At 65.3% G+C, this 57,671-nt stretch carries 47 protein-coding genes and 1 pseudogene (1 of these 48 running past the window's edge); 25 read left to right on the top strand and 23 right to left on the bottom strand.

Annotated features, from left to right (window positions below):
* Together J2X98_RS19195 and J2X98_RS19190 are read right to left on the bottom strand one after the other, a co-directional pair.
* Positions 1 to 758 carry the 5' portion of a hydroxymethylglutaryl-CoA lyase gene (locus J2X98_RS19195; RefSeq protein ID WP_307311391.1) on the bottom strand. The gene continues 208 nt to the left of window position 1, outside the view, so the window shows 758 of its 966 coding nt (coding positions 1–758); it begins with the start codon at positions 756 to 758; the stop codon falls past the left edge of the window.
* Positions 759 to 810: 52 nt separating this feature from the next.
* Entirely contained in the window at positions 811 to 2,049 is a 1,239-nt protein-coding gene (locus J2X98_RS19190; protein WP_307311389.1) for a CaiB/BaiF CoA transferase family protein, read from the bottom strand.
* Between the two features lie 258 nt (positions 2,050 to 2,307).
* Between J2X98_RS19190 and J2X98_RS19185 the strand changes: the two genes are divergently transcribed.
* The 8 genes from J2X98_RS19185 (at position 2,308) to J2X98_RS19150 (ending at position 11,894) form a co-directional block, all read left to right on the top strand.
* Entirely contained in the window at positions 2,308 to 3,789 is a 1,482-nt protein-coding gene (locus J2X98_RS19185) for an aldehyde dehydrogenase (RefSeq protein WP_307311387.1), read from the top strand.
* Between the two features lie 18 nt (positions 3,790 to 3,807).
* Positions 3,808 to 4,992, top strand: a complete 1,185-nt coding sequence (locus J2X98_RS19180) for an LLM class flavin-dependent oxidoreductase (protein WP_307311384.1) — start codon at positions 3,808 to 3,810, stop codon at positions 4,990 to 4,992.
* 130 nt (positions 4,993 to 5,122) lie between these two features.
* Complete coding sequence (locus J2X98_RS19175) at positions 5,123 to 6,112, top strand: AraC family transcriptional regulator (protein WP_307311382.1); 990 nt, start codon at positions 5,123 to 5,125, stop codon at positions 6,110 to 6,112.
* A 30-nt stretch (positions 6,113 to 6,142) separates the two neighbouring features.
* A complete protein-coding gene (leuC, locus tag J2X98_RS19170; protein WP_307311379.1) occupies positions 6,143 to 7,543 on the top strand; it encodes a 3-isopropylmalate dehydratase large subunit in 1,401 nt (466 codons plus the stop codon).
* Positions 7,544 to 7,552: 9 nt separating this feature from the next.
* A complete protein-coding gene (gene leuD, locus J2X98_RS19165; protein WP_307311377.1) occupies positions 7,553 to 8,143 on the top strand; it encodes a 3-isopropylmalate dehydratase small subunit in 591 nt (196 codons plus the stop codon).
* A gap of 37 nt (positions 8,144 to 8,180) precedes the next feature.
* Positions 8,181 to 9,323: an LLM class flavin-dependent oxidoreductase gene (locus J2X98_RS19160; RefSeq protein WP_307311375.1), complete on the top strand. Its 1,143-nt coding sequence runs from the start codon at positions 8,181 to 8,183 to the stop codon at positions 9,321 to 9,323.
* A gap of 259 nt (positions 9,324 to 9,582) precedes the next feature.
* Positions 9,583 to 10,806, top strand: coding sequence for an MFS transporter (locus J2X98_RS19155; protein WP_307311372.1), 1,224 nt, complete (start codon positions 9,583 to 9,585; stop codon positions 10,804 to 10,806).
* Between the two features lie 560 nt (positions 10,807 to 11,366).
* Positions 11,367 to 11,894 carry a YbhB/YbcL family Raf kinase inhibitor-like protein gene (locus J2X98_RS19150; protein WP_307311369.1) on the top strand — a complete coding sequence of 176 codons (528 nt, stop codon included), beginning with the start codon at positions 11,367 to 11,369 and terminating at the stop codon, positions 11,892 to 11,894.
* A gap of 300 nt (positions 11,895 to 12,194) precedes the next feature.
* Here J2X98_RS19150 and J2X98_RS19145 read toward each other — a convergent pair.
* A pseudogene (locus J2X98_RS19145) lies at positions 12,195 to 12,397 on the bottom strand (LLM class flavin-dependent oxidoreductase); the annotation flags it as partial.
* 171 nt (positions 12,398 to 12,568) lie between these two features.
* Here J2X98_RS19145 and J2X98_RS19140 point away from each other — a divergent pair.
* The 5 genes from J2X98_RS19140 (at position 12,569) to J2X98_RS19120 (ending at position 19,000) form a co-directional block, all read left to right on the top strand.
* Positions 12,569 to 13,513, top strand: coding sequence for an alpha/beta fold hydrolase (locus J2X98_RS19140; RefSeq protein WP_307311366.1), 945 nt, complete (start codon positions 12,569 to 12,571; stop codon positions 13,511 to 13,513).
* Positions 13,514 to 13,678: 165 nt separating this feature from the next.
* On the top strand, positions 13,679 to 13,957 hold the full coding sequence (locus J2X98_RS19135) for a YciI family protein (RefSeq protein ID WP_307311363.1): 279 nt from the start codon (positions 13,679 to 13,681) through the stop codon (positions 13,955 to 13,957).
* A 383-nt stretch (positions 13,958 to 14,340) separates the two neighbouring features.
* Positions 14,341 to 15,147, top strand: a complete 807-nt coding sequence (locus tag J2X98_RS19130; protein WP_307311359.1) for a TIM barrel protein — start codon at positions 14,341 to 14,343, stop codon at positions 15,145 to 15,147.
* Positions 15,147 to 16,280 (top strand): Gfo/Idh/MocA family protein, encoded by a 1,134-nt coding sequence (locus tag J2X98_RS19125; protein WP_307311356.1) that lies wholly within the window; start codon positions 15,147 to 15,149, stop codon positions 16,278 to 16,280. Before J2X98_RS19130 ends, J2X98_RS19125 begins: the two co-directional genes overlap by 1 nt.
* Positions 16,277 to 19,000, top strand: a complete 2,724-nt coding sequence (locus J2X98_RS19120) for a glycoside hydrolase family 38 N-terminal domain-containing protein (protein WP_307311351.1) — start codon at positions 16,277 to 16,279, stop codon at positions 18,998 to 19,000. Before J2X98_RS19125 ends, J2X98_RS19120 begins: the two co-directional genes overlap by 4 nt.
* A gap of 107 nt (positions 19,001 to 19,107) precedes the next feature.
* Here J2X98_RS19120 and J2X98_RS19115 read toward each other — a convergent pair whose 3' ends face one another.
* The 5 genes from J2X98_RS19115 to J2X98_RS19095 are packed head-to-tail and all read right to left on the bottom strand — an operon-like array spanning position 19,108 to position 24,616.
* Positions 19,108 to 20,316, bottom strand: a complete 1,209-nt coding sequence (locus J2X98_RS19115) for a CehA/McbA family metallohydrolase (RefSeq protein ID WP_141945196.1) — start codon at positions 20,314 to 20,316, stop codon at positions 19,108 to 19,110.
* 2 nt (positions 20,317 to 20,318) lie between these two features.
* On the bottom strand, positions 20,319 to 21,398 hold the full coding sequence (locus J2X98_RS19110; RefSeq protein ID WP_307311347.1) for an ABC transporter ATP-binding protein: 1,080 nt from the start codon (positions 21,396 to 21,398) through the stop codon (positions 20,319 to 20,321).
* On the bottom strand, positions 21,398 to 22,267 hold the full coding sequence (locus J2X98_RS19105) for a carbohydrate ABC transporter permease (protein WP_141945192.1): 870 nt from the start codon (positions 22,265 to 22,267) through the stop codon (positions 21,398 to 21,400). The genes J2X98_RS19110 and J2X98_RS19105 overlap by 1 nt, the downstream gene beginning before the upstream one ends.
* Positions 22,264 to 23,184, bottom strand: coding sequence for a carbohydrate ABC transporter permease (locus J2X98_RS19100; RefSeq protein WP_307311343.1), 921 nt, complete (start codon positions 23,182 to 23,184; stop codon positions 22,264 to 22,266). The genes J2X98_RS19105 and J2X98_RS19100 overlap by 4 nt, the downstream gene beginning before the upstream one ends.
* A 19-nt stretch (positions 23,185 to 23,203) precedes the next feature.
* The gene (locus tag J2X98_RS19095; protein ID WP_141945188.1) at positions 23,204 to 24,616 is read right to left on the bottom strand and encodes an extracellular solute-binding protein; all 1,413 of its coding nucleotides are present in this window, start codon (positions 24,614 to 24,616) and stop codon (positions 23,204 to 23,206) included.
* A gap of 168 nt (positions 24,617 to 24,784) precedes the next feature.
* Between J2X98_RS19095 and J2X98_RS19090 the strand changes: the two genes are divergently transcribed.
* Positions 24,785 to 25,984, top strand: coding sequence for an ROK family transcriptional regulator (locus J2X98_RS19090; protein ID WP_307311339.1), 1,200 nt, complete (start codon positions 24,785 to 24,787; stop codon positions 25,982 to 25,984).
* Between the two features lie 276 nt (positions 25,985 to 26,260).
* Here the strand turns inward: J2X98_RS19090 and J2X98_RS19085 are convergent, their stop codons facing one another.
* The 3 genes from J2X98_RS19085 to J2X98_RS19075 form a co-directional block, all read right to left on the bottom strand.
* Positions 26,261 to 26,896 (bottom strand): GntR family transcriptional regulator, encoded by a 636-nt coding sequence (locus tag J2X98_RS19085; protein WP_307311335.1) that lies wholly within the window; start codon positions 26,894 to 26,896, stop codon positions 26,261 to 26,263.
* Between the two features lie 41 nt (positions 26,897 to 26,937).
* Positions 26,938 to 28,404 carry an FAD-dependent tricarballylate dehydrogenase TcuA gene (gene tcuA / locus J2X98_RS19080; protein ID WP_307311332.1) on the bottom strand — a complete coding sequence of 489 codons (1,467 nt, stop codon included), beginning with the start codon at positions 28,402 to 28,404 and terminating at the stop codon, positions 26,938 to 26,940.
* Positions 28,405 to 28,521: 117 nt separating this feature from the next.
* Positions 28,522 to 29,190 carry a GntR family transcriptional regulator gene (locus J2X98_RS19075; RefSeq protein ID WP_307311330.1) on the bottom strand — a complete coding sequence of 223 codons (669 nt, stop codon included), beginning with the start codon at positions 29,188 to 29,190 and terminating at the stop codon, positions 28,522 to 28,524.
* 318 nt (positions 29,191 to 29,508) lie between these two features.
* Here J2X98_RS19075 and J2X98_RS19070 point away from each other — a divergent pair, with 318 nt between their 5' ends.
* The 5 genes from J2X98_RS19070 to J2X98_RS19050 all read left to right on the top strand — a co-directional run bounded on the left by J2X98_RS19070 (position 29,509) and on the right by J2X98_RS19050 (position 35,467).
* Positions 29,509 to 30,600, top strand: a complete 1,092-nt coding sequence (locus J2X98_RS19070; protein ID WP_307311327.1) for a PrpF domain-containing protein — start codon at positions 29,509 to 29,511, stop codon at positions 30,598 to 30,600.
* A gap of 39 nt (positions 30,601 to 30,639) precedes the next feature.
* On the top strand, positions 30,640 to 31,737 hold the full coding sequence (locus tag J2X98_RS19065; protein WP_141945177.1) for an ABC transporter ATP-binding protein: 1,098 nt from the start codon (positions 30,640 to 30,642) through the stop codon (positions 31,735 to 31,737).
* Positions 31,734 to 33,515, top strand: a complete 1,782-nt coding sequence (locus J2X98_RS19060) for an ABC transporter permease (protein ID WP_307311323.1) — start codon at positions 31,734 to 31,736, stop codon at positions 33,513 to 33,515. The genes J2X98_RS19065 and J2X98_RS19060 overlap by 4 nt, the downstream gene beginning before the upstream one ends.
* Before the next feature lie 33 nt (positions 33,516 to 33,548).
* Positions 33,549 to 34,667, top strand: a complete 1,119-nt coding sequence (locus J2X98_RS19055; protein ID WP_141945173.1) for an ABC transporter substrate-binding protein — start codon at positions 33,549 to 33,551, stop codon at positions 34,665 to 34,667.
* Positions 34,668 to 34,756: 89 nt separating this feature from the next.
* A complete protein-coding gene (locus J2X98_RS19050; protein ID WP_307311318.1) occupies positions 34,757 to 35,467 on the top strand; it encodes a serine hydrolase domain-containing protein in 711 nt (236 codons plus the stop codon).
* Between the two features lie 40 nt (positions 35,468 to 35,507).
* On the opposite strand, the gene J2X98_RS19045 is transcribed toward J2X98_RS19050, so the two are convergent.
* The gene (locus J2X98_RS19045) at positions 35,508 to 36,413 is read right to left on the bottom strand and encodes a LysR family transcriptional regulator (protein WP_018772062.1); all 906 of its coding nucleotides are present in this window, start codon (positions 36,411 to 36,413) and stop codon (positions 35,508 to 35,510) included.
* 128 nt (positions 36,414 to 36,541) lie between these two features.
* Between J2X98_RS19045 and J2X98_RS19040 the strand changes: the two genes are divergently transcribed.
* Both J2X98_RS19040 and dctA read left to right on the top strand, forming a co-directional pair.
* The gene (locus J2X98_RS19040) at positions 36,542 to 37,681 is read left to right on the top strand and encodes a PrpF domain-containing protein (RefSeq protein WP_307311312.1); all 1,140 of its coding nucleotides are present in this window, start codon (positions 36,542 to 36,544) and stop codon (positions 37,679 to 37,681) included.
* 55 nt (positions 37,682 to 37,736) lie between these two features.
* Positions 37,737 to 39,047 (top strand): C4-dicarboxylate transporter DctA, encoded by a 1,311-nt coding sequence (dctA, locus tag J2X98_RS19035; RefSeq protein WP_307311309.1) that lies wholly within the window; start codon positions 37,737 to 37,739, stop codon positions 39,045 to 39,047.
* A 236-nt stretch (positions 39,048 to 39,283) separates the two neighbouring features.
* On the opposite strand, the gene J2X98_RS19030 is transcribed toward dctA, so the two are convergent.
* The 7 genes from J2X98_RS19030 to J2X98_RS19000 form a co-directional block, all read right to left on the bottom strand.
* Positions 39,284 to 40,633 carry an MFS transporter gene (locus J2X98_RS19030; protein ID WP_307311306.1) on the bottom strand — a complete coding sequence of 450 codons (1,350 nt, stop codon included), beginning with the start codon at positions 40,631 to 40,633 and terminating at the stop codon, positions 39,284 to 39,286.
* Positions 40,634 to 40,988: 355 nt separating this feature from the next.
* Positions 40,989 to 41,123: a hypothetical protein gene (locus tag J2X98_RS19025; protein ID WP_307311420.1), complete on the bottom strand. Its 135-nt coding sequence runs from the start codon at positions 41,121 to 41,123 to the stop codon at positions 40,989 to 40,991.
* Complete coding sequence (locus J2X98_RS19020; RefSeq protein WP_307311303.1) at positions 41,120 to 42,493, bottom strand: NtaA/DmoA family FMN-dependent monooxygenase; 1,374 nt, start codon at positions 42,491 to 42,493, stop codon at positions 41,120 to 41,122. Before J2X98_RS19020 ends, J2X98_RS19025 begins: the two co-directional genes overlap by 4 nt.
* A gap of 10 nt (positions 42,494 to 42,503) precedes the next feature.
* Complete coding sequence (locus tag J2X98_RS19015; RefSeq protein ID WP_307311301.1) at positions 42,504 to 43,568, bottom strand: LLM class flavin-dependent oxidoreductase; 1,065 nt, start codon at positions 43,566 to 43,568, stop codon at positions 42,504 to 42,506.
* On the bottom strand, positions 43,565 to 44,632 hold the full coding sequence (locus tag J2X98_RS19010; protein ID WP_141945160.1) for an ABC transporter substrate-binding protein: 1,068 nt from the start codon (positions 44,630 to 44,632) through the stop codon (positions 43,565 to 43,567). The genes J2X98_RS19015 and J2X98_RS19010 overlap by 4 nt, the downstream gene beginning before the upstream one ends.
* A gap of 9 nt (positions 44,633 to 44,641) precedes the next feature.
* The gene (locus J2X98_RS19005) at positions 44,642 to 45,451 is read right to left on the bottom strand and encodes an amino acid ABC transporter ATP-binding protein (protein WP_307311296.1); all 810 of its coding nucleotides are present in this window, start codon (positions 45,449 to 45,451) and stop codon (positions 44,642 to 44,644) included.
* Complete coding sequence (locus tag J2X98_RS19000; protein WP_307311293.1) at positions 45,451 to 46,458, bottom strand: amino acid ABC transporter permease; 1,008 nt, start codon at positions 46,456 to 46,458, stop codon at positions 45,451 to 45,453. The genes J2X98_RS19005 and J2X98_RS19000 overlap by 1 nt, the downstream gene beginning before the upstream one ends.
* Positions 46,459 to 46,725: 267 nt before the next feature.
* On the opposite strand from J2X98_RS19000, the gene J2X98_RS18995 reads away from it, so the two are divergent.
* The 4 genes from J2X98_RS18995 to J2X98_RS18980 all read left to right on the top strand — a co-directional run bounded on the left by J2X98_RS18995 (position 46,726) and on the right by J2X98_RS18980 (position 52,105).
* Entirely contained in the window at positions 46,726 to 48,648 is a 1,923-nt protein-coding gene (locus tag J2X98_RS18995) for an FAD/NAD(P)-binding protein (protein WP_307311290.1), read from the top strand.
* 20 nt (positions 48,649 to 48,668) lie between these two features.
* Complete coding sequence (locus J2X98_RS18990) at positions 48,669 to 49,229, top strand: GNAT family N-acetyltransferase (RefSeq protein ID WP_373460927.1); 561 nt, start codon at positions 48,669 to 48,671, stop codon at positions 49,227 to 49,229.
* Between the two features lie 48 nt (positions 49,230 to 49,277).
* Positions 49,278 to 50,957 carry a helicase HerA-like domain-containing protein gene (locus J2X98_RS18985; RefSeq protein WP_307311287.1) on the top strand — a complete coding sequence of 560 codons (1,680 nt, stop codon included), beginning with the start codon at positions 49,278 to 49,280 and terminating at the stop codon, positions 50,955 to 50,957.
* Positions 50,958 to 51,112: 155 nt separating this feature from the next.
* Entirely contained in the window at positions 51,113 to 52,105 is a 993-nt protein-coding gene (locus J2X98_RS18980) for a hypothetical protein (RefSeq protein ID WP_174237561.1), read from the top strand.
* 38 nt (positions 52,106 to 52,143) lie between these two features.
* Here the strand turns inward: J2X98_RS18980 and J2X98_RS18975 are convergent, their stop codons facing one another.
* From J2X98_RS18975 to J2X98_RS18960, 4 genes are all read right to left on the bottom strand, one after another.
* Positions 52,144 to 52,542, bottom strand: a complete 399-nt coding sequence (locus J2X98_RS18975; RefSeq protein ID WP_307311282.1) for a hypothetical protein — start codon at positions 52,540 to 52,542, stop codon at positions 52,144 to 52,146.
* A gap of 266 nt (positions 52,543 to 52,808) precedes the next feature.
* Positions 52,809 to 54,833 (bottom strand): NHL domain-containing thioredoxin family protein, encoded by a 2,025-nt coding sequence (locus J2X98_RS18970; RefSeq protein WP_307311279.1) that lies wholly within the window; start codon positions 54,831 to 54,833, stop codon positions 52,809 to 52,811.
* Positions 54,833 to 57,001, bottom strand: coding sequence for a cytochrome c oxidase assembly protein (locus tag J2X98_RS18965; RefSeq protein WP_307311277.1), 2,169 nt, complete (start codon positions 56,999 to 57,001; stop codon positions 54,833 to 54,835). The genes J2X98_RS18970 and J2X98_RS18965 overlap by 1 nt, the downstream gene beginning before the upstream one ends.
* A 112-nt stretch (positions 57,002 to 57,113) precedes the next feature.
* Positions 57,114 to 57,398, bottom strand: coding sequence for an HU family DNA-binding protein (locus tag J2X98_RS18960; protein WP_011693739.1), 285 nt, complete (start codon positions 57,396 to 57,398; stop codon positions 57,114 to 57,116).
* Between the last annotated feature and the right edge of the window lie 273 nt (positions 57,399 to 57,671).

Genomic DNA, 57,671 nt, shown 5'->3' with positions numbered 1-57,671 from the left:
AAGGGGCAGCCGCCCAGGCCGCCAACGGCGGCGTCGAAGTCGGTGACGCCGACCAGCAGCGCGGCCAGGACGTTCGCCATCGCGGTGTCGCGGGTGTTGTGCAGGTGGAGTCCGACGGCGGCTTCCGGGCAGAGCGGGCGGACCGTTTGGACCAGTGCCAGGACGCGGTCCGGGGTGGCTGTGCCGATGGTGTCCGCCAGGGTCAGGCGGTCAGCGCCGGCGCCGACCAGTTCGGCGGTAATGCCGGCAACGGCTTCTGGCGGGGTGGGCCCGTCGAACGGGCAGTCAAAGGCCGTGGCGATGATCACTTCGCAGATACCGCCGGCGGCGTGGACCAGCTCGATAATCGCCTTGCCCGCTTCCACCGATTCCTGCACGCTTTTTCCGGCGTTGGCCCGGGCATGGCCCTCGGAGGCGGAGATAACGTACTGGAGGTGGTTGACTCCGGCGGCGAGTGCTCTTTTGGCCCCACCGTAGCCGGCCACCAGTGCGCAGAATTCGATGTCCGGCCAGCGGCGCAGTTCCCGGGCCAGCTCGGGGGCGTCCGCGAGGGCCGGGACGGCCGAGGGTGAGACGAAGCTGGTGACCTCGATCCGTTTTACCCCGGTCCTGGCCAGGGCGTCGATGAACTCGATCTTCTGCTGCAGGGTCACGGGCTGCTCGAGTTGCAGGCCGTCACGTGGGCCTACCTCCCGGATGTCCACGGCCCGCGGGAACTCATGTCCGGCGCTGGCGCCCAGTGATTCGAGGGTGATCATAGGTGTGGTTTCTTCTCTTCCTGTAATTCGCGGGGGGCTTGCTGGCTGCGGCTTAGATGATCCGCTGGCCGGCGAGGTTACTCAGGGCTTCGGGGCCCAGATCCAGCAGCTCGCCGTACACGTCGTCGTTGTCGTAACCGGGAGTTGCCCGGCCGGCCCAGCGGACACTCCCCGGTGAGCCTGCGAACTTGGGCACGACACCGGGGCCAAGAACGCTGCGGCCCAGCCGCTCGTCGTCGTGCTCCACGAACATGCGCCGGTGCCGCAACTGCGGGTCCTTGACCACCTCGGCGATGGTGTTGACGGGTCCGTTGACCACACCGGCTTCGTCGAGGAACTTCAAGAGATCGGCGGCGTCATAGGTGCGGGCCCAATCGCCGACCAGCTCGTCCAGGCTGTCCTGGTTGATCCCGCGGGAAACGTGGTCCAGGTACCGGGGATCGGTCGCCAGTTCGGGGCAGTTCATGGCCTGGCAGAGGCGCGCGAACAGCGTGTCCTGGTTGGCAGCAATGATCACCGGCAGCCCGTCCCGGCTCATGTAGACGTTGGATGGTGCGATCCCATCCAGCCGGGTCCCGGAGGGCTGGCGCACGACGCCGGCGCAGTCGTAGTCGGGGATCGTGGACTCCAGGAGGGCAAGGCATGATTCCGTCAATGCCACATCAACGATGTCGCCATGGCCGCTCTGCTGGCGGCGCACCAACGCTGCGAGGACACCCTGCACGGCGAACATGCCGGCAAACGAGTCACCAAGGGACAGTGCGATGCGTGGCGGCAGCTGGCCCGGGTAGCCGTTGAGCGCACGGAACCCGCTGATGCCCTCCGCGACGGAGGCGTATCCGGGTTTATGGGCATCCGGCCCGTCCTGGCCATACCCGGACACCCTCGCAATGACAAGGCGCGGATTGACTTCCTGCAGCACCGTGGGGCCTATCCCCCACTTCTCCAAGGTGCCGGGCTTGAAGTTCTCCACGATCACATCCGACTTCGCGGCCAGTTCCTTCAGCAGTTCAACGCCCTGAGGCGTTCGCAGGTTCAGCGTGATGCACTTCTTGTTCCGTGCATGCACGGTCCAGAACAACCGGTGCCCGTCCACCTCGCCCTGTCCCCAGGTGCGAAGGGGATCAGGCCGGTCCGGTGTTTCGATCTTGATGACCTCGGCGCCCATGTCGGCCAGGAGCCGGCCTGCAAAAGGACCGGCAACCAAGGTCCCCAGTTCGAGGACCCGGACGCCGGCCAAGGGCCCTCGGGGGGCTTCCGGGCCCTCATGCTCGTGGTGAATGTTTGGCATGTCTGCTCCATCTCCCCGCCTGTGACGGGCTTCACATCTGATCTCGAGGCTCAACGCTAGGTGCCGGAAACAGGGTGCGGCCAGCCTCTGACGGCAGCCCGATAGCCAAAAAAAGCAGGAAGTGAAACGGTCCTCGGAGTCTGCAGTGAACGGATATCCGCGCGGCACTCAGCGGCTAGTGTGAGCTGGGCCATAGTTTGTAGTGTCTTTCATCAGCGCCGCCAAAGACGGTGGCAAACGCACTGAGAAAGGCACTTCATGTCAACCACTGCGCGGGAACAGTTTCCCCTATATATCGACGGCGAATTCCGCGAAGGCGCTGGCGGACAGACCTTCGAGACCGTCAACCCTTACACCGGACAGGTATGGGCCAACGTGGCCGAGGGTACGGTGGAGGACATCGACGCCGCCGTCGCCAGCGCACGCGCTGCACTCTCCGGCCCCTGGGGCCAGATGACAGGAAACCAGCGCAGTGCGCTCCTGCGCCGCCTCGGCGACCTCGTCGCCGAACACGCCGAAGAGCTCGCAACGCTTGAGGTCAACGACTCCGGCAAGCTCTATAAGGAAATGGTCGGCCAGACCCGTTTCCTGCCGCACTGGTACTACTACTTCGCCGGGCTGGCAGACAAGGTGGAGGGCCGTCAGATCCCCACCTCCAACCCCAACTACCTTGTCTACACGCGCCGCGAACCCGTAGGCGTGGTCGGCGCCATTACGCCCTGGAACTCCCCCCTGCTGCTGCTGACCTTCAAACTCGCACCGGCACTGGCCGCAGGCTGCACCTTCGTGGTCAAACCCAGCGAGCACTCCCCCGCGTCCACGGCCTACTTCGCCCGCCTGCTGGACGAGGCAGGATTCCCCGCCGGCGTCTTCAATGTGGTCACCGGGGAAAGCCGGGAACTCGGCAAGGCACTCGCGGCCCACCCGGGAGTGGACAAAGTAGCCTTCACCGGATCCACAGCCACCGGGGCGCGCGTGGCACAGGCCGCCGGTGCCAACATCAACAAAGTCACCCTTGAATTGGGCGGCAAGAGCCCGCAGGTGGTGTTCCCCGACGCCGACCTCAACGCAGCTGCCAACGGACTGCTGGCCGGCGTCTTCGCTGCCACCGGCCAGACCTGCATGGCCGGGTCCCGCCTGATCGTGCACGAATCAGTCCACGATGAACTCGTGGAACTTGTAGTCCAGCGCGCCAACAACATCAAGCTCGGCGACCCCACCGATCCGGAAACCCAAATGGGCCCGGTGGCCAACGGCCCCCAGTACGACAAGGTGATGGGCTACCTCAAGATCGCCCGCGACGAGGGCGGCACCATCGCCTGCGGCGGCGAAACCCCCGAGGACCTGGGCGGCTACTTCATCCGCCCCACGGTCATCACCGGCGTGAACAAGGACTCCACCGTCGTCAAGGAAGAAGTCTTTGGCCCGGTGCTGTCCGTCTACACCTTCAAGGACGAGGCAGAGGCCGTCGCCCTGGCCAACGACACCGAATACGGTCTCGCCGGGGCTGTCTGGACCAAGGACATCCACCGCGGCCACCGCGTCGCCGGCGCCATCAAAGCAGGCACCGTCTGGATCAACGCCTACCGCGTGGTGGCGCCCGAGGTTCCGTTCGGCGGCTTCGGCTCCTCCGGCGTCGGACGCGAAAACGGCATTGACGCCGTGAACGAATACACCGAATCAAAAGCCGTGTGGGTTGAACTCACAGGCGGCACCCGCGATCCCTTCAAGCTCGGCTAAACCACAAAGGAAACCATCATGACTGCAACCGCTGAACGCATAAAGAACGAAGAGGGCCTCTTCCCCACGGCCCCGCGGCCCGACTCCGAAACGAAGCCGGTGGCGGACCGCACTACCACCAACCCCATCTTCAACAATCAGAAACTCAAGCTGGGCCTCTTCGGCACCAACTGCTCCCACGGTCTGACCATCTCCCACGTGGAAACCACCTACGAAACCTCCTGGGAACACACCAAGGCCATCGCCCAGCAGGCCGACCGGATGGGATTCGAAGCCCTGGTCCCGATTGCCCGCTGGCGCGGATTCGGCGGCACCACCAACTTCAACGGCAACAGCTTCGAAACCTACACCTGGGCGGCCGGCCTGGCCGAGGCCACCAAGAACATCGGCGTCTTCGCCACCAGCCACCTTCCCACCGTGCACCCGGTGATGGCCGCCAAGATGGCCACCACCATCGACCGGATCTCCGGTGGCCGGTTCGGCGTCAACCTTGTGATGGGCTGGTTCGCCCCTGAAATGGAGATGTTCGGCCAGAAGCAGGGCGAGCACGACGACAAGTACCGCCAGGGCCAGGAGTGGGTGGACTTCGCCAAGAAGGCCTGGACCGAACCCGGCCTGTTCGACTTCGAAGGCGACTTTTACAACTCCCAGCGTGTGGAGTCCTACCCCAAACCGCACCAGGGCCCCTACCCGGCCCTGATCAACGCCGGGAACTCGTCCGCGGGCATGGCCTTCTCGGCCCGGAACGTGGACGTCAACTTCGCAGCGCTCGACACGATCGAGAACATGAAGAGCTACAGCGACAAGATCCGTGGCATGGCGCGCGAGGAGTTCAACCGGTCCCTGGACGTCATGACCTACGGACTGGTGGTGGTCCGGGACACCGAGAAGGAAGCCAAGGCGGCGTTCCAGGAGGTCCTCGACAAGGGCGACTACGACGCCGCAGAGAACGTCACCTCCCTCATGGGCATGCAGAGCCAGTCCTTCCGCGCCCAGATCGAACAGTTCAAGGAACGCTTCGTGGCAGGCTGGGCCGGATACCCGATCGTCGGGACCCCCGAACAGGTCACCGAGCAGCTGGCGGCGGTTAACGACGCCGGCATGGGCGGCTTCATCATGGGAATGATCGATTACAACGAGGAACTGAAGTACTTCGATGAGAACGTCATGCCCCTCCTGAAGGAAGCCGGCCTGCGCCACTGAGCCTGTTGTGTCCGGGCTGCCCGGTTCGCCGGCAGCCCGGACCTTGCAGCAGGCCTCCCGATTACCCCGCCCATCCGCTTAAAATGGAACCGCAGCGCTCCCATCGAGCAACAGTGTCAATGAGGCCACTATGAACGCAACCTCCAAACCGCTGAACAACTTCCCCGTACTCCACACCCGGGACCTTGATCAGGCCCGGGAAGCGGTCAGCGACGTCTACCTTCCGCATCAACTCACCCGCGCCTCCGCCGGACCCATGGAGATGACGCTGAACGCCTGCGGAAACCGTGGCGTGACGATCGGATACCTGACGTACCAGGCGGAAACGACTCTCCGTATGCCGGCGCCGGAAGAGTTCTACCACCTGAACCTGACGACGGCGGGCCACACCTTCGGAGCCCGCGAAGACGGCCGCCGCGCCGAGACAGGCGCCGGAGCAAGCGGTCTGCTGCTGATGCCGGACCGGGACTGCACCGTCACATGGTCTCCCGACGCTGAACAACTTATCCTGCGTTTTTCCCGGACACGGCTGGAAAACCATGCTGCGGACCTGCTGGGCCAGAATATTGGAGAACCTGTGGAATTCGACTTCGGCGTCGACCTCACGACGGCCCGCGGCCGAAGCCTGCTGGCCTCGGCCGAATTCATGGCGGCGGAGATGAACCGGGTCGGCGGGATCGCGGACAACCCGCTCATCGTCGAACAGCTGGAGTCCTTTGTCATGAGCAACCTGCTGCTGGCGGTGCCAAACACCTACACGAACACCCTTGATGCGCCGGCCCCCACGGTGAACCTGGGAAGGCTGAAACCCGTGGTGGACTTCATGGAAGCCAACGCTGACGAGGCCATCAGCCCCGCCGAGCTGGCGCGCGTGGGGCACATGAGCATCCGCACCCTGCACGCCTCCTTCCAACAGGTGCTGCAAACCACCCCTATGGACTACCTCCGCAGGATACGCATGGAACGGGTACGCACCGAACTTATTTCCAACCCCGATCCCGAGCTGAAAATCACCGATCTTGCCGCCCGCTGGGGCTTTTACCACCCCAGCAGGTTCGCTGCCCGCTACCGCGAAACCTACGGTGAGCTCCCCAGCGAAACCGTGCTCCGCCACCGGTAACCCACCGGCCCTCACCCGAAAGCGACGTTAATGGGATACACCCTTGCCCAAAAAGTCTGGAACCGGCACATCGTCCGTCAGGAAGACGGAGCGCCGGACCTTCTCTACATCGACCTGCACCTGGTCAACGAGGTCACCAGCCCGCAGGCCTTCGAGGGCCTGCGCCTGTCCGGGCGCACGGTCCGGCGGCCCGACCTCACCCTGGCCATGGAAGACCACAACATCCCCACCACAGACCTCCTGAAACCCATCGCCGATCCGGTATCCGCTCTGCAGATCCAGACCCTCCGGCAGAACTGCCAGGAATTCGCCGTCCGGCTCTTCACCATGGGCCACCGGGAACAGGGCATCGTCCACGTGGTCGGGCCGCAGCTCGGACTGACCCAGCCAGGCATGACCATCGTCTGCGGCGACTCACACACCTCCACCCACGGCGCCTTCGGAGCGTTGGCCTTCGGCATCGGAACCAGCGAAGCGGAACACGTCCTTGCCACGCAGACGCTTTCCGCCAAGCCGTTCAAGACCATGGCCGTAAACATCGACGGCGACCTCGCTCCAGGGGTCAGCTCCAAGGACGTGATCCTGGCCCTCATCGCACAGATCGGAACCGGCGGCGGCCAGGGCTACGTCCTGGAATACCGCGGTTCGGCCGTGGCCGCGATGTCCATGGAAGCCCGCATGACCATGTGCAACATGTCCATCGAAGCAGGGGCACGGGCCGGACTTATCGCCCCCGACCAGGTCACGCTGGACTATCTCCGGGGCCGCAAGCACGCCCCCGCCGGGCAGGACTGGGAAGAAGCATCAGCATACTGGCTCAGCCTGGCCAGTGATGCCGACGCCCGCTACGACGCGGAAGTGACCCTCCGGGCCGCGGACATCTCCCCCTTCGTCACGTGGGGCACAAACCCCGCCCAAGGGACACCCGTCTCCGGCTCGGTCCCCTTCCCCGAGAATTTCACCGATGCCAAGGAACAGGCGGCAGCCGAACGCGCCCTTGCCTACATGGGACTCGAACCCGGAACGCTGATACGGGACATCACGGTCGACTCCGTCTTCCTCGGCTCCTGCACCAACGGACGCATCGAAGACCTGCGCGCGGCGGCGGAAGTTCTTCGCGGGCGAAGCGTCAAGAGCGGGTTGCGGATGCTCGTGGTACCCGGCTCCATGAGGGTCAAGGTCCAGGCCGAAGCGGAAGGACTGGACCGGATCTTCCTGGATGCCGGCGCCGAATGGAGGTTCGCGGGCTGCTCCATGTGCCTGGGCATGAACCCTGACCAAGTGGGCCCGGGACAGCGCTGCGCGTCAACGTCCAACCGGAACTTCGAAGGCCGCCAAGGCCAGGGCAGCCGGACACACCTCGTTTCCCCTGTGGTTGCGGCAGCCACGGCAATCCGGGGAACCATCTCCACCCCCGCCGACCTCAACTAAAGGACACCCGTGCAGAAGTTTTCAACACACACCGGCACCGGAATCCCCTTGCGCCGGACGAACGTGGACACCGACCAGATCATCCCCTCGACGTTCCTGAAGAGGATCACCCGAACCGGGTTCGAAGATGCCCTCTTCGCCCAATGGCGGAAAGACCCTTCCTTTGTCCTCAACCAGCCCGCCTACCGGTCAGGATCGGTCCTGGTGGCCGGCGCCGACTTCGGAACCGGATCATCCCGGGAGCACGCGGTCTGGGCTCTCCTGGACTACGGCATCAAGGTGGTCGTTTCTTCCCGGTTCGCGGATATCTTCCGCGGAAACTCGGGCAAGGCCGGGCTGCTCGCTGCCCAGGTGTCCGAACCGGACCTTGCTCTTCTCTGGGATGCGCTGGACTCGGACCCCGGCGCGGAAATCCGCGTGGACCTGCCGGACCAGCGCATCAACTGCGCGGACCTGACAGTCCCGTTCGACGTCGACCCTTATGTGAAGTGGCGGCTCGAAAGGGGCTACGACGACATCAGCCTGACCGAACAGCATTCCAGCCTCATCACAGCCTTCGAAACATCCCGCCCCCGATTCATGCCCGCCTGTTCAAACTGAACACCATCCAAACCAACCAAAAGACGGAGACCCCATAATGACCATGCCCGCCCATGAACTCGACACCTTCGGCAAGGGCGCCGTTGCCCTCGAGTCAACCCCCATCATGAACGACCAAAAGATGAAGCTCGGACTGTTCGCCTTCAACTGCAGCGGCGGAATGGTGATGAGCAACGCCCCCACGACCTTCCGGGTGACGTGGGAGCAGCAAAAGAAAATCGCCCAACTAGCGGACCGTATCGGTTTCGAAGCACTGGTGCCCGTTGCACGCTGGCGTGGATTTGGCGGGGAGACGAACTTCAACGGCGTCTGCTACGAAACGTTCACGTGGGCGGCGGGCCTCGCCGAAGCCACCGAAAACATCCAGATCTTCACCACCACCCACGTCCCGACCGTGCACCCCATCGTCGGGGCCAAGATGGCCACCACCATTGACCACATTTCCGAGGGCAGGTACGGCATCAACGTGGTCATGGGCTGGTTCCCGCCGGAAATGGAGATGTTTGGCGGCAAGCAGCGCGAGCACGACGACCGCTACCGCTTCGGAAGTGAGTGGCTTGATTTCGCCCAGGAACTGTGGACCAAGGATGGCTCGTTCGATTTCGAGGGCGAGTACTTCCAGGCGAACGGCGTGGAAGCCTACCCCAAGCCGTTGAGCGGCCCGCGCCCAGCGCTGATCAACGCCGGATCTTCGCCTGCCGGTCTGGAGTTTTCCGCAAAGTACGTGGATGTGAACCTGACCGCGCTGGACAGCCTCGAGAGCATGAAGGAACACTCGGACAAGATCAAGGGCGTCGCCCGGGACAAGTACAACCGCAACATCCAAGTGATGACCTATGCCCTGGTGGTGTGCCGCGATACCGAAGAAGAAGCCAAGGCCGCGCACCGGCGCATCATCGATGAAGGCGACTGGGACGGTGCCCGCAACGTCATGAGCGCTCTGGGAATGGAGAGCCAGTCATTCCAAGCGCAGATCGAGAAGTTCCAGGAACGGTTCATCGCAGGATGGGGCGGGATCAACATCGTGGGCACCCCAGAGCAGGTGGTTCAGCAGTTCCAGGAACTCTCCGATGCGGGCATGGACGGGGCGATCCTCGGCTTCCTCGACTACGCCGAGGAACTTGAGCACTTCAACGAGAAGGTCATGCCGCTGCTCCGCGAAGCAGGCCTCCGATACTAAACGGCCTCCAGCCCAACCCAATGGGAAGGCCGCTCCATCATGGGGTTGCCTTCCCATCTCATCAGCAAGGACTATTGGTGCCCGCAACAGACGGTTCTGCATCGCGCAGGCTGCTTTTCCTGCGCCCTGCTCCGCCTGGCGGACAAACCTTTCTGCATTCAATCCACGAGGCAGCAGCCGTGGCACCGGTCACGGCGTCATTGTTGAAAATGCCGGCCGGAAGCGTTGATGCCTGTGTTGGCACCAGCCTGGGAGCGACATGAGCAGGACAGTGAGGCCCGCAGCCGTCGAACCCGTTCGAACACCTGCCCGTCGACCGGGACAGCGCGCCACGGCCATCGCGGCGCTGACAACGATCGTGGCGGTGCTGCCGGTCTTCCTCGTCGGCGGGCTGGCAGTCCAACTCGAGCAGGACCTCGGCATGACGGCGCCGACACTCGGGGTGGCGGTGGCCACCTTCTGGGCGGTGTCTGCACTCTTGTCTACCCCGGCCGGATATTTGGCGAACGGACTGGGCCTCCGCCACGGGGTCCCGCTCGCCGTCGGGCTGGGCTTTGTTGCACTCGCCGGCATCGCCTTTGTCACTCCGCACTGGGCGTGGCTGATCGTCTGGCTCAGCTTCGCCGGCGCCGCAAACGCCTTGACCCACCCGCTCTCCAACGGCCTGATCGTGGACCAGGTGGCGGTGCGCAACCGCGCTTTCTCGTTTGGCCTCAAGCAGGCAGCCATTCCTACAGCGACGCTCACCGCCGGCCTGTCGGTCCCAGTATTCGCCCTTACGGTGGGGTGGAACTGGACCTTCGCGCTGGCAGCAATGCTCGTGGCCGCCCTAATCCCAGCGCTCCTGCGCATCCTGCCACGCACTGCTCCCCTCCGTCGGCGCTCCGGTAAAGCTGCCAGTGAGCCGCTCCCCCGGACGCTGAAACCATTCCTTTTCGCGACCGCCGTAGCCAGCGCCCTGGGAGCCGGGCAGGCCAACGTGGTGGGCGCATTCACTGTCACCATGGCTGTGCAGGCCGGATTCGGCGCTGCCGGTGCGGGCCTGTTGCTGGGCGCCGCCAGCGTGGCCGGGATTCTGGCCCGCCCGCTGGTTGGCATTGCCGCGGACCGGGGGATCGGCGGCTCGATGGCCACCGTGGCACTCATGATGGGGGCCGGGAGCCTGGGGCTGCTCGGCATGGCGTCCGGTTTCTCGATCGCCTATGCAGCCGGAGCCGTCGTCGCGTTCGGTCTGGGCTGGGGCTGGAACGGCCTGGCCCATTACGTGGTCTCACGCACGGCGCATCCGTTCACCATCCAGGCCACCGGGATCACCCAGAGTGGAACCTACATCGGCGGAACGCTGGGGCCGCTGCTGTTCGGGATCGTTTTCTCCGAGTTCAGTCCGGCCATTGGATGGACAGTCGCAGCGGTGGTTGCAGCAGCCGGGACGGCGGCATCCCTGGTCGCGTTCCGTTTGGAGAAGCGTTTGCGGGCCGGTTAGTTGCTTAGGACAGGCGCGGCAGCACGGCGACGGCGAACTCCGCGGTGGTGGCCGTGCCCTTCAGGTCCAGTCTCGAAGCGGCGTACGCGTACGCCAAATCCGGGCCCCAATTCGCCGCCTTCTCGACTGGGAGGTTGGGCTACACCCAAACCTGACGTCAGGCAGCAAGTATGAGAGCGTCAGAATAGGGCGCGCATAGCTTTTCTGCACACTCGGATGAAGGGGTCTTAGACTCCAACCGGACGGTCAGGCTGCCGAACGCTCTTACTTCAGACAACTATGCTGCGGTGTGCCCCTGACAGCGTGTAGCCCCTTGCCGCAGGTGAAGGAACAAAAGTCAGAGGGAGCTAATACGCGTTGCGCAATTTCAAACCTCCGCCCCCGGGCCGCGCTCTGCGAGCCCTATGCCGTGCCTATGCCGGCCCGCGCCGCAGCTAAGAGTGCGTCACCCGCTCTGCGATCTGCCCGGGCTTCATAACCAGAATGACAGAGCCCGTCGACCCACCTTTGGGGAATACTTGGAGGATCGGTCCACCTAGTAACGAGGAGAACAACGCGCCATGACATCCCGCGACCCTTACGAAGGACTTCCCCAGCTTCCGGAATTTCAGGTGACCAGCGCCGACATCGAGGACGGCCACACCCTTTCCCCGGCTCAGTGCAGCGGAAAGATGGGCATTGAAGGCGGCCAGGACCGGTCCCCGCAGCTTTCGTGGTCTGGCTTTCCAACGGAGACCAAAAGCTTCGCGGTCACGGTTCTGGACCCCGATGCCCCCACCGGGAGCGGTTTCTGGCACTGGGCTGTCTTCAACCTGCCGGCGTCGACCACCTCCCTGCCTTCCGGCGCAGCGGAAACCGGACTGCCAGAGGGTGCTGTGCAGTTGGCGAACGACGCAGGCTTCCCCGGCTTCGTGGGCGCAGCGCCGCCCGCCGGCCACGGCGTGCACCACTACCATGTGGTAGTACACGCGCTGGATGTGGAGAAGCTCGACATCCCCGCTGAAGCCAGCCCCGCCTACCTGGGGTTCAATATCTTTTCGCACGGCATCGGCCGCGCACGGCTGGTCGGTACTTTCGAGCAGCCCTGACCCAATTCCGCGCGACGCAGGTGCACGTCCAGCCACCACGGGACGTGCACCTACGGTGTTTCAGGGGGCAGGACCGAGCAGTTTCCAACGATGCCAAATGGTCGCTCCCCGGGGCCCACCCCGCTCGGGCCCAGCTTGCCCGCCCTGTCCGTCAGGATCTGGACGTAGTCCTCATGCCCCACGGCCCCTGAGAGGCAACAGTGCGCGGAGTTCGTTCATCCACATGCCGCTGGTACTTCTTGGGCCCGGGTTGCGGAGTCAGTAGGGATCACCACCAGGCCCAGTGAGACCCGCCCCAGCGCTTGCCTCCGCCATCACGGCCACCGGGGAAGAGATGCCGAACGGCAGGTGTCGGGGGCGGAGCCAGGCACTGTCGAACCCCAGCTGCTCCCCAGCTCAATGATCTGCGGCGTCGACTCATGCCCGGCCGCTGGATCAAGAGGATCGAACAACCCAATCGTGAGGAAGCCAAGCTTGCGTAATGGACAGGCGGGCTGCGGCATGGCTTCCTCAGGGGGGCCGAGACGTTGCTGATGTTCAGACTAGGGGCTGGGCCAAGGCTTAAAACCAACATGTCCCGCCCGTCCCACTCAGTGGCAAAACCTTGACGGCGCCGTCCACAAAGGCGTTAGGCTCGCCAAGAGCCAGCGACGGCGCCGGCACGGGAGGAATCTATGTCACTGCAGGAAATCGAGTTCACGTCCGCCAACGGCCGCGACACCATCCAGGCGTGGGTCTACGAACCCATCGGCCAGCCCAAAGCCATTGTGCAGCTGATCCACGGGCTCGGCGAGCACTCCCGCCGCTACCTCCACCTCATCTCCACCCTGGTGGACGGGGGTTTCATCGTGGTGGCGGGCGACCACTCCGGGCACGGGCGCACGGCCATGCAGCAGGGCACCTGGGGCGATGCCGGCGAAGACTCCGCCAGCGTGGTGGTCGCGGACGAGGTCACCCTCCAGGCCAAGGCCAAGGAGGCACTCCCCCAGCTTCCCTACGTGGTGTTCGGCCACAGCTGGGGTTCCATGATCGCCCGCGGCATGGCCGTGGACCCGCAAACGGAGCTGTCAGGTTTGATTCTCTGCGGCATCGCCGCCCAGATGCGCGGCATCGAAAAGATGATCGACCGCCCCGAACTGGCCCGGCTTGCCTCCAGCGAGCGCGGTGCAGAGCCCGCGCCCCAGGAACTGGTGGCCCAGCTGTTCGACGGTTTCCTGGGCCGCTTAGGCGAGGGCGCCGGCCCCACCGCCTGGGTCGCTTTGGACGCAGACGTGGTTTCGAACCACGGCAGGGACCCCTTCAACAACTTCGGCGCACCGCTCAGCGCCCGCTTCCTGCAGGGCTTTGTGGACCTCTACGACCAGGTCACCTCCGACGACTGGTACAAGCAGCTCCCCGCGGAACTCCCCGTCCTGATCCTCGCCGGCGACCAGGACCCAGTGACCAACTACGGCGAAGGCGCCTACCACGTGGCCAACCGCCTGGCCGATTCGGGCCACGCGGACGTCCGCACCCGCGTCTTCCCCGGCGTCCGGCACGAGGTGCACAACGAACCCACAACCCGCGCCGAGACGGAGCGCGAGACGGTCGAGTTCATCCAGCGCGTCGCCCAGCGGTAGGACTCCCCCACTGCCAGCTGCAGGCTGACGGTCCCGGACCAAGCAGCCGGGCCAAAGCAGCCCCCGCACAAGGTACGACGCCGGCACTCACCGCGCCGCCGTCGTCGTCCCTTCCAGCGAAAGGGTGCCGCACGTGGTGGCCGGCGCCGTGGTACGTTCGCCGGCATGGAATGTGTAGTGCTGTACACCGTGCGGGAGGGCGTGGACCGCTCCCGGATCATGGAAACCTTCCCGCGCCACAAGGCCTATTACGAGGCGTTCCACGCCAACGGCGGCGGACTCGTGGCCCTCGGCGCCTTCCAGGACCCTGACCCGGCTGCCAGCTCCATGGGGATTTTTACTTCCCGGCAGGAAGCCGAACGGTTCGTCGTCGACGACCCCTTCGTCACCGAAGGGCTGGCCGAGCCGCGGCTCCTGGAGTGGAACGCCGTGCGCTTCGGGTAGGAGAAACAACACCCGGTGCGTCGTTCTTGCCGGGCCGACGGTACCAGCGTGCAAAGGCGGGCCCGGCCGCCGGGATTTGGCAGTGTGGGCACCCGGAGCCCGCAGCAGTCACGCGGAAGTTTGTAGTCAACGGGAAAGTCCATAATGCTCTTACTCAACTAAATTGATTTAGTGGCAAGTGTGGGCTAGATTACTTCTGTCCAGCCCTGGCCCCTCTGGCAGTTCGACCCACCGGCGCACAGGGCCCCTATGACTTTTCCCTTTGGCGTTGCGAGGAGATCCCCTTGATTGCAGTTGCGGGTGCGCCCGTGAGTTTTGGCGTCTTTGATTTAGGCGCAAGCGCCGGAGGCCGTTTGCCCGGGCCGGACGAGGTGTGCTCCGTTTTGGAAAGAAACGGGTACACGGGGATCGATTTGGGCCCTGTCGGCTTCCTCGGCCGTGGCCCCAGGCTCCGTAGCCGTCTGGAGGAGTACGGGTTATCCCTCGCCGGCGGCTGGATCGATCTTCCCTTTACCGACGCCGACGCTTTTACGGCGGCGCTCCCGTCGCTTTCGGTGGTACTTGACGTGTTTGACGAAGCCTCGACCGGGCAGCAGGTGCCGCCGCCGTTGCCGACGTTGGCAGACAGCGGCTCCGACCGCCGTCGGGCGAATCCGGGAGGAGGCGCCGACGTGGCCCTCGACGCCGAGGGCTGGACCACGCTGGCCCGGAACGTGGCCACCGCCGCACGGCTGGTAAGGGACCGCGGGTATGAACCCACCTTCCACCACCATGCCTGCACGTACGTGGAAACACCCAAAGAGATCGAGGAGTTCCTCGATCGCACTGATGTCGGCCTCACGCTGGATACCGGCCACCTCATCCTGGGCGGCGGGGATCCGGTTGTGAGCCTCGAACAGTGGAAAGAACGGGTCAACCACATCCACATCAAGGATGCCCGCATGGACGTGCTGCAGTCAGTTGTCAGGAACAAGGGCGACATGCGTGACGTCTGGGCCGGTCAGGCATTCGTGCCTTTAGGCGACGGCGACCTGGACGTCAATGGGTTCATGGATGGCCTCGCCGGGACCGGCTACGACGGCTGGCTGGTGGTAGAGCAGGACTCCATCCCCAGGCCGCAAGACCCCCCACAGCTCGCAGACCAGCACCATGCCATCAACCGTAACGTACTCAGAAAGTGGATCTCGTAATGACTTTGCTTCGAATCGGAGTTGTGGGACTTGGCGCCGTCGCCCAGTCCGTTCACCTGCCCCTGATCACAAGGCGATGGGATCTGTTCGACCTTGCAGCCGTGGCAGACCTCTCCCCCGCCCTGCTTGGCCGGGTTGGCGCCCAATACGGCGTTCCCGCTGAACACCAGTACCAAAACCTGGACGACATGCTGGACGGTGAGGAGCTGGACGCCGTCGTGTTGTTGACCTCCGGATCCCACGGCCAGCCCGCGCTGCAATGCATTGAAGCGGGGGTGGCTGTGCTCTGCGAGAAGCCGCTGGCGTTCTCCCTGGGGGAGATCGAGCTGCTGCGCAAAGCGGAGCAGGGCCAGGGCAGGGCAATGCTCCTGCTCGGCTACATGAAGGAGTACGACCCCGCCGTCCTCACCCTGAAGGAGCGGCTGCCCGGCCGGAAAGACACGCGGTTCGTCAACGTGGAGGTGCTCCACCCCGCCGGATCCGCCCAGCTGGCCTTCGCCAACCTCCACCCAGGCGCCCGGGACGTCCCCGCAGACGTGCTCTCCGGGCTGATCGAAGCCGACGAACAAAAGCTCGATGCGGCCCTGGGCAAAGACAGTCCCCGCCTGCTGCGGCGGCTCTACTCCAACGTCATCCTCGGCAGCCTGATTCACGACATCGCGGTGGTCCGGGCCCTGGTGGGTCCGCTGCAGGCAATTGATGCTGTCCATTACTGGGCAGAACAGGATGACCCGGGGTCCATCGAAATAACTGCGACAGCCGCTGACGGGGTCCGCGTCCACTTCAACTGGCATTTCCTTGCCGACTACCCCGTGTACCGCGAAACCGTGACCGTCCACCACACCAGGGGCAGCGGAAAACTGGAATTCACCGTCCCCTATCTCCTCAACGCCCCCACCAAGCTGCAAATAACTGAGAGAGCCGGCGCCGGGGTGTCCGACTCCCTGTTCGAAGACGTGACGGAAGCATTCGAGCAGGAACTCGTCGCCTTCCACCGCATGGTGGACGGCGGGGAGCAACCCCCCACCGGGATCGCGGAAGGTGAGGCGGACGTACGGGTCGCCCAGCTGATCGCCGCAGCCTTGGCCAATTCCCTGCAGGTCTCCATTGGCGGAGAGGCGGCTTCGGCATGACCCCGGCGGAGGAAACCGGCATCGTCCTGGTGCCCCACACGCACTGGGACCGGGAGTGGTACGAACCCTTCCAGGTGTTTCGCTTCAAGCTGGTCCAGATGTTCGACACCGTCCTGAAAATGGCTGAGGAAGACGCCAGATTCCGATTCACCCTTGATGGCCAGACGGCCGCAATCGAGGACTACCTGGAAATCCGGCCAGAAAACGAAGACAGGGTCCGTGCCATCGTGGCCAGTGGCCAGCTCGCGCTGGGTCCGTGGCAGATCCTGCTCGACGAATTCCTGTGCTCGGGCGAGACCATCATCCGCAACCTTCAAATGGGCATGGCAGGCGCCCAGCGGCTGGGCGGATACATGAACGTGGGCTATCTTCCCGACATGTTTGGCCACGTCGCCCAAATGCCGCAAATCCTGAGCCGGGGCGGCATTGCGCACGCCTGCCTCTGGCGCGGAGTGCCCGCCAAAGTTTCCGGGCATTCATTCCGGTGGGAAGCGCCGGACGGATCATCCGTGCGGGTGGAATACCTCTTCGACGGGTACGGCAGCGCCCTGGACCTCCTGGCGATCCCGGAACATATCCCGCACGCGTTGAGTGAATACAGGCAACAAACCGCCGATCGATACCGCGGGGACCCCATCCTGGGAATGGTCGGCACCGACCACATGCCGCCCGACCAGGCACTCATGCACCACGTGGACACGTACGATTCTCCCGCCTTCCCGATAAGGGTCGGCACCCTGGAAGAGTACGTAGCGGCCTTCGACCCCAAAGACGAACGACTCGAGGCAGTCCGCGGGGAACTTCGCTCCCACGCCCGGGGCAACATCCTTCCGGGCGTCTTCTCGATCCGCCGCAACCTCAAGATCGCCATGGCCACGGCTGAACGCATGGCCCTGGACGCCGAACGGCTGGCAGCGGCCCATCTGGGCGTCGACTTTGAACCATTTATCAGCATGTCCTGGCGGCGGATCATCGAGTCCACCGCGCATGACTCCGTGGTCGGCTCCGGCACCGACGAAACCGTGGATCAGGTAGAGGCCCGGCTTCACGAAGCAGCCCAGATTGCCCGCGCCGCACGCGACGAAGTGGCCCTCTCAGTGGCCGGAAGCATTCCCAGCGACGCGTTCGTCGCGCTCAACACGTTGCCCGCGGACCGCAACGTCGTGGTCGAGCTCGACGTGCCGGCCCCAGCAGAGGGACTGCCCGTGGCCGCCATGACCGGTAACGGAACAATGCTGCCGGTGCAGGAAACCGGGCACGCCCCCACCATGCTCGGTGATGAAACCATGGACGCCTCCGTCATGGTGGAGCGCATGATGAACCGGATCCACGGCCGCGAACTGTTCGGCCAGCTCATTGAGCAGTACCGGGTGGCCCCCTATTCCCTTGAGTTCGATGTGGCGGAAGTGCCGTCAACGCCGGTGTTCGACGTCGTCACGTTCAAGGCCGAATTGGCGGCAGCCGTCGAGGCGCACCCGGGCGACTGGAAGGTTCGGATCGTCGCCGAACCCAGGCGCCGGGTCTTGGTCGATGTCCCGGTCGCGGCCATGGGTATCACCCCCTTTAAGGTCTTCCAGGCAGAACGCCCCGAACCGGAGCACATCACGTGCGACGACGGCACCTTGAGCAACGGACTCATTTCAGCGGCCATCGGCGAGGATGGGGAAATCACCCTGACAGGGGTGGACGGCACCGTCCTGCACGGTATCGGCAGGCTTGTCGACGGCGGCGACTGCGGTGACAGCTACAACTACGGCCCTCCCGCTCTGGACAGCATCGTCACTGAGCCTTCCCGGGTGACCGTGGAGGTTGTCGAACGCGGACCCGTACGCGCAGTAGTCAAGGTGACCAGGCACTATTCCATGCCGCGTTCCCTTGACCGCGGCATGGGGAGCCGGGACAACGAAACCGTCGATGTTCCGGTCCACACGTTCGTGGAGTTGCGCCGCGGTGAACCGTTCATCCGTCTTCGCGTTCAGTTCACGAATGAGGCGGCCGACCACCGGCTGCGGATGCACATCCCGCTTCCGAATGCCGTGGAATCCTCAGTGTCGGAAGGGCAGTTCTGCATCACCACCCGCTCACTCACCGCCGAAGGGGGAGGCGGCGAATTTCCGCTTCCGACGTTTCCCGCCTACACCTTCGTGTCCGCGGGACCTGCCACCGTGCTCCTGCATGATGCCACCGAGTATGAGGTGGTGGACGGAAAGGAACTGGCGCTCACGCTGTTGCGCGCCGTGGGCTCGATCAGCGTCAACGTGCACCCGCTGCGGGACGAACCGGCTGCCTCAGAGATCCCCATCCCGGGCGCCGAGGAAGCAGGAACCCAGGTGGACGTCGAATTCGCGGTCATGGCCTCCGCCCAGGGTTACCGCAACGCCGACGCGGTCCGGTTCGCGGACCACTTCAACGCTCCAGGCCTGGCCGTACGCGGCCGGGGCACCCCAGGCGCCTTGGTGCCGGAACCTGCCGAAGGCCTGCGGCTCAGGGGAGAGGGCATCCGGCTGAGCAGCATGCGCCAGGTGGGCGACGACGTCGAAATCCGCGTTGTGCTGCTGGCCGGGCAGACCACCGGGGGTGTCGTTACCGGCCCCTTCAGCGGCGTGTCCACGGTTGACCTGACGGGCCGGACGTTGGAATCGGAACAGGTTGACGGTGAGTACAAATTCGAGCTTGATCCGTGGGAGATACGCACACTGCGCCTGACTCCCCGCAAGTAATCACGGCAACAAGATATGCCCCGCTCCACCTAAAGCGGGGCATATCTGTTTTGGCAGTGCATTGGGGACGTCCCGCGCCACACTGGCCGGGTGCTTCGTGGTACTTCCTACGTGGTGAGGGCAAGGATCCGGCGGTCCGATGTTTCGAGCCGGTACGGTCCGGCGCCCTGGGTGTCTATGGCTGCATAGGAGTCGCGGATGAGTTGCCGGCGGCCTTCAAAGTCCACCAGGATGGTCCCTTCCGCGTCGAGGGCAAGCAGTTCGCCGTCGACGCGGAGCAGCAGCGGCGCGTCGATCCCCATGCTGAGGGCCGTCGGGCCGGTCTTGAGCGCAGCCAGGAGTCCTTCTTCCGTAGGTTCCGCGGACTGCACCCATGTGGTGGGCAGCCCTGTGGGATGCCCGTCCTCCAGGCGGTGGAAGTCCCCGCCACCGAGGGGAATGACGGGCTCGCCCCAGGCGCTTAGCCAGGCCCAGATGCTGGTATCGCGCCGGTTGGGCAGCCAGGTTTCATGCATGATTTCGGCGTGGGACGGCTTCCGGGACAGTTGCCACTGCCAGGAACAATCGGCTGCCACCGGGTGGTTGATGGACAGGAATCCGCCTTCTCCTTCAACCTGGTCAAGCCAGGCGTCAGGGTGGCACCGGAAGTCGACCCAATCAATGCGGCCGTAGGCGTTTGCATGGCCGCGGACGGTGGTCACTTCCTGTCCGGGCAGAAGGGCGATGCCATACTCGTGGCCCACGCCCTGCAGGTGCGGGTAGTGGCTGACCGTGTTGTGGTCCGTTACGGCCAGGAAGTCCAGCCCGTTCCGTGCGGCCTCTCCCGCCAATTGGCGGAGGGAGAGGCTGCCGTCGGAGTGGAGGCTGTGTGCATGGCAATCCCCGGCAAGCCACCGCATCCCTGCCGCGGCAGGAAGATTTCGACGACGGCTGGCCGGGACAGTGCTGACGGGCGAGGGGGCGGAAGGCTCGGCTTCCACTCCCCCTGTTGCCGGAGTATTGATGGTCAACTCGACCGTGACACCCTCGGCCGGGATCTGGTGAAGGCCCAGCACCACTTTCCACACGCCGGCTTCAAGTTCACCTGAGCAGTATCCCGTGGACGCCGCGGTCCTGCTGATCACAAAGCGCTTTTTGGCTCCGCCGGACCAGCCCCGCCAACCGTCAGGACCCATACAGCCCAGATCAATGACGGCCCGGGACCTGTCATAGTCCAGGAGCACCTCCAAAGATTCGCAGCGTCCCAGCTCGAAGGGAACGTCGAAGTAGAGGTTCCCTGCCCGGTCTTCCGGGGTCAGCGTCCGGCTGATGCGCACCGTCAGTCTCCGATCCGCAGACCTTCAGCATCGAAAAGCAGCGTCCGCCGGGGCTCAAACGTGACCCATACGCGTGTGCCGATTCCCGGCTCGTGGTCCTCACTGACCACAACCTGGACCGGCTCCCCGCTGCCCGTCAGTTCCACCGTGATCAGCGCAGAAGCGCCCAGGTTCTCAGATACGGTGACCGTTCCTTCGAGGCCGCCGTGCACTGGGTCCAGGGATATGTCCAGGTATTCAGGCCGCGCACCCCAGGTGATTTCCTGGCCATCGCCCACCCTTCCCACGGCATCTGCCGGCAGGGCCACCTTCTGGTGTCCGATCATCACCCCGCCATCAGCGACATTGCCCTTGAGCAGGTTCATGGAGGTGGATCCAACGAAGGACGCAACAAATGTGTTGGCCGGCCGCTGGAACACCTCCCGCGGGGTTCCGAGCTGCTGCATCTTGCCAGACCGCATGATCGCGATCCTGTCGGCGAGGGCAAGGGCTTCGGCCTGGTCGTGAGTGACGAAGACGGTGGTCACGCCCAGATCCAGCTGGAGCTTTTTCAGGAAGGTGCGCGCTTCGAGCCGGAGCCGGGCGTCCAGGTTGGACAGGGGTTCGTCGAACAGGAAGACGTCCGGCCGGCTCGTCACCGCCCTGGCCAAGGCGACGCGCTGCTGCTGTCCGCCGGACAGCTGCCCCGGGCGGCGCTCGAGCAACCCCTGCAGGGACAGCTTGTCCCCCACTTCTTCAGCCCGGGAATGGCGCTCGGCCTTGGCGACCTTCTGGATCTTCAGCGGGTACGCGATATTGTCCGAAATGGACATGTGCGGGAACAATGCGTAGTCCTGGAAAACCATGGCTACGCGGCGCTGGCCCGGTTCCATATTGGTGACCTCCCGGTCGCCGATTTTGATGCTGCCCGAGGTGGACTTCTCCAGGCCGGCGATGGTGCGCAGCAAGGTGGTCTTGCCGCAGCCGGAGGGGCCCAGCAGGGCGAAGAACTCGCCGTCGTGGATCGTTACGTCCATCTCGTCCACGCCGCGGACCCCACCGGGATACTCCTTGATCAGGGAGCGGGTCGTAATGCTGGCCATTAGCTTTTGATACCTCCATGGAAGCGGAACCCGTAGCGCCTGTTAACGAAGAAATACATAGCGACGACAGGGATTGAGAAGAGCAGTGAGAAAGCGGAAATCAGGGCGAGGTTGGGTTGGCCGCCTTCGGTGTAGAAGGTGTACATCACCACCGCCGCGGGCGACTTGGACGGGGACCTCAGCAGGATGTACGGAACCAGGAAGTTGCCCCAGACCTGGACAACAGCCCACACGGCGATGGTGGCGAGCCCGGGCCGGGCCAGCGGGATGACAACGTCCCACAGGATCCGCAGGGGCTTGGCACCGTAAAGGCGCGCCGACTCCTCGTAGGACTTGGGGGTGGAGTCCATGAAGTCTTTGAGGATGAAGATCACCGTGGGGAGGATTCCGCCGCTGAGGACAAGAATCACGCCGAACTGCGAGTCGATGAGCCCCAGCTTCACCATCAGCAGGAAGGTGGGCACCATGGCGGCCGTGCCGGTAATGATCGAGGAGAGCAGCAGCAGCGTATAGAGGAGCAGGTCCCGTCCGGGGATCTTCACCCTTGACAATGAATACGAGGCCAGCGACCCGAGGACCAGCACCACCACCATCGACCCCAGTGCCAGGATCAGGGAATTGCCCAGGGAGGCGATGGCCGTGGGATTGTCCAGCAGGACCTTGAAATTGTTGAAGGTGAACTCCGGCAGCTTGACGTTCAGGCCGGGGTGGGCGTCAAAGGGTGCGAACACCAGCCACAGCACGGGGATGACAAAGAATGCCAGGACCAGGGCGGTGAAGACACTTTTGCCCATCAGCCCAAGGAAGTGCCGGAGCATCTGCCGGCTCTCCGGCCGGGTGGTGCTCGTGGAACCCTGCACGGCGGTCATGACTTTCTCTCCTTGAGCAGTCGCAGGTAGACGGTGGCAATGACCAGGTTGATGATGATCATGATCAGCGAGATCGCCGAGCCTTGCCCCAGCGCTCCGTCATTCAGCGCCAACCGGTAAATGAAGATCGGCAGGATGTTGGAGCGGTCATCGGGGCCGCCGGCCGTCAGCAGGTAGGGGGTGAACGTGTTGAACGTCCAGAGCGTGATGAGCAGCGTGTTGGTCAGGACGTGTCCGCGGATGTGGGGGAACACGACGTCGCGGAACTGTGCCCACGCGCCGGCACCGACCATGCGTGCGCTCTCAAGCTGTGACGGCGGTACCGAGGCGAGGGCGGAGCTGAACAGGAGCATCGAAAAGGCTGTGCCCACCCACGTGTTGAACACGATGATGCTCTGCAGCGGGTAATCCAGCAGCCACGCGGTGTTGCCCGTGGAGAGCATCGCGTTCAGCGTTCCGTTGCTTCGGTCCAGCATCGCGTACCAAAGGAAGGTGGTCACCGAGCTGGGAATGATCCAGGCGAGCAGCACGAAGAATTCGACGACGGCCCGCACCGATTTCCTGACCCTGGTCATGGTCCAGGCAATGGCGAAACCCAGTGCGGACTGTCCGATGACGGCGGAACCGAAGACAAATAGGAGGGTCAACCCGAGAGAGTTGAAGAACCTGTCATCGGAGAGCGCATTGATGTAGTTGTCCACTCCGACGAACTGTGGGTTCTTGGCCGCAGAGCCGCTCAGGCGGTAATTCGTCAGGCCAAGATAGAGCGTCCACAGCGCCGGGAAGACGAGGAACAGGGAGATCAGCAGAAGGGCCGGGGCAAGGAATGCCATGGCCCTCGCCTTGCCAAGGCCGGCTACGTCACCATCGTCCACTACTGCCCGGGAGGGCCCGGTGCCCGCTGCAGGAGCGGGCACCGGGGCCTCCACTGGTGGCTTACTTGAAGGTTTTGTCGTTACCACCGACGATTCCCTCCAACGCCTTTTGATACGCACTGCCGGCATCCTGGGGCGACTTGCCCGCGGCCACCTGGCCGGTCGCGTCCTGCAGGGCTGCCGAGACCTGGGTGTAGTCCGCAAGGCCGGGACGGTACGCCGTCACCGGCAGGACCTCCGTGGAGATGTAGTTCAGCAGCGGGTCAGCCTTGAGGATTTCTCCGTTGACGTCGTCGCGGGCCGAGATCTGCGGAGTTGATCCGATGCGTGCCTTGATCGCGTCCGCCGAGGACATGAACTGAAGCAGTTCCCAGGCCTGCTGGGGGTACTTCGTTTTGGGGTTGATGACTTCGCCGGAACCGCCGGACATGCTGACAAAGTCTGCGCCGTTAGGACCCTTACCGGCCGCCTGGGCCGGAATTTTCGCCCATCCCACGGAGCTGTCCCGGTCGGCCATGGGAGAAACACCCTTCGAGGGGTTGATTACCGAACGCCACAGGTAGTCACTCTCAATCAGGATGCCCAGCTTGTTCTGCGAGAATTCCTGGAAGGACTTGTCCCGGCCCTTGGCGTCCTGCTGAAGCAGCGGGTCGCCAAGCTTTTCGGAACCGTAAACAGTCGAGTAGAAGCCCAGTACGTCCTGGACGCCCTGGCTGTTGCCCTGCCACTTGCCGTCCTTGTTGATTGGCTGGCCGGTGCCCTGGAGCAACGGCAGGAATCCCTGCATCGTCGCGGCCTCTCCCATTGCCTTGCCCGCATTGATCTGCAGCGGGGTTACGTCAGGAAGTTTCTTGAGCTTGCGTGCGGCATCCAGGATGTCGTCCCAGCTCTTGGGTTGCCAGTCGGCCGGCAGACCGGCCTGGCTGAACAGCTTCTTGTTGAAGTAGATGACACGGCCATCCGTTCCGTCCGGAACGCCGTATTGCTTGCCCTCATAGGTGGTGAGCTGTTGAACCGCTGGCTTGATCTGCTTCCAGCCGTCCCAGGCCTGGACCTTGTCTTTGCCGACAATGTCCTCGAGAGGGCTGATGTATCCCGCGTCTGCGAACTCGCCCAGCCAGATGCCGTCGATCGACGTGATGTCCGCGCCTTGGCCCGTGGAAAGGTCAAGGGAGACTTTGGTCTTGTACGCCTGGTCATCCACGCCGTTGGGTTGGAAATTAACCTTGGCCGTGACGCCTTTCGCCTTTTGCGCCTCCACGAATTTGGGGATGACGTAGTTGGTGATCCAGTCAGCGCCGGCAGCGTTCTTTCCGCCGGAGACGGCGTTGGCCGTGATGGTCAGCGTCACCTCCTTGGCGTCCGCATTCTGGTCAGTTGCCTGGGATGGTGCAGATGAACTGCCGCACGCGCTCAGGGCAACGGTGCCCGCGAGCAGACCTGCTGCAGCCGCGAAAAATCTCTTCCGAGTCATATCAGGGGTTCCCTTTGGGAGACAGAGCTCCGCCTCTGCGAAGCTACTTATTGGAGCGTCCGAACTATCTGACAGCCTGTGACACAGGCCACTATAGTCTAGGATTGAGCTTAGTCAAATAAATTGAGTTAGGGGTTTTGGATGCCGCGCGGATCGAATTTGGAGCGAGTGAGCGCCTTCAACCAGGCTGTTGTCCTGGACCTGATCCGCCGTTCGGAAGCCGGAATGAGCCGGGTTGAACTCATCGGCGCCACGGGCCTCTCGACGCAGACCGTGTCAAACATCGCCCGCCGGCTGCTGGACCTGGGACTGATCGTGGAGAGCGGAAAAGTCCACGTGCCCCAGGGGAAGCCGCGAACCACCCTCACCATCGATCCCAAGAGCAGATACGCCGTCGGCGCCCACCTTGATCCCTCCGTGCTCACCTTTGTGCTGCTGGATCTGGCAGGAACAGTAGTGCACCGCAAACACCTCCCCGTCGAGGCAGTTGCCGGACCGGAGGAGACTGTGGACAAAATTGCTACCGCCATCGAAGAGTTGATCAGCGAGACTGATACTCCCAGGGAGCGCGTTCTGGGAGTGGGAATCGCCGCACCGGGACCTATCGAATTCGACCAGGGTGCGGTTGTTGGTCCGCCGATGCTTATCGGCTGGAAGCGGGTGGAACTGCGGGAATCTCTGGGGAAAGCCACGGGCTACCCGGTATTCCTGGACAAGGATTCAGCCGCGGCAGCACACGCGGAACTTTGGGTGCGGGACAACAGGTCAGACGAGAATTTTGCCTTCGTTTACCTGGGCAGCGGCGTCGGCGCGGCAGTGGTCATGAATGGCGAAGTCGTGCGCGGATCGTCGAACAACGTGGGTGAGATCGGGCATTTTTCCACGGGCGACGGCGGCCGGGTATGCGGTTGCGGGCGCACAGGCTGCCTTGGTGTATCCGTCATGCCGGTCCAATTGGTCAATGACAGTGTCAACCGGGGAATCCTGCAAGGGCCCCTCGACACTGCGGATTTGCGCCAGGTCACTGACCACTTCCACAAACTTGCATCGCTGGCCGATGCCGGCGACGAAAAGGCGGGGGCACTCCTCCACGAGGCAGCCGGCCGGCTCGCCCGCGCCGTGGAGGACATCGCCAACCTGCTCGACGTCGACGGCATTGTCTTCGGCGGACCCTCCTGGCCGCCCATCGGGGATCGTTACCTGGAGGTACTTCACGCCGCCCTGGCCAACCGCCTGGCAATGGGGATGATCCACGAAGTCGAGCTTCTGGGATCGGCCCTCGGTGAGGACATCACCGCGGTAGGCGCTGCCTGCATCGTGCTGGATCACGCACTCTCCCCCCGGTCCGGAGGCCTGATGCTGGAGTAGACCGCAGTGCTTCGCCCAGACCGAACACGTCGTCTGACTTGGGCGTCGTGCGCCGTCGCATGCTCGGGACGCGCCGCCGTCGCCCCTTCCAGTAAAGCCGGCCCGGCGCACCAGGCGTTGAAAAAGCGAGGCGGGGCAGGCCCATTGGAGCCTGCCCCGCCTCTTTGCACCGGCTGATGCCCTGCGCCCGACTTTCGGGTTTCCTGTTGCGATGGAGTATGCAGGAACAGCAGCCGGCGGGCTTGTGAAAGAACGCTTCCCGGCCGTCGAGGCAGCCTAAAGCGTCCTGGGATCCTCGGCGTACATCTTCAGCCTGATATCCAAGGCGTCGGACATGTGGCGGGCGGCGACCTCGCCTGCACGGGCGGAGTCACCGTCCCCGATGGCGGCCAGCAGTTCGGCGTAGTCCGCCAGCACCACCGGCCACCGTCCCGGATAGGTCAGGGTAGTGAGCGTGTACCGGCGGACCTGCTGGTCCAGACGTTCCAGCAGTCCGATCAGCGACGGGCTGTGGGTGGCACGCCACAGCTGCGCGTGGAAGGCGCGGTTTGTCTCCGCGAGCGAGCGGCCGTCGCTGGGGTCCAGTTGCTGCATCTGGGTCAGCAGCCCCGTGAGGAGCTGGCGGTCCAGGGCGGTCGCCTTGACGGCGGCCTTGGCGGCGGCGGCCTGCTCCAGGATGATCCTCGACTCGTAGATGTCGATGATTTCCTCGGCTGAATGCGTGCGGACAACCACCGCCTTGCCGCGCCTCTCGACCAGACCGTCCTGTTCCAGCCGCTGGAGTGCTTCCCGCACCGGGGTCCGGGAGGCCCCGTACCGCTCGGTGAGCTTGGCCTCCGTGAGCGGTTCGTCAGGAGCAAAGACGCTCGCGAGAACGTCTTCGCGGAGCCGCTGATGGATGGGACTGGCCACTTTTTCCTCTTTTCCGTTGCTGGCAGGGAATGCTGTGTTGCCTAGGCGATGGAGCCGGCCCTGCGTCCGAAGACGGCGCCTGCCGCAAGCCCGGATCCGCCGGGGTAGTTTCCGCTGAACAGGCCGCCCAGCGCTTCCCCGCAGGCGAAGAGCCCTTCGAGCGGCTCGGCGTCTTCGGTGAGCACGCGGCCCCACGTATCTGTCTTCAGGCCGCCGAAGGTGAAGGTGATGCCGCAGGTGACGGGGAACGCGTAGAACGGGCCGGTGGCGATGCTGCGGGCCCAGTTGCTCTTGGGCGGCTGGGTGTCGGCGCGGCGTCCGTCCTTGACGTTGGGGTCAAACGGCGCGTCCTCAGTGATCGAGTTGTTGAAGCTCTGCACCGTATCCTCGAGGCCCTCGGGACTGATGCCGGCTTTCTGCGCCAGCTCGGCCAGAGTCGGCGCGGAGACCACCGAAACCCCCGGCATGTCGTATTCCTCAGTCCGCAGCATGGGGCGGGCGGAGGCGTCAAAGATCTGGAAGGCGGCCGATCCCGGCTGGGCAAGAATGTCCCGGCCGTACTTCGCGTACGTGTAGTTGCGGTAGTCGGCGCCCTCGTCCACAAACCGCTTGCCCTCGCTGTTCACCACGATGCCCAGCGGGTAACCGCCGCGGGTGAGCTGGTTGGTGAGCTCAAGGTTGCCCTCGTTCTCCGGGTGCCAGGCGTCCCAGGCGACGCTGTGGCAGGTGGACCAGTCCCCGCCTTTGGCCGCACCGGCGTCCAGGGCGGCAAGGATCATCTCGCCCGTGTTGCCGGGCGTGCCGCGTACTTTTGCATTCTGCCAGCCCTCGCCCAGGTGTTGGCGCCGCAGGGCAGGTGAAGCCTCAAAGCCTCCCGAAGCGAGGATGACCGACTCCGCGCGGAGCTCACCTTCTCCGGTTGACGTGCGGTAACGGACTCCGCGCACGCGGCCGTCCTCCAGGATGAGCCCTGTCGCGGCGCAGTCATAGATGACCTCCACGCCCATGCGTTCAGCGGCTGCCCGGTGATCCGCCATGAGTCCCTTGCCGCCGCCCACGTTGCCCACGTGCAGTCCGCCCCAGAACAGGTAGCCGCCGTCCCGGGTCCGGTACGCCTGGCGCTCATACATCAGCCGGTATTTGAGTCCCATGCCCTGAAGCCAGCGCAACGCGGGGTTGCTCTCGCTGACCAGGACTGCGGAAAGTTCGGGATCGTTCCCGCCTTCAGAGACCTTGGAAAGATCGGCAAGGTATTCGGCGGCGGTGTAGGCGGGAACTTCGCTGACGGCGTGCCGGCGGTCAGGCTCCACGAATTCGATGAGCTCCTGGAGCCCGTTATGGGAAATGCGGGTGGCGCCGGCGGTGTAGAAGCTGTTGCCGCCGGAACGGGCCTCCTGCGCCTTTTCCAGCAGGACAACCTTGCGTCCGCGCTCAGCGCCCGCAAGCGCTGCGGCAAATCCCGCGTTGCCGCCTCCGACAACCAGGACGTCGCTTTCGATCATCATCATTTCTCCTCAGCTCCATCGCTGTACACGATTGTATACATAGGCATGCCATTGCATGCAATGGGCATACTGAAGCACGGTGGAGAAGGGAAGGGCCGCGGAGGGCGCTGAAGCGCCGGGTTACGGGGAGCGCGGGTGGCTGATTTCCTGCGCGTCGATGTACATCTGGATCCGGATGTTCTTCGCCTCGTCCATGTGGGCGCTGGCGATCCGGCCGGCCTCCTCGGCGTTCCGCCCGCGGATGGCAACCAGCAGCTCCTCATGCTCCTTCAGCACCCTGTCCCAGCGCTCCCGCGTGGAAAGCGTGGTGCCTGGGTAGCGGATGAAATGCACCAGGATCCGGTCCAGCAGGTCAAGGAGCGCCGCACTGTGGCTGGCAGCCCAGATGCGCTCGTGGAAGGTGCGGTTGGCAGCGGCCAGTTCAGCCGGCATCGCAGCATCGAAATCGAGGGTGACCATCGCCTGGTGCGCACGGTCAATCAGCATCAGGTCCATGTCCGTATGCCGGAGAGCCGCGGTCTTTGCGGCCGCCTCCTCCAGGAAGGTGCGCACCTCGTAGAGGTCCAGCATCTCCTCCGGCCGGTACTCCCGCACCTGCATGCGCGAACCGTAGCGCTCCACGAGCCCCTCCGTTTCGAGGCGCCGCAACGCTTCGCGGATTGGAGTCCGGGACACGTTGTACTTCTTGGCCAGGGCACTCTCAACGAGCTGGGCGCGGGGAGGCAGCTCCTGCGAGATGATGGCGTTCCTGATCATCAGGTAGGGGCTTGTCTCGGGTTGCGACGCCACGGGCGGCCTCCGGTCTTCATCGAACAAGCAGCAGGGCGCACCGGCGCCATACCTTTAGTCGCAATTCTAACGCACTGCATACCGTTTCCAGCGGCTGTGAACACTGAATTCAGCAGACACCCGCTGCGCGTGGCGGAGCTGCACCCAGTCAGGCCGGGCTTGTATTCATTCTCTACGGACTGTTGCTTAAGCATTTCAAACAGTATACCGTTTGTGACCAACGCCATACAGGCCATGATTTACGGATCCCCGTCCTGTGCGGCTGTGAACATTTATCCACCGGTTGCATACGGCTCCTCGGTGCTTTCAGGAGAACCAATGACGCTTCTATTCAGGGAAGAGCCGCAGGCAGGCAGCCTCCCAGTCACCGCAGTCCCGGCAACCCTGGTCCGCGGAGGGACCAGCAAGTGCTGGATTTTCCGTGACGAGGACCTTCCCGCCGACCCCCAGGAAACGGAACGGCTCCTGATCCGCACGTTCGGCTCACCGGACCTTCGCCAAATCGACGGAGTAGGCGGCGCTTCCTCAACAACCAGCAAGGCGATCACCGTGGCCGGCACCGGCCCGGACGGAACGGTGCACTACCGGTTCGCCCAGGTTGCCATTGATAAGCCGGCGGTCGAATGGGCCAGCAACTGCGGAAACTGCGCCACCGCCCTTGGCCTTTACGCTCTCCACGCCGGGCTTGTCACCCCCACCGGTGACGTCACCCGGGTCCCCATCCTGAACACGGTGACCGGGCTGCGCCTCATTTGCGAGATCCCGACGCCGGGGTCCCAGGTTCCGGCGTACGGCGGCCGGCGCCTCGATGGCCAGCACTACCCCGGCGTCCCCATCGACGTCGTCTTCCAGAAAACCTCGTGGTCCAGCTACGGTGCACAGTTCCCCACCGGCAACGCGGTTGATGACATCGACGTTGACGGCCGGCAGTACCAGGCCACATTGATCGATGCCGGCGCGCCGGCTGCGCTCTTCGACGCAGCGGCCCTGGGACTGGAGGCGACCGGCAGCGAAGAAGCATTGGAGGCGCTGGTCCGGATTGCTCCGCAACTGCGCGCCGCGGCGGCCCGCAAGATGAACCTTCCGCAGAATCTCAGCTCCATTCCCAAGGTGGGCATCGTGGGGCCCCCGCCCGAAGGAACAACCGGAGTCTCGGCCCGGATGATCTCGATGAGCGCGCTGCACCCCGCCATCGGACTCACCAGCGCCGTCGCCGTCGCCGCCGCTTCCGGGACTGCAGGCAGCGTGGTGCAGCACAGCATGGTTCCCGCGGCGGAGGACGGACTCTTTATCCACTTATTGAAGGGCAAGACCGCACTGGCGTTGGATGCAGCCGACCCCGCTGAGGTCTCCTTCCAACGCTCGGCCCGCGTCATCAGCGAAAGCACCATCCTGGTGCCAAGTGACTGAAAAACCCCTAACGGAAAAACCCAGCCCAAGGAATCAGCCATGAAGATCAGCATTCAAAACCTGCAGCTGAAGTACGGAAGCTTCACTGCCATTGAAAACCTCAACCTCGACATCGAGGACGGCGAAGCCCTCGTCCTCCTGGGCCAATCGGGATGCGGCAAAACCAGCACCATGCGCTGCATCGCCGGCCTGGAGGAACCCACCTCAGGGCGGATCATCATCGACGACGTCGTGGTCTTCGACTCCGAAAAGGGCATCAACCTGCCCCCGAACAAGCGCAACGTGGGCATGGTCTTCCAGTCCTACGCCGTGTGGCCCCACATGACCGTGGCCCAGAACGTGGCCTACTCCCTCAAGCAGAAGAAGCTTCCCAAGAGCGAGATCGATGAGCGCGTCATGGAAGCCCTCACACTGGTGGGCCTGGAGCCCTATGCGGACCGCGGCGCCAGCCTGCTCAGCGGCGGCCAGATGCAGCGCGTCGCCCTGGCGCGCAGCCTGGTGATGCGGCCCAGCGTGCTCATGCTCGACGAACCCCTTTCCAACCTTGACGCCCGCCTGCGGGACCGGCTCCGGGTGGAGCTGCGTGAAATCCAGCTCCAGCTCGGACTCACCTGCGTGTACGTCACCCACGACCAGCACGAAGCCTTCGCGCTGGCAGACCGCATCGCGCTGCTCCAGGGCGGCCGCATTGTGCAGATGGGTGCGCCCCAGCACATGTACGAAGCGCCCGCGAGCGCCTCGATCGCGCACTTCCTGGGCGTCTCCAACATCATGGACTGCACCACCGAGGGCACCGCATCCGGGTCCACCACCGCCCGCATCGCCAACAGCGGGCTCACGGTCCAGGCGGCACAGGAAATCAAGGATGCCGGCACCTCCCCCAAGGTCTGTATCCGCGCCGAGGACCTGCAGATCACGGCCGCGCCCACGGAACACCCCAACTCGTGGCCGGGAACTGTACGGGTGGCGGGATTCCAGGGGAACGACATCCGGTACGCGATCCAGTTGGAATCCGGGCCCGAGCTTGACGCCCTGGGCGGGCTGAGGCGCGGAGAGCAGCACAAGGTGGGCGACCGGGTCTGGGTGACCGTCAACCCCCGCGAAGTCCAGATCCTGCCCGCCGAGGTCCTCGCATGAGCCTCAAGACCGTAGCGACCAGCCGGGCCGAAGCCCGCCCCGCACCAAAGCCCGCGCCCCGGGACTACCGCTCTGCCCGGACCATCGCGGGCCTACGGAAGAACACGCCGGGCCTGATCGTCCTGGCCGTCCTCGGCATCCTGATCGTCCTCCCGCTCGCCCTGGTCCTGCTGGCCGCCTTCTCGGACAGCGTTCCCCGGCCGGGCAGCATTTCCCTGGGCGGACTCACGTTGTCCAACCTGGCTCTGCTGGCCACCCCGGAAGCACTCGGGGCGTTGGTCGACTCCCTCATGGTGGGAGCCGGCTCGGCCGTCATCGCCCTGCTCATCGGGGCGTTCCTTGCCTTCGTCTGCGCACGCTCCGACGCGCCCTGGCGGAAGTTCATCTTCTTCATCGGCATGGCACCGATGTTCATCCCCGCACTGGTGGGCGCCCTGGCCTGGTCCCTGCTGTGCTCGCCCAGCGCCGGCTACATCAACATCTTCCTCCGCGACCTGGGCATTGATGCAGCCATCAACATCTACAGCCTTCCGGGCCTGGTCTTCGTCCTGGGCATCTTCTACGCCCCGTACGCCTTCCTGCTGCTGCACAGCTCACTGTCGATGATGAACGCAGACCTCGAAGAGGCTGCAACGGTCCACGGTGCCCCGCTCCGCACCATGCTGCGGACCGTCACCCTGCCCCTGGCCCTGCCGGCCATCCTGGGCTCCGCCGTCCTGGTCTTCGCACTGACGATGGAAAACTTCCCCGTGGCCCAGGTCATCGGCAACCCCGCCGGGGTGGACACGCTGCCCACCTACATTTACCGCCTCATGAGCGCGACACCGGCCAAGAGCAACCAGGCCGCCAGCGTCGCCGTCATCCTGACCGTTGCGCTGATGGCCGTGACCCTCATCCAGCAGCGCATCATCAACAAGCGCAAATTCACCACCATGACCGGCAAGGGCAACCGTCCCCGCCAGGTACCGCTGCGCAGGATGCGATGGCCCTTCACCATCATCGCGCTGGCCTACTTCGCAGTCTCGGTGGTCCTGCCCATGCTCGCCCTGCTCGCCGCTTCCATGCAGGCCACCCCGTTCGTGTCCTCCATGTCGCAGCTGCTCGAGGCGAATTCGCTCAGCTTTGCCAAGCTGATCGAAGTCCTCGGATCCAACGATTTCCAGCTCGCGCTTAAGAACAGCGTGCTGGTGGCCCTGATCGCGGCATTCGCCGGCACCACCCTCAGCTTCATCGCCTCCTACATCCGCTACCGCACCAAGTCCAAGGTGGGCCGCCTGATCGAACTGGTCGCGATGACCCCCCTTGCCGTCCCTGCGATCGTCATGGGCATCGGGCTGCTCTGGACCTGGCTGCTGCTGCCGCTGCCCATCTACGGGACGCTGGCCATCCTCGCCGTCGCCTGTGTTGCGGTGTTCATGCCGCAGGGCTACCGCGGTGTATCCGCGTCCATGCTCCAGATGGACCAGGACCTCGAGGACAGTGCCGTCATGCTGGGCGCCGGGAGGACAAGGTCCGTCCTGGACGTCACGCTGCCCCTGATGCGCGTGGGCATCATGTCCTCGTTCCTGCTGTTCCTCATGCTCTCCATGCGTGAGCTCAGCGCCTCCATCTTCCTCTTCACCTCCAACACCCGGATCCTGTCCATCCTCGTGTTCGACAACTTTGACAACGGCCAAAGCCAGGCAGCTGCGGCCGTCAGCGTCCTGTACTGCCTCGTCATCGGAATCCTCGCCGTCATCGCCCAAAAAGTCGGCGGCGAACGCAAGACCAAGCACTGAACCTCACACCCACCTTTGAAAGGGACACCCACAATGAAGTTAGCGTCCAAGCTCCCCGCCCTCACCGCCGCCGGAGTGCTCCTGGCCCTCAGCCTGACTGGCTGTGGAAGCGCTGCCCAGAGTGCCGGCGTCGTCACGGCCAGTGCCGCCGTGAAGACTGATGACGGGCTGGTCATCAACGGCGAATCCATCGCTGACAAGGCCACCTACGAAAAGGCCAAGACCCAGACGCTGTCCCTCTACTCCGGATACACCGATTCCTCTGAGAGCGCCCTGGTGGACGCCTTCACCAAGGACACCGGCATCAAGGTCAACGTCGTCCGCCTCACCCCCAACAAGCTCTCCGAACGCGTGCTCTCCGAGCAGGGCGCGGGCAAGCTCAGCGCCGACGTGATCCGCACCTCCGACTACCGGATCGCCAAGTCCATGGAGGACGCCAAAGTCTGGAAGGCCTACGACGTCCCCGGCGCCTCGGCCCTCAAGGACGTTTCCGTGGACGGTGGCCAGTTCACCCGCATGTTCAACTCGGTGTACACCCTGGGCTACAACACCCAGCTGGTGAAGGAAGCGGATGCCCCCAAGTCGTGGGCAGACGCGGTGGGCGGCAAGTGGCAGGGCAAGATCGGCATCGTGCAGGGCGGCTCGGGCGGCAGCACCGCCGCCCTGAACAGGTTCATGGAAACCAAGATGGGCGGCGACTACTTCGCCAAGTACGCCGCGCAGAAGCCCAAGATTTACGACTCCCTGGGCGCTGAGGCCACCGCCCTGGCCCGCGGTGAGGTGGCCGTGGGCACGGTGACCATCAGCGGTACCAACATCTCGGCCGTGCAGGACAAGGCGCCCGTCAAGTTCATCGTCCCGGAGGAAGGACTGGTCTCCTACGACTACTACCTGGGCATGACGGGCACGGCCGTGAACGTGGAAGCCGCGAAGGTCTTCATGAACTACAACCTTTCCAAGCAGGGCCAGCAGGTCTTCTCGCAGATCGGTGAATACCCGGTCCGCACCGACGTGGCACCGCCCACCATCATGGGCGTGACCCTCCCCGCCGTCGATTCCGGCAAGGTTTACCGGATGCAGAACAGCGACGCCACCACGTACGGCAAGGACGACCTGGCCAAGTGGAACCAGGTCTTCGGCTACACCAAGTAAGCCCGTCATCCCGTGCCTGGGGACCCGGCCTCCGCCGGGTTCCCAGGCACGGTTTCTTCATCCACTCAACAGGAGCCCCGTGACCGCCCGTGCACTTGCGTTGCCCCGGAATACCTCGTCCCTGCTGGTCCTCCGGGACGGGCAGCGACGAGCATGCGTTTCCCGCGCGGGGCACCAAGGCGCCGGGGCAGTATTTCCTCTACAACAACTGGGATTTCAACGCCGCAGGCGCCATCTTCGCGAAGATCAGCGGGCTGTCCGTCTTCGACGCGTTCGGGAAATACCTGGCCGGTCCGCTGGGGTTTGAAGAATACGACCCCGCACGCCAGCTGATGCTCGGCGACGCCGGAAAGTCCGCCTTTCCGGCCTACCACCTCTTCCTCTCCGCACGGGACCTGGCAAAAATTGGGCTGCTGATGGCTGCTGAAGGGCAATGGGAGGGCCGTCAGCTCGTACCCCGGGAGTGGGTCAGGGAAAGCGTGGCCACCCACGTCAGGCGGGCAGACATGGCACCGGGTACCGGTTTTGGCAACTGCGGCTACGGCTACCTCTGGTGGCTGCCGCGGGAGGAGAACCCACTGTGGGAGGGAGCCTTCCTGGCAGCGGGGAACTACGGCCAGTTCCTGCTGGTGCTCCCGGCCATCGGCAGCGTCATAGTGCACCGGCGCTTCGTCAGCGACAGCTTCGCCATCGCCCGGAACACGCGTCCGGCAGCTTCGACGGCGTCCCCGGCTCCGGTGACCCACGCCGAGTTCATGGACCTGGCACGTGCGCTGGTTGCCGGCCCGCTGGCCCGGTAGGCGCCAGGAAAGACGGTGCACGACGCCGGCCCTTCCTTTGTCAGGAAGCCGCGCCCTTGGCGATGGAACGGAACACCTTGGTTGCCTGCTGCGCGGCGGGGCTGAGCCTGCGGTTCGCCAGGTGGGCAAGGAGGATGCGCCGCTTCGGGGACCCGGCGAGCGGGACCGCCACGACGTCGGGGCGCAGGGCCGTCAGCGCCAGCCTGGGTGCCAGTGCGATCCCGATGCCTGCCGCCACCATGCCCTGTGTCTCCTGGTAATCGTTGGCCGCGAAGGCGATCCGCGGCTCGAACCCGGCATCGCGGCATACCCGGCTGAGGACGTCGGCCACGGGGTGCTCGTCGCGCACCACCCACTCCTGGTCGCTCAATGCGCCGATGCGGACCGAGCCCAGCTTCGCAATGGGGTGCTCCCGCGGCACCAGCAGCACTGTTGGATCGTTCGTCAGCCTGACCAGGGCCAGGTCAGGGTCCTCGATTTGCTGCCAGGGGTAGTCCCACAGCAGCGTCAGTTCGATTTCGCGCCGCCGCAGCCGTTCCAACAGGCCGTCCCTGCGGGCGCTGACAACCGTCACTGCCACCTCAGGGTGGCGGGCGCGGAACGCCAGCACAACGTCCGGCATCAGGGAGGCCCCGCCGGTGGGAAATGTTCCCAGCCGGAGCTGGCCCCGCCGAAGGCCCGCGAACTCCCCCATTTCCGCCCGGGCGGCTTCTACAGTCCTGTCGATGTCGTCGGCGTAGTGCAGCAGGGCGTGCCCCGCCTCGGTCAGGACCACGCCGCGGGGATGGCGCTCGATGAGGACAACACCCATCTCCTGCTCGAGTTTCGCGATCTGCTGCGAGACCGCCGAGGTGGTGAAGGAAAGTGCGGCAGCAGCGGAGGTCAGGGAGCCGGAACGGCCCACCTCGCGAAGCACATGGAGCCGGTGGAGATCGAGGATTGCCATGCACTGAGTTTAGCAAAACTAGATGGTTGTCCATTTATTTGCGATTGTGCTGAAGGCAACAATCCCGGATCGTAGAAGTACAAGGTGCTGTGAAGTAGAGCACCTGCAAGTTACGAGGGAGAAATACAGTGGGACTCAAAGGACATTGGTACCGGGGCGGCACCAGCAAGTGCTGGCTCTTCGATGCCAGGGACGTGGCCCTCCACGCCCCCACCCGCGAGGAAATCCCCGCACTGCTGTCCGCCGCCTTCGGCGCAGCGGACGCGCGGCAGCTGGACGGCGTCGGCGGCGGAACGTCCACCACGTCAAAGGCTGCAGTCATCTGGGCAACGCCCGGTGCCGAGGCAGACCTTGACTACCTCTTCGCCCAGGTGGGGATCGGTGACCCTACCGTTGAACTCGGCTCCAACTGCGGCAACTGCGCCACCGCCATTGCCCTGTTCGCAGTTCAGACAGGCATCGTTGAAGCCCAGGACGGCATGACGAAGGTCCGCATGCGCCACGTCACCTCCGGCGCAGTGCTCAGCGGAACGGTTCCCACCCCCGGCCGGCACATTCCCAAGTCCGGCCTGGCCAGGGTTCCGGGCAGCAGCGCGGCCGGCGTTCCCGTCAGCCTCTCGTTCCATGGCCCCTGGGGCCAGAACACGGGTGCACTCCTGCCCACCGGCAACGCGGTGGACCAGCTCGAGGTGAACGGCGCCACGCTCAGCGCCACGATGGTGGACGCAGGCGCACCCGCCGTACTGCTCGCAGCCGACGAGGCCGGCGTCGATCTTTCCTCAATGACGGACACCCTCAACGGCCAGCTGCCCGCCCTCATTGCGGCACGGGCATCAGCGGGCCTCATCATGGGCCTGCGGAAGCCTGAGGATCCGCCCCAGAACGCTGTTCCGAAAGTGGGTGTTGTGGCGCCCGCCGGTGACTACACGGCTGCAGACGGAACAACCATCACCGCCGACAGCCATGACGTCCGGGTGCGGATGTTGTCAATGCTCGCGCCCCACCCGGCCATCGGCCTGACATCAGCCGTGGCGGTTTCCCTGGCAGCCTCGCTCCAGTCGTCCGTCGTGGCAAACGCGGCAGGCCAGGCACCCACCAGCCCCGGTAGCCCCCGCGTGCTGCGGATAGGAACGCCGGCCGGCGTCATCACCGCCGAAATCATCTCCGATGACAGCGGCACCGTCAGCGAAGTGGCTCTCCACCGGGCAGCCCGCCACATCGCTACCGCAGATATCGATGTGGCCGCGGCCGCTGAGCTGTCCGCCTAACCACCCTCTCTTTGCCCCATCATTAATGGGGCCGCACTAAGCAGGAAGTTGTTCAATGAAGATCAAATCCATCCTCGGACACCTGTATGTCCAGGTACTTATCGGAGTTGCCCTCGGCGTCGTTGTAGGCGCCCTGTGGCCGGACCTCGGCGCATCGCTCAAGCCCATCGGCGACGGTTTCGTGAAACTTGTGAAGTTCATGATCGCCCCCATCGTGTTCTGCACCATCGTCGGCGGCATCACCTCCCTGCGGGACACCAAGAAGGTGGGCCCCACCCTGGTCCGTTCGCTTGGACTGTTCTACGCCCTGACGGCGCTCGCCCTGGCCCTGGGCCTGGGAGCCGTGATGCTGTTCCAGCCGGGAGCGGGCATGCACATCGACCCGACCCACCTTGATTCATCGGTGGCCCAGAAGTACACCACCCAGCTGCCGAGCAGCAACCCTGTGGACTTCATCCTGAGCATCATCCCCACCACGTTCGTGGGCGCCTTCGCCGACGGTGAAGTCCTGCCCGTGCTGGTGATTGCGCTGCTCTGCGGATTCGCCTTCAGCAAGCTCGGCGCACCGGGCCAGCTGGCCCTGAACGTTGTCAACAGCTTCAACAAGCTGCTCTTCATCATGTTCGGCTACATCATGAAGGTGGCTCCGCTGGGAGCCTTCGGCGCCATGGCATTCACCGTGGGCAAGTACGGCGCCCACTCCATCGGAAACCTCGGCATGCTGATCCTGGCCTTCTACGCCGCCTGCATCGTCTTCGTGGTGGTCGGCCTGGGCATTCTGGCAAAGGTGACCGGCTTCAGCCTGTGGCAGATCCTGCGCTACTTCAAGGACGAATTCCTGATCGTCCTCGCCACGTCCTCCAGCGAGCCGGTGCTGCCGCGCCTGCTGTCCAAGCTTGAGCGGATCGGCTGCGACCGCAGCGTTGTGGGCCTGGTGGTCCCCACCGGCTACTCCTTCAACCTCACCGGCACCGCCATCTATCTCACGCTCGCCTCCATGTTCATTGCCCAGGCCTGCGACATCCACGTGAGCTGGGGCCAGATCCTGCTGATGCTCGGCATGATGCTGCTGACCTCCAAGGGCGCGGCCGGCGTCACCGGAAGTGGCTTCGTGGCCCTGGTGGCGACCCTGACGGTCATGCCCACCCTTCCCGTGGCCGGCGTGGCCCTCATCGTTGGCATCGACCGCTTCATGAGCGAGGCCCGCGCCCTGACCAGCACGGTCTGCAACATCGTCTCCTGCGTGGCAATCGCCAAATGGCAGGGTGAGCTGGACATGGCCACGCTGCGCTCCGAGCTTCAGGCAGGCTTCGTGCCCACCGAAGCGGAGAAGGTGCAGCTCGCCGAGCCGGCCCTGGTGCACTAGCCAGACCGCAGGCCACCGCCCCCAACGTTTGCCCGGGACCCCAGCGGGGGTCCCGGGCAAACGTTTGAAGGGGGTACTACTTCAAAATCCCACGGAAAGGACCCGGAAATGAGTGAGCGCCAAACGGAGCAGGAGTCAGCAGAGGACTGCGACGCCGGCACCTGCTTTTACTGCCAAAGCCCCGAAACCGATTAGGGGCTTATTGCCCGCCGGACAGCCCGCGCCAGGGCGCGTTGTCAGTGCATCCTCTTCCGTGTTCCTTCCGCCAAAACCCCTTCCTGGTGCCCGTCCTGCGGGGTGCCGCCTCTCACCGGCCTGTCGCCGCCGCGCCGCAGGCTCAGCATCACCAGGCCGGCAGCGAGCAGGCAACAGGCCAGGAAGATGGACGTGGCAAGGAAGCTGCCGTGCGTCAGGTCCTGCAGGTACCCTCCCACGTAGGGTCCGACGAAGCCGCCGAGGTTGCCCACCGCATTGATCAGGCCCATGGCGGTGCCCGCCACAGCCACCGGCATCGCACGGGACGCGGAAGCCCAGAACGGGCCGTCGTAGGCCAGGGCGCCGGCGACGGCGATGCTGATCAGGGTGACCGCAAGGAACGGAATGTTATCCCCGGTTGCCACCGAGAGCACCAGCGTGACAGCACCCACGGCCATCGAGAGGAGCACGTGGGTGGAGTATCGGCCCGTGCGGTCGGCTGCCTTGGCGTTGTACCAGAGGCCCACCATGGCCAGCACATACGGGATGGCGGTGATGAGGCCAACCTCCATTGAGGACCCGGAAGTGATCGTCTTGATCACGTGGGGGAGCCAGATATTGATGCCGTAGAAGCCAATTTGGATGAGGAAGTACACCAGGGTCAGCCGCCACACCACTGAATTGGATATGACGTGGCGCAGTCCCAGTTTTTCCTGCTGTGGATGTGCCGCCGCATCAGCAGCAAGTCCGTTTTCGATGTACTCCCGTTCCTGGACGGAGCACCACTTGGCTTCCCGCGGGTGGTCGGCGATCAGGGCCCACCACAGTGGTGCGGCGATGACGAACGGGAAGATACCTTCGATGATGAAGAGCCACCGCCAATCCGAAAAGGACAGGATCCAGCCCGAGAGGGGCGCGGTGATGATGGAGGCGATGGCGATGTTCATCATCCAGAACGCGTAGGCCCGGGCGCGTTCAGCGGCCGGGAACCAGTGACTGATCAGGACAAGGATGGCAGGCCAGATCCCGGCCTCGGCGACACCGAGGAAGAAGCGCACCACCAGAAGTTGGGTGAAGTCCTGGATGAATCCGGAAAGGACAGCCAGCACGCCCCAGATGAGCACCATGATGCCGACGAACTTCTTCGCACTCCAATGTTCGGCAAGGTGACCGCCTGGTATCTGCAGCACCAGGTAGCCGATGAAGAAGATGCCGGCCGCCAGTCCCTGCTGGGCGGCATCAATGCCCAGGTCCTGGTGGAGGCCGTTGAGGGCGAACCCGATATTGGTCCTGTCCATGAACGAGATGATGTAGACGATGATTGCGACGGGAATCAGCCGCTTCCACCGTGCATTGCCCACCGCAGGGGCGGACGTCACGCTGCGTGCCATCAGAATTGCTCCTTCGCAATATGTGGCTTATCAGATCGCGCCCCAGCACGCTGTTGCTCTCCCGCGGACCCCGGCGGGCCCGCATTCCGCCAGCGGACGGAACGAGCAGGACTTTGCGGGGCCACCATGAGCACGGCGGCGGCGGAACATCCAGCGCCGCCGGCCAACCGGCGGTCCCCGCAGCGGACTACGCTTTTTATTTAATTGCAACTATTGCGTTTTAGCAAGGGATGGATGCTCACCGTGAAGGCATTCCACTCCTGGGGAAGAAGCACGTGGGCCGCTTGGCCCCATTCCAGTTCTTGCGTATGCGCAATCAACCTCGCTCCACCCCGCCGTGGATGGCCACCATTCCTTACATCCACTGCTCCCACACCGCCAGGTGCAGGATGACCGTTCCCGACGAAGCAGCCCCCGCGGAAGGGTCGACGACGGCACCCGGCCCGCCGCCGCCGTCGTTCCTCCCAGCGAACCCGGCCCAGCGCATCACGCCCCGGCCACCTCAACAGCCTCATCGGCAGTGCGCCCCGGTGTTTCCAAGCCCAGGTGTTCGCGGAGCGTGCTGCCGCGGTACTCCGTGGGATACACACCGCGTTCCTGCAGCTCCGGCACCAGGTGGTTCACGATGTCATCCAAGCCGGCGGGAATGAGCCAGGGCGAGATGTTGAACCCGTCCACCGCGCCCACCCGGGCGTACTCGGTCAGCTGGTCTGCCACCGACGTGTAGGAGCCAGTGAACGTGGCATCGATCCGCGCGGTCTTGGAGATGACGAATTGCCGGATGGACAGCCCCTTGTCCTTGGCCTCCGCACGCCACTGGTCCGCCAGCTGCCGAGCCTTGGCGCCGTGGAAGCCGCTGCCTCGGGTCTCGGACGTCTCCTCCACCACCGGATCGATGTCCGGCAGCGGGCCGTCCGGATCGTAGTTCGATAGTTCGCGGCCCCAGAACTGCTCCAGGTAGGCAATGGCCTGCTGCGGCCCGATCTGCAGGCTCCGCACCCACTCCTTCTTCTCCGCCGCCTCCGCAGCTGTCGGCGCCAGGATGAACTCGCTGGCTGGCATGATCTGCACGGCGTTCGCCCCCCGGCCCGCGGCCACGGACCGCTGCACCAGGTCCTTGCGGAACTCCACGGCGTCATCGAACTTCGGATGCGCCGCGAAGATCACGTCCGCCTGGCGGGCGGCGAAGTTCCGCCCGTCCGGCGAATCCCCGGCTTGGAACAGCACCGGCCGGTACTGCCCGCTCGGCGGCAGCCTCGGCGTCACGTCCACCGTGTAGTGCCGGCCCCGATGAAGCACCCGGCGGGCCGGACCGTCCGGATTCTCCCAGGAATCCCAGATCCGCTTGGCCGTCTCCACGAAGGCCTCCGCGTGCCTGTAGCGGTCTGCGTGGTCCAGGTAGCCGCCGCGGCGGAAGTTCGCCCCGGTCCAGGCGTTGTCCGTGGTCACGATGTTCCACGCGGCCCGGCCGCCCGAGATCAGGTCCAGCGAGGCGAGCCGGTGCGCCAGGTCCGCGGGGTCGTTGTACGTGGTGTTCTGGGTGGCCACCAGGCCGATGTTCCTGGTGACCGAGGCCAGGGCGGCGAGCATGGTCTGCGCGTCCGGGCGGCCCGCCACATCCAGCGCGTGCGGGCGGCCCAGGTGTTCCCGCAGGCGGAGCCCCTCGCCCAGGAAGAACGCGGCGAAGAGCCCCCGCTCCGCGGTCTGGGCGATGCGGCGGAACGATTCGAAGTCCGTCTGCGAACCCGATTCCGCCGCTTTCCAGATGGCGCCGGAGTTGACCCCCTGGAAGAAGACACCGAACTGGATCTGGCCGGACGGCGTGAAGGCTTCGGATTTAGCACGGGTGTGCTGTGTCATGGTTTTCCCCTTAGTGTCGTACGCCGGCGGGCGCTGCGGAGGCGGGTGCATAGCGGCTGGCCGGGCGCTCCAGGCCCAGCAGGTCGCGGAACGTGCCGTCCCGCACCACAGGCCGGAGCGCCGCACGGCGGCGGAGTTCCGGCAGGACCAGCCGTCCCAGTTCTTCCAGGTCCACAAAGAGCGACGTCGGGTGCAGCCGCACGCCGTCGGCCTCCTTCAGAAGTTCTGCCAGGAAGTCGGTGAGACCGGCTGCAGAACCGGCAAGAGCCGCGCGGCCGCCGTCGAGCACGGCAACGCGCGAGGCCGCAGCCTGCCCGCGGGCGTCCAGGACCACGTCGAGTTCGGCAACAACCGCAACGCCAACGCCCACCCGATCGCGGACGTCACGGACCTCGGCAGCCAGCAGCTCGGGCATCGGTGCGGACACAAGCACGCCGTCCACGGCGTCAGCCGACACTTCACCGAGCAGCGACGCCGGCACCAGCACCGGCAACTGCCCCTGCAGCGGCCGCGGAATAATGGACGGCCCCTTCACCGAGTACCCGGCACCGGCAAAATCGGCAGGCGTCTCAAAATCGACGTAGTGCAGCTTATCCATGTCGATGTACCGGCCGGTGGCAACATCGCGGATCACGGCGTCGTCCTCCCAGGAGTCCCACAGCCGGCGGGACACCTCGATGGACGCCGCGGCTTCCTGGCCCAGTGCCGCACCCGTCACGGAAGAGCGTCCGACGGCGGCGGCTGCTTCAGGCGATTCGGCCGCGGTGACGACCCACCCGGCCCTGCCGCCGGACACGTAGTCCAGGCTGGCCAGCTGGGTGGAGATGTGGAACGGCTCGGTGTACACCGTGTCCACCTCCGGGACCAGCGCAATGCTGCGCGTCACCGGCGCCGCGAAGGCCGCCCGCTGGAGCGCGTTGGCCCGGCCAGGCGCAGGAGCGTCGGTAAACGTGGCCGCGTGGAAGCCCGCGGACTCGGCGGCCAGCACTGCGCGGGTGATGTCCGCGCCCGCCCAGCCGGCGCCGTCGAGCTCGATGGCAAGGAAACCCGGCCGGCTTGTATGTTCTGCGTTCATGATGCCTTTCCTGACGGTGACGCGGCAGCCGTGGCCGTTGCCTGTGTGGCCGCGTAGTTTTCCGCTGTGATGGTCCTGGACTCCGGCAGCGCTTCCTCGGACAGTCCCCAGCGCTCCAGCACCTTGCCGTAGGAGCCGTCCTTGATGACCTCGTTGAGGGCCTCGGAGATCACCGGCGCCAGCCCGTTCCCGCGCAGGGTGGTGGCGGCCACCAGTGTTTCGGAGGGCCAGCCGGCGTTGACCTTGCCCACCACCTTCAGGTCGTCCCGGGTGTTTTCCCGGTACACGGTGGACGGGTACGGCGCGATGTTGAGATCCGTCCGGCCGGAGGAGAGCGCCAGGATGGTGTCGGCGTCGGACGAGTAGTACTGCAGCGTGGCCGGCGCCTTGCCCCTGGCCTCGAGCTCCTTGTTCCAGGCCAGTAGGATCTTCTCCTGGTTGGTGCCCGAGCCCACGGAGATCTTCAGGCCGGAGATGTCATCCGCGCCCTTGATGTCATAGGTGGAGGACTTTTTCGCCTCAAAGCCCATGTAGGCGGCCCGGTAGCTGGCGAAGTCGAACAGCTTCACCCGGTCCTTGTTCACGCCCACGTTGGAGAACACAGCCTCGAAGTCGCCGGACTGGGTCTTCAGCGGCCAGTTCTCCCAGGACGTCACCTGGACATCCAGCTCCAGGCCCAGCTTGTCCGCCACCAGCTGGGCGATGTCCAGCTCGGAGCCGATCGGCGTCTTATCGTCCGTGGCGTGGAAGGACAGCGGGATGGACCCTGCCGTGGTGGCCACGGTCAGCTTGCCGTCCTTGCTGATCAGCGCGGGAACCTTGGCGGCGAGCGCCGGGTCCTTATCAGCCCGGATGCGCTGCTGGTCCGGTGAGGTGTTGTAGACCACGCCGTTGCGGGCCGCCGTCGTCTGCGTGCCGCCGCTGGGGTTGCCCGCGGCGGAGGCACCGGGGTCTGCGCAGCCGGCCAGCGCGGCGGAACCAAAGAGTGCGGTGCCAAGGAGTACGACGGCGGGACGCACCGGGAGTGCGCGGCTGCGGCCGGGGCCGCTGGGTGGGAAAGCCATGGGGATTCCTTAGATGTTGAAAGCCGGTTCGAGCACTTTGGAGAAGAAGCTCCGGGTGCGCGGTTCCTGCGGATTGCTGAAAATCTGTTGCGGTGTGCCCTGTTCCACGATCTGGCCCTGGTCCATGAACACCACGGTGTCCGCCACGTCGCGGGCAAAGCCCATCTCATGGGTGACGATGACGAGCGTGGTGCCGGACGTGGCGAGTTCCCGGATCACATCCAACACCTCGTTGACCAGCTCGGGGTCCAGGGCGGAGGTGGGCTCGTCGAACAGCAGGATCTTGGGGTCCAGTGCCAGGGCGCGGGCAATCGCGACACGCTGCTGCTGGCCGCCGGAGAGTTGCCGGGGATAGGCGTCGGCCCGGTCCTTGAGGCCCACGCGGTCCAGGAGTTCCAGGCCGCGGCGGCGGGCTTCCTCCTTGGAGCGTCCCTGCGCCACGACGGGGGCTTCGGCCACGTTCTCCAGCGCGGTGAGGTGCGGGAACAGGTTGAAGTTCTGGAACACCATACCGATCCCGGTGCGCTGCTTCAGGATCTCCTTTTCGCGCAGTTCGTACAGCCGGTCGCCGCGGACCTCGTAGCCCACCAGCTGTCCGTCGATGGTGATGTGGCCGCCGTCCACTTTCTCCAGGTGATTGATGGTACGCAGCAGGGTGGACTTGCCGGAGCCGGAGGGGCCCACGATCACGGCCACTCCCCCGGGTTCCACGGTGAGGCTGACGCCCTTCAGGACTTCCGTGGCACCGAAGGATTTGCGGACGCCGGTGATCTCCACCAGGCCGCGGGCGGCTGTGGGGGCGGTGAGGGTGTTCGTCATCAGAGGTTCCTCCGGTTGGGGACTGCCGCGTGGGTGGCGAAGAATTTGCGGGCCTTCTGCAGGGGCGTCAGCGGCAGGTTCCGCACCGCGCCTCTGGAGTAGTGCCGTTCGATGTAGTACTGGAAGACGCTCAGCACGGAGGTGATCACGATGTACCAGAGCGTGGCCACCAGCAGCAGCGGCAGGACCTGCTGCGTGCGGTTGTAGATGACCTGGACGGTGTAGAAGAGCTCGGAGTAGGCCAGGACGTAGACGATCGAGGTGCCCTTGACCAGGCCGATGATCTCGTTGAACGCGGTGGGCAGAATGGCGCGCATGGCCTGCGGCAGGACGATCCGGGTGGAACGGCGCCAGGCCGGGATGCCCAGCGCGGCCGCGGCCTCCAGCTGGCCCTGGTCCACGGACAGGATGCCGCCGCGGATGATCTCCGCCGAGTAGGCGGCCTGGTTCAGGGTCAGCCCCAGCACTGCTGCCGCAAACTGGCTGATCAGCGTGGTGGTCTGGACCTCGAAGAACCGGACATCGGTGAACGGGATCCCCAGGCTGATCTTTTCGTACAGGTAGCCCAGGTTGTACCAAAGGAGCATCTGCACCAGCAGCGGCGTGGACCGGAAGATCCAGGAGAACGTCCAGGACACCGAGACCAGCAGCGGCGACGCGGACAGCCGCATCAGTGCCAGGATGAAGCCGAGCACAAACCCGAGGATGCCGGAGATGGCAGTCAGCTTCAGCGTCTCCACGAGGCCGTTCACCACGGACTGGGCGGTGAACCATTGCGCCACCACGCCCCACTCCCAGCGCGGGTTGGTGGCCAGCGACCCCGCCACCGCCAGGACGCCAAGCGCGACGGCGGCTGTGCCCACCCAGCGCCACGGATGCTTTGCTGCCACCACCCGGTAGGACGAGTAGTCCTTTGGCACCCGGGCCGCGTCCTTTGCCGGGGGCGCTTCCGCCGCCGCCGGCTGCGGTTGTTGTGACTGCGCCACTTTGGTTGCTGCTGAACTCATGCGCCACCTCGCTTCTCGTCGTGGGTTTGATGTTTCCGGCCGCTCCGGCCTCGGGGTTGGCTGCAAATCTAGGACCGGCCGGAACGGGCCAGCAAGGCGGGAGGTTGCATATGTTCACGGGGCTTCGCGCGGCGTCATGAGTCCATTTCTTGCGTCTTTTGACCTGCCGTGACGCGGGATTAACGGCCGTGACCAGGGCCTCGACCGCCGTCGTCACCGCTGCCTAGCATGGGCACTCAATCCCAGCCCCCACCGTCAGGAGCACCCATGCCAGCGAATGTCCCGGCCGTCGTCTTCATCGGCGGCGGACCGCGCACCGCCGGACTCCTGGAACGGATCGCGGCCAACCGTCCGGACGTCTTCGCGGGCCCGCTGCGGATCCACGTGGTGGAGCCCCACGTTCCCGGCTCGGGCCGCATCTGGCGGTACGACCAGAACCCCGGCCTCCTGCTGAACTCCATGGCGGCGGACATCACCATGTTCACGGACGAATCGGTGGACTGCGAGGGTCCCGCGGTGCCAGGACCAGGCCTGGCCGAGTGGGCCGCCGGCGTGCTGGACGCTTCCATCATCGATGTTCCGGATTTCCCGCGGCCGCTGTGGAAGCAGCTCCGCACCCTGACCGGCAGCACCTTCCCCACCCGCCAACTGCAGAGCCAGTACCTCGAGTGGTTCTTCCGCCGCGCGTCCCGGTCGCTGGGCCGCAGCGTGACGGTGCACCGGACCACAGCGGTGGGCATTGCCGCTGCGGATGGCGGCGGGCACGTGGTGGAGCTCGCCACTGGCCGGACACTCCACGCCGACATTGTCGTCTGGGCCCTGGGGCACACGGACTCCCGCCCTGACGCCGTTTCCGCCAGGTTCGCGGACTTCGCCGCCCGGCACGGCGGCTACCACGCGGCACCCAGCTACACCACCGACGTCGACTACTCCCCGATTGCCCCGGGGCAGGACGTGATTGTCTCGGGCATGGGACTGGCGTTCGTGGACCTGCTGGCCCTCCTTATGGAGGGACGCGGCGGCAGGTTCCAGGAAACGTCCGACGGCGGGCTGCGCTATCTGCCGTCCGGACGGGAACCACGGCTGTGGGCCGGGTCGCGGCGCGGGGTGCCGTACCACTCCAAGATTTCCGCCGGTTTGCGCGGCCAGGTGCCCGGGCCGTTGCGGTTCTTCACGGCTGCTGCCGCGGACGCCCTCCTGCTGCAGCACGGAGAGCTGGACTTCCGGGAGCACCTCTGGCCGCTCATCGCGAAGGAAGCCGGGCACTGGTACTACCGGGAGCTCCTCACCGGCAGCCCTGAACGGGCAGCCATGGAATGGGAGGTGTTTGCCGCCCGTTATGCGGAGATGGACTGGTACAGCGGCGAGCGCGCGGACCTCGTGTCCGCTGCGGTTCCCGAGGCCGGGCTGCACCTGGACCTGGAGCGGCTGGACCAGCCCTTCGACGGACTCCGCTTTGCCGGCCACCAGGAAGTGCAGGACGCGGTGGCCGGCTACATCGAACACGACCTCGCGCTCCGGGACAGCCCGGACCACCCGGAAACCCTGGCCTTGTTCCTCGCCCTGCTGCACGTATACATGGAGGTGGGACGCGTGGTCCCGCCGGAACGGTTGAACGCCCGCTCCCAGCAATTAATCCATGGCTGGTGGCACGGCTTCTTCAGCTTCGTCGACTCCGGTCCACCGCCGCGCCGCCTCCGCCAGATGCTGGCACTGCACCGGGCGGGCCTGCTGCAGTTCCTTGGCCCCGGCCTGGAGGTCACCCTGGATGAGGCAACCGGGACCTTCCGGGCCACCTCGCGGCAGTCTGATGTCTCCGTGACTGCCACGGCCCTGGTCGAGGCGCGGTTGCCGTCCACCTCGGCGGCCCGCTCACTCAACCCCGCGCTTGCCTCGCTGCATGAGAGCGGGTTGGGGAGCGAACAGCAGTTGCTGAGATCCGATGGCATGCACTCCACCGGCAAGCTGCTGGTCTCCGCGCAGCACCACGTGGTGGACGCCAACGGAGAGCCGCAGGCTACCCTCTTCGGCATCGGCCCCGGAACATCCGGTTGGGGCGCCGGCGCCTTCGCCCGGCCCAACACCAATGCCGCGCCGTTCCGGGAAAACGACGCGCTGGCACGCACCATCCTCGGCGTTGCCCGGGACATCGCCGTAGTTTCAGAACCAGCCGCCGCCGGAAGAAATTGACCAGTGACAAGGAAGAACCAGTGACCGCAGAACCGGACCTCCGTCCCAGCCCTCTCCACACAGGACCCCTTGGCCCCAAACCCCTGGATCCCGCCAGGCTCGCGGTCCTCAGCCTGCCCATGCACGATCCGCGGGTCCGCCCGCTCCTGGATGAGCTCGCCGTCGAATACGACACCCGCTACGGGGACCTGTTCGGGCGCAGCGCCGCCGCGGACGAACTGAACCGCTACCCGGCCGCGGAATTCGAGGAACCCAACGGGGCGCTCCTGGTGGTCCAGGAGGACGGCGAGTCGATCGCGGGCGGCGCGTTCCGCCGGTACGACCACACCACCGCGGAACTGAAGCGGATCTGGACCCACTCGGGCCACCGCCGTCGTGGTTTGGCCCGCCTGGTGCTGGCCGAGCTCGAAGCGCTCGCCACCGCCCGGGGCTACACCCGTCTGTACCTCACCACGGGGCCACGGCAGCCGGAAGCCAAGCAGCTCTACCTGGCCACGGGTTACCAGGCGCTGTTCGACGTCGACGCCGATCCGGAGAGCATCGGGCCGCTGGCGTTCACCAAGGACCTCCCGGCGAACTGACCGGTCCGGGTCCGGGACGGCCCGGACCGCCGCCGCTATGCTGGCGCCATGGCCACGAAAACCACAGCAGAGAAGCTTGCCACCATCCAGAAGGGCTACACGCTGGAAGGTGCCACCATCGAACTGGGAGCCGCCATCATCGACGGCGAACTCCACAAGGACGCGCCGGTGCGGCTGCCGCTGGCCATGATGAACCGCCACGGCCTGGTGGCCGGAGCCACCGGTACGGGCAAGACCGTCACCCTGCACATGATGGCCGAGCAGCTGTCCACAGCCGGCGTTCCCGTGTTCCTGGCCGACATCAAAGGCGACCTGTCCGGGCTGGCGACTGCCGCCGTCGGCAGCGACAAGCTCAAGGCACGCACGGACAGCATCGGCCAGGCCTGGGCGGGCAAGACGTTCCCGGTGGAGTTCCTGGCACTGGGCGGCGACGGCAGCGGTGTGCCGGTCCGCGCCACCGTCACCTCATTCGGGCCCATCCTGCTCTCGCGGGTCATGGAACTGAATGACACGCAGGAATCGAGCCTGCAGCTGGTCTTCTATTTTGCCGACAGGAACGGCCTGGAACTGACCGACCTCAAGGACCTGCGAGCCGTCATCCAGTTCCTCACTTCGGACGAGGGCAAGGACAAACTCGAGGAACTCGGCGGCCTGTCCAAGGCAACGGCCGGCGTAATCCTGCGCGAGATCGTGAACCTGGAGGCGCAGGGGCTGGAAAAGTTCTTCGGGGAGCCGGAGTTTGATACCGCCGAACTGCTGCGCACCGCCCCTGACGGCCGCGGAGTGATCACCTGCCTGGAGCTGCCCACCCTGCAGACCAAGCCAATGCTGTTCTCCACCTTCCTGATGTGGCTGCTCGCCGATCTGTTCGAGGACCTCCCCGAGGCCGGCGACCTGGACAAGCCAAAGCTGGTGTTCTTCCTGGACGAGGCACACCTGCTCTTCAATGGCGCCACCAAAGCCTTCCTGGACGCCATCACCACCACCGTCCGGCTGATCCGGTCCAAGGGTGTGGGCATCTTCTTCGTCACCCAGACCCCCAAGGACGTCCCCGCCGATGTCCTGGGCCAGTTGGCCAACCGGGTGCAGCACGCCCTGCGTGCGTTCACCCCGGAGGATGCCAAGGCGCTCAAGGCCACGGTCTCCACCTTCCCGGTCAGCGACTACGACCTGGAAGAGACGCTGACCTCCGCAGGAATTGGCGAGGCCGTCATCACCGTCATGAACGAAAAAGGCGCCCCCACGCCGGTTGCCCTTACCCGGCTGCGCGCACCGGAGTCCCTGATGGGCCCCAGCGATGAGGCCCTGGTCCGCAGCACGGTGGCCGGCTCCGCCCTCCTGGGGAAATACGGAACTGCCGTGGACAACGTGTCGGCGTACGAGAAGCTCACCGGTAAGGCCGCGGCACCCACTGGTCCGGCAGCCCCTGGGTCAGCTGCCGGCACGCCCGCCTCCGAGGCGCCTGCTGCCTCGCCTTATGACGTGGACGCCGAGGCCCGGCGGATCGAAGAGGAAATCCTGGGCCGTCCCAGCAGCAGGCCGCCGCGGACGTCCCAGCCCCGGCAGCCGGAGCCGCAATCCGGCGGCATGATGGGTGACCTGGGTGGTGTACTTGGTGACGCCCTGGGCGGCGGGTTGAAGAGCATGGCCCGGTCCATGGGTACCCAGCTGGGCCGCGAACTGCTGCGCGGGGTGTTCGGCACCTCGTCCAGGCGACGTCGCCGCTGACCCTGCCGCCGGTGCCCCCGGAGGCGGCCCAAGGCTGCGGCTGACGCCGTCCCCGCGGGCCGTCGTCGGGCATAAATCGGGTGGTGCCCCGCACAATAGGGGGGACACCAACTTTAGAGTGCGTCCGCACTGACGTTACTGTGTAGAACGTGCAGATGAGTCAAGCGTTGGTGAGGATCGCGGCCGGATGGCTGCTGGGCCTCATGCTTGCCGTTGCCGGAGCCATCGTGGCCATCAACGTCGTGAACAATACGGTGGCCAGCCCGCAGCAGCCGGTCCGGGAGTATCTGGATGCCCTGAAGAGCGGCGACGGTGGCCGGGCGCTGGGCCTCCTGCGGGCGGCGGTCCCGCCCAGCAACGCAGCCATGCTTGACGGTGCCGGGCTGCAGACAGCGGCATCGCGCGTGACCAACGTGGACATCGGCGACCCCGAGGAGCGCCCGGGCAACCAGGTGATGGTGCCTATGGAATACACCATCGACGGCAGCCGCCTGCACAGTGAATTCCTGCTGCAGAAAACCGGCACCGAATGGCTCTTCTTCAATACGTGGGCCTTCGTCCCGTCGCGGCTGCCCACCGTGGACATCACCGTGGTCAACGGGAACGAGGCCCAGGTCAACGGTGTCCCGGTGAACATGCCCAACGGCCGCAACTCTTTTGCCGTGTTCTACCCCGGCGAATACGAGGCGTCCCTGGACGGACAGTACTTCTCCGCACCCGCCACCCGGGCCACCGTCACCTCCAAGGACACCCCCGTGGCCCCGCTCAACCTGCTCACCCAGGCCACCGACAAGCTGAAAACGGATGTTGGGGCCAAGGTCCGGGAATTCCTGGACGGCTGCGCGGCGGAGGCCGTCAAGGAACAGAAGCTCCAGCCGGACTGCCCCTTCTATTACGCCAGCAACAACCGGGTCCAGGACGGCACCATCAAGTGGACCGTGACCGAATACCCCAATGTCTCCGTGGAGCCGTTCGACGGCCGCTGGGTGGTGGCCCCGTTGGACGGCAAGGCCAAAGTGGAAGCCCTTCAGCAGAACGCCTTCACCGGGGCCTGGTACCCGCTGGACGCAGAGGTGGACTTCAGCTTCACCACCCGCCTGGACGTATCGGGCGACACGGTCAAGGTCACCCCGCAGCTGAGCTTCTAGGCCCGGCACCCCTGAACGCAGCCGGTAGGCTTCGCGCGTCACGCAGGGCACGCTTTGATCGGGACCGGACACCGCAGCCCTTGACCCTGCAGGACTGATTCGTTGTTCCGACGGTGGTCCTTCTGTACCTGCTTCCACTCAGCGTGGTGCCGTCCATCAAGTTCCACAACCAGCCAGCCGTCCAGCAGCAGATCAACGTACCCAACCCTGTCCAGGTACACCTGCGCCTGGACATGGAGGCCGGCTTGGCGGAAGTACGTCCGGGCCAGCGTTTCCAGAAGCGGATCCGCCCTGCTGTCCACCCACCGCAGGACTCCCCGGGCCTTCCCGTTCCGGTTCCCCGGCAACCGCGGACGCAGGAAATCGAGGGTCATCTCACCCCGCGATACGGCACACTCCACCATGACCAGTGACTCCGGAAAGGGCAGACAGCGCATGGCATGAATCAAGACATCTGCCAGGGCCGCCACCGGCTGGAAGTGTGGGGGCGGGAGCACGCTCCCCCGCCCACGCCGACAGCAAGGCCGGAACCTATGTGGACAGCGGAGGAACAAGGCAAGTGTCACGCAGGGCATGCTTTCGCGGGCAGCAGGTCACCACATGCCCGGAATTGCAGGGTCGCCGGCAGGCCGGAGACGCGAAAGGCTGCTGCCCGTGACGCGGGGTCACAGGGGCCGCAGCCTTTCAGCAGGTGGGAACGGGCTCAGTCCATGCCGCGGAGGTCCAGGACCAGTTCGGTGTCGCCGTCGGCCTGCAGCACCACCGGGATGCCCCAGTCCTGCTGGTAGAGGTGGCAGGCGGCGTGGTCCGGGATCTCGCCGTCCTCGGTTTCGGGTCCGTCGCAGGCAGCGGCGCGGGCGGTAATGTGCAGCACGCCCTCGAGCACGTCGGGGGAGAGCTCCAGGGTCCGCAGCAGGCCCACCGAGGTTCCGCCGCCGGACACCAGCAGCTCAGGAGGGGTGGAGGAGATCTTCAGCTGGGTGGGGTCGCCCCAGCGGTCATCGAGCTTCTGTCCCGTGGGGGCGGTGAAGCGGACGGTCAGCTCCAGCGCGCCGGGAGCCACGGGGCTCTTGGGCCGGTGGGTCTGGGAGGCGCCCTCGTCCACCTGCTGCGCTTCCTTGGGGATGGGCACGTACACCAGCTGGTGCTTGTTGGCTTCAACCACTACCAGCAGCGGCTCCGAGCCGGCGGACTGCGTGTGGTCCACAATCACGTCGGACGGCTCGGCGAGGCCGCGGGCCAGCGTGGACACGGTCCCGGACGCGGGGTCGTAGCGGCGGACGGCTCCGTTGTAAGTATCAGCAACGGCCACGGAGCCGTCGGGCAGGACGGTGACGCCCAGCGGGTGCTGCAGCCGCGCTTCAGCGGCGGGACCGTCGCGGAAGCCAAAGTCGAACAGGCCCTTGCCCACGGCGGACTCCACGGTGATGGACGCGTCGTCAGCTATGACCAGCTTGCGCAAGGCTGAGGTTTCGGAATCCGCCACCCAGATGTTGCCGTCCGCATCCTCGGCCAGGCCGGAGGACTGGGCGAACCAGGCCTCATGCGCGGGACCGTCGAGGAGTCCTTCCAGGCCGTTGCCGGCGATGATGGACACCGCGCCGGTGAGGGGGTCGAAGCTGAAGATCTGGTGCGTGCCGGCCATCGCCACCACCACGGCATTCAGCTTGCGTGACCACACCACGTCCCACGGCGAGCTCAGCGCCACGTCCAGCGGGTCGTTGCCCAGGGAGCCGCTGAAGCCGGCGCCTTCCTCGTCAACGCGCGCCGGACCGGTCTCCAGCAGGCGCTGGATGCCGTTACCGGCCAAGGTGGAAGCCTTGCCGTCCGTGAGCGAGAGTCCGCGCAGGCGGTGGTTGACCGAGTCAGCAATTACGACGTCGTAGCCCGCCTTGGCTGCCACGTCTTCAGGCAGCAGGACCAGGCCCTGCGGCTCGTTGAACTGCGCGCTGGCGGTATCCCCTGCTGCCGGGCCGTCGGCGTAGCCTTTGGTGCCCGAGCCGAAGGTCGCAAGGACGGTGTCGAAGTCGGTGCCGAGTTCCACCAGGCGGTGGTGGCCGGTGTCGGTGACCAGCCAGGACCCCTTCTCCGCAGCAGCGTTGGCCGGTGCACCTGCTGGCGAGCCGCCGTCGGCCGTTCCAGCCAAGGAAGCCGAACCGCGGCCCGGCGGCAGGAACAGTGCCTTGCCGGGGAAGCGGAGGGTGCCGGACGTCGCCTCGGGGGCCACGTATGGGCCGGACCCGCGGTGGAGGGTGCCCTTTGCCTCATGCTCGGCGATCAGTTCAGGGATCAGCACGGCGAGTCCGTCGGCGTGCCCCTCGCCGGAAAGGTGCGCAACGATGTAGCCTTCAGGGTCGATGACCACCAGGGTGGGCCAGGCGCGGGCGGTGTACGCCTTCCAGGTGTCCAGCTCGGGATCGTCCAGGACGGGGTGGTGGATCTCGTAGCGCTCCACGGCAGCGGCCAGCGCCACCGGGTCTGCCTCGTGCTCGAACTTGGGCGAGTGGACGCCCACGGTAACCAGCACGTCCGAGTACTGCTGCTCCAGCGGGCGCAGCTCATCCAGGACGTGCAGGCAGTTAATGCAGCAGAAGGTCCAGAAATCGAGCAGGACGATCTTGCCGCGCAGGGCTTCGAGATCCAGGCTCTTGCCGCCGGTGTTCAACCAGTTGCGGCCCACGAGTTCGGAGGCCCGGACCCGGGCATGCGTGCGTACGGTTTCGCTCATCAGCGTCCTTCCAGCTTGTTGCGTTCAGCCAGCCTGGCATCGCGTTCGGCCAATTTGGCAAACATATCGTTGTAAGCGGTCAGATCGGCGTCATTATTCCTGTCCGCCGCCCGGTCCACGCGTGTGGCCTCCCGCTGGCTTGACCTGGACCACATGACGGCCACGCCGATCGCCACCAGCAGCGTGGGCACCTCGCCGATGCCCCACGCCACGGCGCCGCCGGCCTGCTGGTCCGCCAGGGCCGACGGTCCCCAGGCACGGCCCAGGTTGCCGAAGTAATCCGCGGCCAGCAGCCCGGTACCGCCCATGATGGAGACGCCGAAGAACGCGTGGAAACCCATGGTGGCCAGGAGCAGCAGCAGCCGCATGGGGTACGGTGCGCGGCGCGGCAGCGGGTCCGTGCCGATCATGGTCAGCACGAAGATGTAGCCCGTGAGCAGGAAGTGCAGGTTCATCAACTCGTGGCCCACGTGATCGCGCATCGCGTAACCGAAGAGGTCCGAGTAGTAGAACAGGATGATGGAACCGGCAAAGTTGGCTGCGGCGAACAGCGGGTGGGTCACCAGCTGCGAGAACTTCGAATGCACGAAGACCAGGATCCATTCGCGCATACCGCGTGAACCGTCCCCGCGGGCGGGCAGTGCACGCAGGGCCAGCGTCACCGGTGCACCAAGCACCAGGAAGATGGGCGCCACCATGGTCAGGGCCATGTGGTCCATCATGTGCGCGGAGAACAGGATGCGGCCGTATACCGACGGCGGCCCGGAGGTGATGTACGTCAGCACCACCAGGCCGATCACCCAGTTCACCGACCGGAACCACTGCCAGGAGTCGCCACGGCGGCGCACCTTGGCCACTCCCATGAAATAGGTGACCAGGCCGAACAGGGCCACGCCGACCCAGATCCAGTCCAGCCGCCACTCGGTCAGCCACCGGATGGGCGTCAGTTCCGGGGGCAGCTCGTAGCCGCTAAGGATGAAGGCCGGTGAGGCGTCCGGCGCCAGTTCGGTGGGCTGGGGCGGAGCTGAACGCCCCAGGGCCACCGCGATGCCGGAGGTGACGCCCATGATGAGGAGTTCGGCCAGGATGAGCTGCCACAGAACGCGCCTGGAGGACATGGTGGAGCCCTTGCGACCCAACTGGGGGATAACCCACTGCCGGTGCATGAAGCCCACCCCGCCCAGCACCACCGCGGCTGCGGTCTTGGCCAGGATCAATTGGCCGTAGGCGGAACCGAAAAGATCTGACCAGCTGGTGACGCGGATGCTGGCGTTGATGACGCCGGAGGCAAAGACCAGGACGAACGCGAAACCTGCCAGGGTGGAGAACCGGCGGAGGGTGGGTTCGGTGATGTCTGTTGCTGCCCCGGGCTTGGGGCCGGCCAGGATGCCGGACAGTAGGGCCAGGACGATGATGCCGCCCACCCACGTGCTGACGCCCACCAGGTGCAGGCCGAGTGAGTTGATGGCGCCTTCATGGTCCGACGAACTCGAGGAGTGCCCGATCAGGGCCGTGGGTACCAGCCCGATGAGGGCAAGGATGAGGGTAAGGGCCAGGCCGCCAAGGGAGCGGAGGCCGAAGAGGGCTGTTGTCACCACTGCGGCAATGATGACGACGGCGAGCCAGGCCCGGCCCGTTTCGATGTCCGTCATGAAGTACACGAGCGCCTGGGTGAAGGCGGGATCGCTGGACAGCCCCTGCCCCGCTACGTCGGCGTACGTGAGCACCAGGACAGCGATGGCGGACAACGTCCACACCGCGCCGGCCACGGCTGCCACGGCCAGCGCCCGGGTGAAGGCGGGATGCTCAGGCTCCGCGCCGCCCTGGGTTTCCTTTCCCCGCGGGCTGGGGTTGCGGCCTTTGAGGTTCCTGGGCAGGATTCCGACGGCGAAGATCAGGCCTCCGACGACGGTCGCCAGGGACACGTTGTGGATGGCCTTGCTGACGGGAAGCCCCCAGCGGACCAGGGCGCCGGGATCGGCCACGCTGTGGGCTGCTGCCGCGCCGGAGAAGATCAGCGCGGCTGCGAGGCCCAAGAAGAGCGCTGCAAGCCCTGCCAGCTGCCACGGCAGCGTGATCCCCCGGGCTCCGGCGTCCGGGACCGCAGCTCCCTTGCCGTGATCGGACTGGGGAGGGGTGGAACGAGGTTTTGCGGCAGAAGACACCACTCCATTGTCCGCTACGCCTGCCCGGGCGGCGAATCCGGGTTAAACGCCAAGGAGCGGCAACCAGTCGGTTGCCGCTCCTTTTCCATCCGGCTGCCTGCCGGACGGACGGGTTCTACTTCTTGGAGACAGCAGCCTTCAGCTTGGAGCCGGCGGTCAGCTTGACGCTGTGGCCTGCTGCGATCTGGATGGTCTCGCCGGTCTGCGGGTTGCGGCCGGTGCGTGCTGCACGGTCGGTGCGCTCGACGGCAAGCCAGCCCGGGATGGTGATCTTCTCGCCCGCGGCGACAGAAGTCTCGAAAACCTCGAACAGTGCATCGAGGACGGAGTTGACGGCAGCCTGGCTGGTGCCGGCCTTGCCTGCTACCTCTGCAACAAGTTCACTACGGTTCTTAGCCATTTATGTCCTCCTGGACGGTTCTGATTCTGAAGCCCGCACGCGGTGTGCGCACAAGCCACTGTCCGAAAACTTACCAGCTTGGGCGGTTCGGGGCCGCAAATTCCGCGTGTTTCCGGGAGTTTTTGAGGTTAATCACCGAATCCGGGACCTATTCGCGACCCGTGAGTCCCACTTTTGGGCCCTGTCCGGTTTTGACCTTTGCTGGTTGGTTGTTAAATGTGGGAGGCCCCAACCGGTGTGGTTGGGGCCTCGACCTAATGTGTGTCCGGCGGT

It is taken from the genome of Pseudarthrobacter enclensis, assembly GCF_030811655.1.
GTDB classification, from domain to species: domain Bacteria; phylum Actinomycetota; class Actinomycetes; order Actinomycetales; family Micrococcaceae; genus Arthrobacter; species Arthrobacter enclensis_A.
The sequence above is the reverse complement of the archived record's forward strand: the minus strand, read 5'-3'. Positions and strand labels throughout refer to the sequence as shown.

What these genes read in the sequence shown, in the direction of transcription:
- J2X98_RS18960 (WP_011693739.1), bottom strand. Translation starts at nt 57,398, where the DNA reads ATGGCTAAGAACCGTAGTGAACTTGTTGCAGAGGTAGCAGGCAAGGCC.
- J2X98_RS19180 (WP_307311384.1), top strand. Translation starts at nt 3,808, where the DNA reads ATGACTGCAACCGCTGAACGCATAAAGAACGAAGAGGGCCTCTTCCCC.
- J2X98_RS19065 (WP_141945177.1), top strand. Translation starts at nt 30,640, where the DNA reads ATGAAGATCAGCATTCAAAACCTGCAGCTGAAGTACGGAAGCTTCACT.
- J2X98_RS19120 (WP_307311351.1), top strand. Translation starts at nt 16,277, where the DNA reads ATGACCCCGGCGGAGGAAACCGGCATCGTCCTGGTGCCCCACACGCAC.
- J2X98_RS19005 (WP_307311296.1), bottom strand. Translation starts at nt 45,451, where the DNA reads ATGACGAACACCCTCACCGCCCCCACAGCCGCCCGCGGCCTGGTGGAG.
- J2X98_RS19000 (WP_307311293.1), bottom strand. Translation starts at nt 46,458, where the DNA reads ATGAGTTCAGCAGCAACCAAAGTGGCGCAGTCACAACAACCGCAGCCG.
- J2X98_RS18995 (WP_307311290.1), top strand. Translation starts at nt 46,726, where the DNA reads ATGCCAGCGAATGTCCCGGCCGTCGTCTTCATCGGCGGCGGACCGCGC.
- J2X98_RS18970 (WP_307311279.1), bottom strand. Translation starts at nt 54,833, where the DNA reads ATGAGCGAAACCGTACGCACGCATGCCCGGGTCCGGGCCTCCGAACTC.
- leuC (WP_307311379.1), top strand. Translation starts at nt 6,143, where the DNA reads ATGGGATACACCCTTGCCCAAAAAGTCTGGAACCGGCACATCGTCCGT.
- J2X98_RS19030 (WP_307311306.1), bottom strand. Translation starts at nt 40,633, where the DNA reads ATGGCACGCAGCGTGACGTCCGCCCCTGCGGTGGGCAATGCACGGTGG.
- J2X98_RS19110 (WP_307311347.1), bottom strand. Translation starts at nt 21,398, where the DNA reads ATGGCCAGCATTACGACCCGCTCCCTGATCAAGGAGTATCCCGGTGGG.
- J2X98_RS18980 (WP_174237561.1), top strand. Translation starts at nt 51,113, where the DNA reads ATGAGTCAAGCGTTGGTGAGGATCGCGGCCGGATGGCTGCTGGGCCTC.
- J2X98_RS19010 (WP_141945160.1), bottom strand. Translation starts at nt 44,632, where the DNA reads ATGGCTTTCCCACCCAGCGGCCCCGGCCGCAGCCGCGCACTCCCGGTG.
- tcuA (WP_307311332.1), bottom strand. Translation starts at nt 28,404, where the DNA reads ATGATGATGATCGAAAGCGACGTCCTGGTTGTCGGAGGCGGCAACGCG.
- J2X98_RS19155 (WP_307311372.1), top strand. Translation starts at nt 9,583, where the DNA reads ATGAGCAGGACAGTGAGGCCCGCAGCCGTCGAACCCGTTCGAACACCT.
- J2X98_RS19070 (WP_307311327.1), top strand. Translation starts at nt 29,509, where the DNA reads ATGACGCTTCTATTCAGGGAAGAGCCGCAGGCAGGCAGCCTCCCAGTC.
- J2X98_RS19015 (WP_307311301.1), bottom strand. Translation starts at nt 43,568, where the DNA reads ATGAACGCAGAACATACAAGCCGGCCGGGTTTCCTTGCCATCGAGCTC.
- J2X98_RS19160 (WP_307311375.1), top strand. Translation starts at nt 8,181, where the DNA reads ATGACCATGCCCGCCCATGAACTCGACACCTTCGGCAAGGGCGCCGTT.
- J2X98_RS19185 (WP_307311387.1), top strand. Translation starts at nt 2,308, where the DNA reads ATGTCAACCACTGCGCGGGAACAGTTTCCCCTATATATCGACGGCGAA.
- J2X98_RS18985 (WP_307311287.1), top strand. Translation starts at nt 49,278, where the DNA reads ATGGCCACGAAAACCACAGCAGAGAAGCTTGCCACCATCCAGAAGGGC.
- J2X98_RS19190 (WP_307311389.1), bottom strand. Translation starts at nt 2,049, where the DNA reads ATGCCAAACATTCACCACGAGCATGAGGGCCCGGAAGCCCCCCGAGGG.
- J2X98_RS19135 (WP_307311363.1), top strand. Translation starts at nt 13,679, where the DNA reads ATGGAATGTGTAGTGCTGTACACCGTGCGGGAGGGCGTGGACCGCTCC.
- J2X98_RS19095 (WP_141945188.1), bottom strand. Translation starts at nt 24,616, where the DNA reads ATGACTCGGAAGAGATTTTTCGCGGCTGCAGCAGGTCTGCTCGCGGGC.
- J2X98_RS19175 (WP_307311382.1), top strand. Translation starts at nt 5,123, where the DNA reads ATGAACGCAACCTCCAAACCGCTGAACAACTTCCCCGTACTCCACACC.
- J2X98_RS19150 (WP_307311369.1), top strand. Translation starts at nt 11,367, where the DNA reads ATGACATCCCGCGACCCTTACGAAGGACTTCCCCAGCTTCCGGAATTT.
- J2X98_RS19105 (WP_141945192.1), bottom strand. Translation starts at nt 22,267, where the DNA reads ATGACCGCCGTGCAGGGTTCCACGAGCACCACCCGGCCGGAGAGCCGG.
- J2X98_RS19125 (WP_307311356.1), top strand. Translation starts at nt 15,147, where the DNA reads ATGACTTTGCTTCGAATCGGAGTTGTGGGACTTGGCGCCGTCGCCCAG.
- J2X98_RS19045 (WP_018772062.1), bottom strand. Translation starts at nt 36,413, where the DNA reads ATGGCAATCCTCGATCTCCACCGGCTCCATGTGCTTCGCGAGGTGGGC.
- J2X98_RS19020 (WP_307311303.1), bottom strand. Translation starts at nt 42,493, where the DNA reads ATGACACAGCACACCCGTGCTAAATCCGAAGCCTTCACGCCGTCCGGC.
- J2X98_RS18975 (WP_307311282.1), bottom strand. Translation starts at nt 52,542, where the DNA reads ATGCGCTGTCTGCCCTTTCCGGAGTCACTGGTCATGGTGGAGTGTGCC.
- J2X98_RS19055 (WP_141945173.1), top strand. Translation starts at nt 33,549, where the DNA reads ATGAAGTTAGCGTCCAAGCTCCCCGCCCTCACCGCCGCCGGAGTGCTC.
- dctA (WP_307311309.1), top strand. Translation starts at nt 37,737, where the DNA reads ATGAAGATCAAATCCATCCTCGGACACCTGTATGTCCAGGTACTTATC.
- J2X98_RS19060 (WP_307311323.1), top strand. Translation starts at nt 31,734, where the DNA reads ATGAGCCTCAAGACCGTAGCGACCAGCCGGGCCGAAGCCCGCCCCGCA.
- J2X98_RS19140 (WP_307311366.1), top strand. Translation starts at nt 12,569, where the DNA reads ATGTCACTGCAGGAAATCGAGTTCACGTCCGCCAACGGCCGCGACACC.